At 64.8% G+C, this 46,009-nt stretch carries 41 protein-coding genes and 1 other RNA gene; 22 read left to right on the top strand and 20 right to left on the bottom strand.

Annotated elements, in window-relative coordinates; translation table 11 throughout:
• Positions 1-140 precede the first annotated feature (140 nt).
• A complete protein-coding gene (locus tag DTX69_RS11980) occupies positions 141-1,334 on the bottom strand; it encodes a DUF2336 domain-containing protein (RefSeq protein ID WP_119301760.1) in 1,194 nt (397 codons plus the stop codon).
• Complete coding sequence (locus DTX69_RS11975; protein WP_162917108.1) at positions 1,327-2,700, bottom strand: sensor domain-containing diguanylate cyclase; 1,374 nt, start codon at positions 2,698-2,700, stop codon at positions 1,327-1,329. The genes DTX69_RS11980 and DTX69_RS11975 overlap by 8 nt, the downstream gene beginning before the upstream one ends.
• Positions 2,701-2,805: 105 nt before the next feature.
• Here DTX69_RS11975 and DTX69_RS11970 point away from each other — a divergent pair, with 105 nt between their 5' ends.
• From DTX69_RS11970 to DTX69_RS11925, 10 genes are all read left to right on the top strand, one after another.
• Positions 2,806-3,492 (top strand): pyrimidine 5'-nucleotidase, encoded by a 687-nt coding sequence (locus DTX69_RS11970; RefSeq protein WP_284735716.1) that lies wholly within the window; start codon positions 2,806-2,808, stop codon positions 3,490-3,492.
• Positions 3,489-4,346: a 2,3,4,5-tetrahydropyridine-2,6-dicarboxylate N-succinyltransferase gene (gene dapD / locus DTX69_RS11965; RefSeq protein WP_119301758.1), complete on the top strand. Its 858-nt coding sequence runs from the start codon at positions 3,489-3,491 to the stop codon at positions 4,344-4,346. Before DTX69_RS11970 ends, dapD begins: the two co-directional genes overlap by 4 nt.
• A gap of 153 nt (positions 4,347-4,499) precedes the next feature.
• Complete coding sequence (gene dapE, locus DTX69_RS11960) at positions 4,500-5,663, top strand: succinyl-diaminopimelate desuccinylase (RefSeq protein WP_119301757.1); 1,164 nt, start codon at positions 4,500-4,502, stop codon at positions 5,661-5,663.
• Positions 5,647-6,219, top strand: coding sequence for a hypothetical protein (locus tag DTX69_RS11955; RefSeq protein ID WP_119301756.1), 573 nt, complete (start codon positions 5,647-5,649; stop codon positions 6,217-6,219). Before dapE ends, DTX69_RS11955 begins: the two co-directional genes overlap by 17 nt.
• A 96-nt stretch (positions 6,220-6,315) precedes the next feature.
• Positions 6,316-7,323 carry a LacI family DNA-binding transcriptional regulator gene (locus tag DTX69_RS11950; protein ID WP_119301755.1) on the top strand — a complete coding sequence of 336 codons (1,008 nt, stop codon included), beginning with the start codon at positions 6,316-6,318 and terminating at the stop codon, positions 7,321-7,323.
• A 65-nt stretch (positions 7,324-7,388) separates the two neighbouring features.
• Positions 7,389-8,678, top strand: coding sequence for an ABC transporter substrate-binding protein (locus DTX69_RS11945; protein WP_284735715.1), 1,290 nt, complete (start codon positions 7,389-7,391; stop codon positions 8,676-8,678).
• A gap of 145 nt (positions 8,679-8,823) precedes the next feature.
• Positions 8,824-9,678: a carbohydrate ABC transporter permease gene (locus DTX69_RS11940; RefSeq protein ID WP_119301753.1), complete on the top strand. Its 855-nt coding sequence runs from the start codon at positions 8,824-8,826 to the stop codon at positions 9,676-9,678.
• Positions 9,675-10,481 carry a carbohydrate ABC transporter permease gene (locus DTX69_RS11935; RefSeq protein ID WP_119301752.1) on the top strand — a complete coding sequence of 269 codons (807 nt, stop codon included), beginning with the start codon at positions 9,675-9,677 and terminating at the stop codon, positions 10,479-10,481. The genes DTX69_RS11940 and DTX69_RS11935 overlap by 4 nt, the downstream gene beginning before the upstream one ends.
• A gap of 7 nt (positions 10,482-10,488) precedes the next feature.
• Positions 10,489-11,541 (top strand): ABC transporter ATP-binding protein, encoded by a 1,053-nt coding sequence (locus tag DTX69_RS11930; RefSeq protein WP_119301751.1) that lies wholly within the window; start codon positions 10,489-10,491, stop codon positions 11,539-11,541.
• Entirely contained in the window at positions 11,538-12,800 is a 1,263-nt protein-coding gene (locus DTX69_RS11925; protein ID WP_119301750.1) for an MGH1-like glycoside hydrolase domain-containing protein, read from the top strand. The genes DTX69_RS11930 and DTX69_RS11925 overlap by 4 nt, the downstream gene beginning before the upstream one ends.
• Here the strand turns inward: DTX69_RS11925 and truA are convergent.
• From truA to def, 3 genes are read right to left on the bottom strand one after another with little or no spacing between them, the layout of a single operon-like run.
• A complete protein-coding gene (truA, locus tag DTX69_RS11920) occupies positions 12,797-13,537 on the bottom strand; it encodes a tRNA pseudouridine(38-40) synthase TruA (RefSeq protein ID WP_119301749.1) in 741 nt (246 codons plus the stop codon). The genes DTX69_RS11925 and truA overlap by 4 nt on opposite strands.
• Positions 13,534-14,457 carry a methionyl-tRNA formyltransferase gene (gene fmt, locus DTX69_RS11915; RefSeq protein WP_119301748.1) on the bottom strand — a complete coding sequence of 308 codons (924 nt, stop codon included), beginning with the start codon at positions 14,455-14,457 and terminating at the stop codon, positions 13,534-13,536. The genes truA and fmt overlap by 4 nt, the downstream gene beginning before the upstream one ends.
• Before the next feature lie 10 nt (positions 14,458-14,467).
• On the bottom strand, positions 14,468-14,992 hold the full coding sequence (def, locus tag DTX69_RS11910; RefSeq protein WP_119301747.1) for a peptide deformylase: 525 nt from the start codon (positions 14,990-14,992) through the stop codon (positions 14,468-14,470).
• Between the two features lie 92 nt (positions 14,993-15,084).
• On the opposite strand from def, the gene DTX69_RS11905 reads away from it, so the two are divergent.
• The 3 genes from DTX69_RS11905 (at position 15,085) to DTX69_RS11895 (ending at position 17,744) form a co-directional block, all read left to right on the top strand.
• Entirely contained in the window at positions 15,085-16,185 is a 1,101-nt protein-coding gene (locus DTX69_RS11905) for a DNA recombination protein RmuC (protein ID WP_119301746.1), read from the top strand.
• A gap of 81 nt (positions 16,186-16,266) precedes the next feature.
• On the top strand, positions 16,267-17,268 hold the full coding sequence (locus DTX69_RS11900; protein WP_284735713.1) for an SPFH domain-containing protein: 1,002 nt from the start codon (positions 16,267-16,269) through the stop codon (positions 17,266-17,268).
• A gap of 17 nt (positions 17,269-17,285) precedes the next feature.
• Positions 17,286-17,744 carry an NfeD family protein gene (locus DTX69_RS11895; protein WP_119301745.1) on the top strand — a complete coding sequence of 153 codons (459 nt, stop codon included), beginning with the start codon at positions 17,286-17,288 and terminating at the stop codon, positions 17,742-17,744.
• Here DTX69_RS11895 and DTX69_RS11890 read toward each other — a convergent pair.
• The 4 genes from DTX69_RS11890 to DTX69_RS11875 all read right to left on the bottom strand — a co-directional run bounded on the left by DTX69_RS11890 (position 17,741) and on the right by DTX69_RS11875 (position 23,853).
• Positions 17,741-18,679, bottom strand: a complete 939-nt coding sequence (locus tag DTX69_RS11890; RefSeq protein ID WP_119301744.1) for a dimethyl sulfoxide reductase anchor subunit family protein — start codon at positions 18,677-18,679, stop codon at positions 17,741-17,743. The two genes, DTX69_RS11895 and DTX69_RS11890, sit on opposite strands and share 4 nt — an antisense overlap.
• 156 nt (positions 18,680-18,835) lie before the next feature.
• The gene (locus DTX69_RS11885) at positions 18,836-19,588 is read right to left on the bottom strand and encodes a 4Fe-4S dicluster domain-containing protein (RefSeq protein ID WP_119301743.1); all 753 of its coding nucleotides are present in this window, start codon (positions 19,586-19,588) and stop codon (positions 18,836-18,838) included.
• Complete coding sequence (locus tag DTX69_RS11880; protein ID WP_119301742.1) at positions 19,585-22,494, bottom strand: molybdopterin oxidoreductase family protein; 2,910 nt, start codon at positions 22,492-22,494, stop codon at positions 19,585-19,587. Before DTX69_RS11880 ends, DTX69_RS11885 begins: the two co-directional genes overlap by 4 nt.
• A 48-nt stretch (positions 22,495-22,542) precedes the next feature.
• Positions 22,543-23,853 (bottom strand): aminotransferase class III-fold pyridoxal phosphate-dependent enzyme, encoded by a 1,311-nt coding sequence (locus DTX69_RS11875; protein WP_119301741.1) that lies wholly within the window; start codon positions 23,851-23,853, stop codon positions 22,543-22,545.
• A gap of 274 nt (positions 23,854-24,127) precedes the next feature.
• On the opposite strand from DTX69_RS11875, the gene DTX69_RS11870 reads away from it, so the two are divergent.
• Genes DTX69_RS11870 through DTX69_RS11860 form a run of 3 tightly spaced genes read left to right on the top strand, consistent with a single transcriptional unit; the run spans position 24,128 to position 28,374 of the window.
• On the top strand, positions 24,128-25,156 hold the full coding sequence (locus tag DTX69_RS11870) for an LpxL/LpxP family acyltransferase (protein WP_162917107.1): 1,029 nt from the start codon (positions 24,128-24,130) through the stop codon (positions 25,154-25,156).
• A 9-nt stretch (positions 25,157-25,165) separates the two neighbouring features.
• The gene (locus tag DTX69_RS11865) at positions 25,166-26,764 is read left to right on the top strand and encodes a glycosyltransferase family A protein (RefSeq protein ID WP_119301739.1); all 1,599 of its coding nucleotides are present in this window, start codon (positions 25,166-25,168) and stop codon (positions 26,762-26,764) included.
• The gene (locus DTX69_RS11860; RefSeq protein WP_162917106.1) at positions 26,761-28,374 is read left to right on the top strand and encodes a glycosyltransferase family 2 protein; all 1,614 of its coding nucleotides are present in this window, start codon (positions 26,761-26,763) and stop codon (positions 28,372-28,374) included. Before DTX69_RS11865 ends, DTX69_RS11860 begins: the two co-directional genes overlap by 4 nt.
• 27 nt (positions 28,375-28,401) lie before the next feature.
• Here the strand turns inward: DTX69_RS11860 and DTX69_RS11855 are convergent, their stop codons facing one another.
• The 4 genes from DTX69_RS11855 to DTX69_RS11840 form a co-directional block, all read right to left on the bottom strand.
• A complete protein-coding gene (locus tag DTX69_RS11855; protein WP_119301737.1) occupies positions 28,402-29,301 on the bottom strand; it encodes an ABC transporter permease in 900 nt (299 codons plus the stop codon).
• Positions 29,298-30,302, bottom strand: a complete 1,005-nt coding sequence (locus DTX69_RS11850) for an ABC transporter permease (RefSeq protein ID WP_284735712.1) — start codon at positions 30,300-30,302, stop codon at positions 29,298-29,300. The genes DTX69_RS11855 and DTX69_RS11850 overlap by 4 nt, the downstream gene beginning before the upstream one ends.
• Positions 30,295-31,380: an ABC transporter ATP-binding protein gene (locus DTX69_RS11845; protein WP_119301736.1), complete on the bottom strand. Its 1,086-nt coding sequence runs from the start codon at positions 31,378-31,380 to the stop codon at positions 30,295-30,297. Before DTX69_RS11845 ends, DTX69_RS11850 begins: the two co-directional genes overlap by 8 nt.
• Before the next feature lie 141 nt (positions 31,381-31,521).
• Entirely contained in the window at positions 31,522-32,697 is a 1,176-nt protein-coding gene (locus tag DTX69_RS11840) for an extracellular solute-binding protein (protein ID WP_119301735.1), read from the bottom strand.
• A gap of 277 nt (positions 32,698-32,974) precedes the next feature.
• Between DTX69_RS11840 and pdxR the strand changes: the two genes are divergently transcribed.
• The 5 genes from pdxR to DTX69_RS11815 all read left to right on the top strand — a co-directional run bounded on the left by pdxR (position 32,975) and on the right by DTX69_RS11815 (position 38,520).
• Complete coding sequence (gene pdxR / locus DTX69_RS11835) at positions 32,975-34,483, top strand: MocR-like pyridoxine biosynthesis transcription factor PdxR (protein WP_284735711.1); 1,509 nt, start codon at positions 32,975-32,977, stop codon at positions 34,481-34,483.
• A gap of 103 nt (positions 34,484-34,586) precedes the next feature.
• Positions 34,587-36,305, top strand: coding sequence for a sulfoacetaldehyde acetyltransferase (xsc, locus tag DTX69_RS11830; RefSeq protein WP_119301733.1), 1,719 nt, complete (start codon positions 34,587-34,589; stop codon positions 36,303-36,305).
• Between the two features lie 75 nt (positions 36,306-36,380).
• Entirely contained in the window at positions 36,381-36,593 is a 213-nt protein-coding gene (locus DTX69_RS11825) for a hypothetical protein (protein ID WP_119301732.1), read from the top strand.
• Positions 36,590-37,765: an acetate/propionate family kinase gene (locus tag DTX69_RS11820; protein WP_119301731.1), complete on the top strand. Its 1,176-nt coding sequence runs from the start codon at positions 36,590-36,592 to the stop codon at positions 37,763-37,765. Before DTX69_RS11825 ends, DTX69_RS11820 begins: the two co-directional genes overlap by 4 nt.
• Positions 37,762-38,520 (top strand): sulfite exporter TauE/SafE family protein, encoded by a 759-nt coding sequence (locus DTX69_RS11815; RefSeq protein WP_119301730.1) that lies wholly within the window; start codon positions 37,762-37,764, stop codon positions 38,518-38,520. The genes DTX69_RS11820 and DTX69_RS11815 overlap by 4 nt, the downstream gene beginning before the upstream one ends.
• Here DTX69_RS11815 and DTX69_RS11810 read toward each other — a convergent pair.
• The 7 genes from DTX69_RS11810 to DTX69_RS11780 all read right to left on the bottom strand — a co-directional run bounded on the left by DTX69_RS11810 (position 38,503) and on the right by DTX69_RS11780 (position 44,901).
• Complete coding sequence (locus DTX69_RS11810; protein ID WP_119301729.1) at positions 38,503-39,282, bottom strand: sulfite exporter TauE/SafE family protein; 780 nt, start codon at positions 39,280-39,282, stop codon at positions 38,503-38,505. The two genes, DTX69_RS11815 and DTX69_RS11810, sit on opposite strands and share 18 nt — an antisense overlap.
• A 268-nt stretch (positions 39,283-39,550) precedes the next feature.
• Complete coding sequence (locus tag DTX69_RS11805; protein WP_119301728.1) at positions 39,551-40,984, bottom strand: DUF4139 domain-containing protein; 1,434 nt, start codon at positions 40,982-40,984, stop codon at positions 39,551-39,553.
• Between the two features lie 243 nt (positions 40,985-41,227).
• Positions 41,228-41,821, bottom strand: coding sequence for a recombination mediator RecR (gene recR / locus DTX69_RS11800; protein WP_119301727.1), 594 nt, complete (start codon positions 41,819-41,821; stop codon positions 41,228-41,230).
• Positions 41,822-41,837: 16 nt separating this feature from the next.
• Positions 41,838-42,161, bottom strand: a complete 324-nt coding sequence (locus DTX69_RS11795) for a YbaB/EbfC family nucleoid-associated protein (RefSeq protein ID WP_119301726.1) — start codon at positions 42,159-42,161, stop codon at positions 41,838-41,840.
• Entirely contained in the window at positions 42,158-43,972 is a 1,815-nt protein-coding gene (locus DTX69_RS11790) for a DNA polymerase III subunit gamma/tau (protein ID WP_119301725.1), read from the bottom strand. Before DTX69_RS11790 ends, DTX69_RS11795 begins: the two co-directional genes overlap by 4 nt.
• A 55-nt stretch (positions 43,973-44,027) precedes the next feature.
• Positions 44,028-44,126, bottom strand: an RNA gene (gene ffs / locus DTX69_RS11785) — signal recognition particle sRNA small type.
• A 67-nt stretch (positions 44,127-44,193) separates the two neighbouring features.
• Complete coding sequence (locus tag DTX69_RS11780) at positions 44,194-44,901, bottom strand: DUF6134 family protein (protein ID WP_119301724.1); 708 nt, start codon at positions 44,899-44,901, stop codon at positions 44,194-44,196.
• 44 nt (positions 44,902-44,945) lie between these two features.
• Between DTX69_RS11780 and nudC the strand changes: the two genes are divergently transcribed.
• Positions 44,946-45,863, top strand: coding sequence for an NAD(+) diphosphatase (gene nudC / locus DTX69_RS11775; protein ID WP_119301723.1), 918 nt, complete (start codon positions 44,946-44,948; stop codon positions 45,861-45,863).
• Positions 45,864-46,009: the final 146 nt, after the last annotated feature.

Genomic DNA, 46,009 nt, shown 5'->3' with positions numbered 1-46,009 from the left:
ATCCAGTGAATAGGGTCGTGACATCGATGCTGGCCTCCACCCCAGTCAGCATCTTGAATCACAAATCACCCCAGCTGGGAATCCCCACCAGATTCACACTTCGGGAAACGTGCTCTAGTGCGTTCTTGCTTCGACGCGGATCACGCAGTCCCGAACAGCCCCAGCTGCCATTCCATTTCCGCCGGGGTGAGCGGGTAGTCGCTGCCGCCGCGTGGGTTCAAGGCGGCGGTCGGCGGGATGTGGGCGATGCGCAGTTGCAGCTGCAGTGCTTGGCGCATGGAGAGCTTTGCCCGCCAGGCGAGCGCGGTGACGGCCTTGGCACTTTTCGAGGCGAGAATGGCGGAGACCACGCCGGCCGGCAGCTTGGCGTCACGCGCCAGGGCGGCGGCGACAGCGTCGCGCTTGCCGGCGCCGATGGCGGCAGCGATTGCGTCTTCGCCGACCGGCGGCGCCTCGGCCGCCGCGCCTTCGGCTTCCAGCCGGCGTTGCACGGCTTTCGCCACATCCTTGGCAGTGGCGGCGTCAAGGTCGGGCCGCCGCTGCAGCGCTTCCAGCAGGCTGCGGCTGACGAAGGCTGCCAGGCGCTTGATCGCCTTCATCGGCAAGGTCGGGCGCTCGACCAGCGGCTCGTGCCAGGTCGGGATCCGCCCGGCCTGATCAAGGATCAGATCCAGCGTATCCTCTCGGATCTGCGCGCTCTTGTTCTGCAGCAACCGGCGCACGGTGTTGGATTCGGCGGGATCGGACAGCGCCGCGCTGACCACGCCGCCGCTCAGCTTCTCACTCACTTGCCGGCGCTTGGCGATGGCGGTGAGCGCGCCGCGGATCGGGCCGGCGGCGATGATTTCCAGCAGGTCCTCGTCGGTCAGCAGCGGCGAGTGCTCGAGAATCGGGCCGGCGACCTGGATCTCGATGTCGCGCGCCAGCTTCTGGATCACGGCGACCGGCGCATCCACCGAATCCTGCAGCGCCTCCGCCACGATCTGGCGCACCCTCACCGCCTGGTCGCGCGCCAGCGTCTCCAATACCTTGCTGCTCAGCGCACGGATCTTCGCGCGCTCTTCGTTGGCAATGTCCGGCACCAGCGCACTGATCTTGGCCGCCAGCCGCTCGCGCACAGAATCATCCTCGTCGCGCGTCAGGATGAGGTCGGCCTGGCGCGGAGTCGCCTTGTTGGCCGCAACGGCGCAGCGCACGCCGGCATCCGCATCATCGGCAAGATAGAACAGGATCTCCGGCTTGGCATCCGGCTGCTCAGCGACCGTGCGGCGGACCTTGGCGTCCGGATCGGTTGAGAGAAGCTTGGCCTGCTCGTAGTCCACGTCGTTACTCATCCAGCAGGGCGACGCCGCCTTTGACGCCGTGCTTCACCTGATACATCGCGCGATCGGCGAGTGCGATCAGATCACCATCGCTCATCGGTTGACCCGGCCGCAGCAGAGCAATGCCGACCGAAAACCCGATCTTCTTCTCCGACTCCGGCGCAAAGCGCTGGAGCGCGGCCGCCGCCGTCACCAGCTCCTGCCCGCGGCGCAGCGCCTCGGCGCCGTCGACACCGTCCATCCAGGCGCCGAGTTCGTCGCCGCCCAGCCGCGCCACCAGGTCGCTGGCGCGGAACAAACGGCGCAGCAATTCAGCCGCGGCGCGCAGGGCCGCGTCACCCTGGGCATGGCCGTGCCGGTCGTTGATCTGCTTGAAATTGTCGAGGTCGACATAAATGAGCGCGCCACCGCTGCCGGTAGCGCATGCGGCCGCCACCGCGTCCTTGAGCCGCGCCTCGAAGCCGCGGCGGTTCAGCAATCCGGTCAAGGCGTCGGTCTGGCTGAGACGCGAGAGGGCCGCCTGCTCGTCCGCCTGGACGATCGCGACCGCGAGTTGGTCCGTCAGCTCGCGCAGCAGGAACAAATCGTCTTCCGGCCAGTCGGGCTGATCCTCCGGCCGCCACAGCACCAGGACACCGGCCACGCGCCCGCCGAGCTCGCCCGGCAGCGCGAGCACGCGCCGGCCTGCCACCACGGAGCGATGCGGTTGCCTGTTCTCGATCGCCTGGCGCGCCAACTGCGACGCGGCAACAGGCGTGCCGAAGTGCGCGACCACCTCGCTAGGTTCGCCGTTGAGAACGGTGCACAGCGTGGCACCGGCCGCGCCGGTTGCCTGGACTGCGGTCGCCACGCCCATCTCCATCGCGGCCTTGGAGTCGGCGGCTTGGCGCAGCGCGCGAAACAGCTGGATCAGCGAGCGTTCGCGGTGCCGCGCGGCCGCCAGGGCCGCGTCGCGGTCCTGCTCTGCCGTCACATCGCGGCAGGCACCGCGCACACACTGAAATTCGCCGTGCTGATCGAAGATTGCACGCGCCTTCAGATGGAGGCAGCGCGGCATGCCGGCCTTGGTGCTGGCCCAGACCAGCAGCCCCTCCGGCGGCGAATCGGCCTGGAAATGCCGGCCATCCTCTGGCGAGAGCACCAGGTCCGCAGGATCGCTGCCCAGCAGGTCCAGGGTTTCGTGGCCCAGCGCACCGCCGGCCGTCACGAAGCTGAACAGGCCATTGGAATCGGTTTCCCAGGCGAAGTCGCACGAGAGCTCCAGCAGCTCCTTCATGCGCTGGCGGGATTCGATGAGGGCGGCCCGCAAGGTAACGTCCATATCCCCGCCGGCGGCATCGGCCGGATTGGTCGGAGGGCTGGAGAGGGAACGGGCCATGCCCGCACCCTGAAACCTCGGCCTTAATACGCGGTTAAGCGTCGCTCCAACTCTTGCGCTCGGGGTATGGCATCCGTAACGTGCCGGCCGACCTGCCCAGAGCTGATGACTATTGTCCTGATGCGACCTGCCGACGCCCAATGCTGGATTTTCGACCTGGATAACACGCTCTATCCGGCGTCGTGCCGCCTGTTCGACCAGGTGGAGCGGCGGATGGGGGAGTATGTCCAGCAGCTGCTCAACCTGGAGCCGGACGCGGCGCGTACCCTGCAGAAGCAGTATTTCCGCGATCACCAGACCACGCTCAATGGCCTTATGATCCATCACGGGATCAACCCGGCGGACTTCCTGGAATTCGTGCACCAGATCGATGTGTCCGGAGTCTTGGCAGATGAGCGGCTGGGTCAAGCGCTTGAGCGCTTGCCGGGGCGCAAGCTGATCTACACCAACGGCTCGGTGCGCCATGCGGAGAATGTGATGGCCCGCCTCGGCGTTACGCGGCATTTCGAGGGCATCTTCGACATCGCCGAAGCTGCCTTTGTGCCTAAGCCCGACATCATGGCCTATCGCGCGCTGGTCGCACGACACGGCTTCGATCCCAACAAGGCGATCATGCTGGACGACATGCCGCGCAACCTGGCGCCGGCGGCGGAGCTCGGCATGACGACGGTCTGGGTGAAGACCGATGTCAGCTGGGCACAGCCGGCGGAGCAGACCCATTATATTCATCACATCGCCGAAAACCTGGCGGATTGGCTTCACGCAGTGACGAAGGACGGATCCAAGGCATGAGTACGAAGGACCTGCAGCCCATCATCGACGCGGCCTGGGAGCGGCGCGCGGAAATCAACCCTGGGACCAAAGGCGATGTGCTGGATGCCGTGCATGCCGCCCTCGACGGCCTCGATCGCGGCGCGCTGCGCGTCGCGGAGAAGCGCGACGGGAAGTGGGAAACCAATCAGTGGCTGAAGAAGGCCGTGCTGCTGTCCTTCCGCCTGATGGATTCCGAGCTCATCCCTGGCGGCGGCAATTATCCGCATTTCGGCCAGGCCGCCTGGTACGACAAGGTGCCGTCCAAGTTCGCCGGCTGGGATGCGGAGACGTTCCGCGCCGCCGGCTTCCGCGCCGTGCCCAATTGCGTCGTGCGGCGCAGCGCCTATGTGGCGCCCAGCGTGGTCCTGATGCCGAGCTTCGTGAATGTCGGCGCCTATGTCGACAGCGGCACCATGGTGGACACCTGGGTCACCATCGGCTCCTGCGCGCAGATCGGCAAGAACTGCCACATCTCCGGCGGCGTCGGCATCGGCGGCGTACTGGAGCCGATCCAGGCCGGGCCGGTGATCATCGAGGACAATTGTTTCATCGGCGCGCGCTCCGAAGTGGTCGAAGGCGTGGTGGTGGGCGAAGGCTCGGTGATCTCCATGGGTGTCTTCATCGGCGCCTCTACCAAGATCGTCGACCGCGCCACCGGCGAAGTGCATTACGGCAAGGTGCCGCCCTACTCCGTCGTCGTCTCCGGTGCGCTGCCGGGCAAGCCATTCCCCAATAATGAGATGGGCCCGAGCCTCTATTGCGCCGTGATCGTGAAGCGCGTCGATGAAAAGACCCGCGCGAAGACGTCGATCAACGAGCTGCTGCGGGATTAGAGCGACGTCATCCATGATTTTCGCTTCCCCTCTCACCCCAACCCCTCTCCCTCGAGGGGAGAGGGGCTATTCGCACGAACCCAGCAGCAGCGTCCCCCCTCCCCTTGCTGGAGAGGGACAGGGTGAGGGGCCGGCGAGGCGGAGCCGAGCCACATGACAATCGACCCCATCGCCCTCGCCCAGGCGTTGATCCGCTGTCCGAGCGTGACGCCGGCAGACGAAGGCGCGCTGGATACGCTCGCGCGGGCGCTCGAGCCTGTGGGCTTCAGCTGCCGGCGCATGCCGTTCGAAGCGCCGGGCACGGCACGGGTCGACAATCTCTACGCCAAGATCACGGGCAAGCGGCCGGGCAGGCATTTCAGCTTCGCCGGCCATTCCGATGTCGTGCCGGTCGGCAAGCGCGCGAGTTGGAGCGTCGATCCATTTGCCGCGAAGATCATCGACGGCAGGCTCTATGGCCGAGGCGCGGCTGACATGAAGGGTGCCGTTGCGGCGTTTGCCGCCGCCGCGGCTCGCTTTGTTGCGAGGACCGGCGGCGATTTTGCCGGTGCGATCTCGCTCCTCATCACCGGTGACGAAGAAGGCCCATCCGTCAACGGCACCAAGCCGATGTTGAGAACGCTGGCGGCGGAGGGCGAAAAAATCGATGCCTGCCTGGTCGGCGAGCCGACCAATCCCAGACGGTTGGGCGAGATGGCGAAGATCGGCCGGCGTGGCAGCTGGACCGGGCATCTCACCGTCAAAGGCGTGCAGGGCCACATCGCCTATCCGCACCTCGCCGACAATCCGACTCATCGCCTGGCGCGCATGGTCGTGGCGCTGACGGAGGCGCCGCTCGATCCCGGCACCGCGCATTTCGAACCGAGCACGCTTCAGGTCTCCACCATCGATGTGGGCAATCCCTCTACCAATGTCATTCCCGCCGAGGCGCGCGCCAGCTTCAACAGCCGGTTCAATGACGGCTTCACGCCGGAGAGCCTGGAGACGGAAGTGCGGCGTCGGCTCGAGACCGTCGGCGGCGAGTATGAGCTACGCACCGAGTGCTCCGGCGTGTCGTTCGTGACCCCGCCGGGGCCGCTCAGCGATCTGGTTACCGATGCGGTCAAAGCGGTGACGGGTCTGAACCCGGAATTGTCGACCACCGGCGGCACCTCCGATGCGCGCTTCATCAAGGATTACTGTCCGGTGATCGAGTTCGGCCTCGCGGGCGCCACCATGCACAAGGTGGACGAGAACGTTACAATCGCGGATATTCTCCAGCTATCCGATATCTACGAGCACATTCTCCATTCCTATTTTGATGCCAAGCTGGATTGAGTTCCGTCTCGCGACCGTCGGCCTGCTGCGGCTGGCGCGGTTCGATGCTGACTTCCAGCGATTCTTCGATCGGTCGCCAAGCGGGGCACTGCGCTCTTTCGGGCTGGCGGTGCCGGTCCTGCCTTATTCGATTCTGGTGATCGCGCAGTCCGGACTGCTCGAGCGCGTGGCCGACGTGACGTACTTCACCATGACGATGTCGATCGGCTACGTCGTCCTGTGGTTGCTGCCGCCGGCAATCCTGACCTGGGTTGCACCACTGATCGGCCGCCAATCCGAAGTGCCGGGCTGCATCGCACTGTACAACTGGTTGACTTTGCTCACGGTCGCCACCCGTTTGCCGCTGGTCGCGGTGGAAATGGCAGGTGCGCCAGCGGATATCATGGCCGTGCCGAACAATATCCTGCTGATCGTCTGGCTGGTGTGGGAGGCCTTCCTCCTCACGCACACCCTGCGGATCGCGCTGTGGCAGGCGGCCCTGGCGACGATTGCCGATTACTTGCTCATGCGGCATCTGGTGATGCCGATCTTCCTGATCGTAGGCGGCGTCAGCTAACGGCCGGCTGCCCCTTCCATTCACAACGGCTCGATACCGCCTTGACAGCGGTGGCCATGGTCGGTTTACTATCCAAAACGTTTTGGATTGAGAAAAATGGGCTCGATCCGAACCCTGGCCAGCTCGCTCGGCCTATCCATCACCACCGTTTCCCGCGCGCTCGACGGCTATCCCGACGTTGCGCCGGAGACGCGCGAGCGCGTGCGCAAGGCAGCCGCCGAGTTGGGCTACCGGCCCAACGCCACGGCGCGGCGCCTGCGCAAGGGAACGGGCGAAACCGTCGCCTTCGTCATGCCGACCGAGCCGGGGCGGTTCTATGAGCCGGTCTTCGCAGAACAGCTCGCCGCCATCGGCGAGCATCTGTCCGCACATCATCACGATCTGGTTCTGTTGGCGGCGCGGCCCGGGCCCGACGAAGCGGCGCTGTATCGCCGCCTGGTCGAGGGCCGCCGCGCCGATGCCTTCATCGTCGTGCGCACGCGCAAGGACGATGAGCGCGTGCATTATCTGCAGCAGAAGGGTGTGCCTTTCATCTGCCATGGCCGGACCGACAGCGTCGAGCCCTACGCCTATATCGACGGCGACGGCGAAGCAGGTTTCCGCGCGTTGACCACGCGGTTGATCGCGCGCGGTCACCGCCGCATCGCCTTGCTGTGCGCGCCGTTGAGCTTGATGTTCGCGTCGCGCCGCGCGGCCGGTTGGCGCAGTGCGATGAGCGACGCCGGGCTTCCAGCCGACCTGATCGCGGAAGGGCCGCATACCGAAGAAGGCGGCCATGCGCTGGCGACTCGGTTCCTTGCGATGCCGGAGCGCCCGACAGCGATGATCTGCACCACGGACCGCATGGCAGTGGGCGCGATGCGCGCGATCGAGAGCGCGGGGCTGAAGGTCGGAAGCGACACCGCCGTCACTGGCCACGACAACATACCGGCCTCGCTCTTCACCGATCCGCCTTTGACCACCATGGAGCTACCGATGCGCGAGGTCGGCAAACGATTGGCCGAGATGGTGCTGGCGCGGCTGGGCGGCGCCGATATCCGCGATCTGCAGGAGGTTCGGCCCCTGGTTCAGCATCCGCGCGCCTCCTCCGGGGAGGGAGCCTGACGCACATGTGACAAGCGGCCGCCAGAGCCGCCATTCCGAAACCCAAGAAGACGGGAGGAAAGATCATGAGACAATCCATGAAGGCAGCGGCATCAGCAATTCTGCTGTCCGGCAGCCTGGCCGCTGCAAACCCAGCGACTGCGCAGGAGGAAATCGACTTCCTCTCCACCCAATTGCGCCCGATCGAAGAGGCACAGAAGGTCCGCGACGTCATCCTCGAGGACTTCGACGGCTCGGTGAATTATCTGGTGGAAGAGCCGCCGCAATTCGACGTGCGCATGCGCGCGGAAGGCCAGGCTGGCAAACGCACCATCGACCTGGTCGGCGCGTTGCATGGCGAGCTACAGCCGCTCGCCACGACCGACCTCGACACCATCGACGACGTGGCGGCGAAGCTGACCGACCGCGGGATTCCACCCGGCTTGATGGAATTGGGGAAGTTCGGCACCGGCAAGCAGGTCTATGTGCCGTGGATGCAGGCAACCTACATCATGGTCGCCCGCAAGGATGCGCTTGATTATCTGCCGCAGGGTGCGGACATCAACAAGCTGACCTACGAGCAGCTGGAAGCCTGGGCGAAGGCGATCACCGACGACACCGGCGAGCGTGTGCTTGGCTTCCCGGCGGGACCCAAGGGGCTAATGCACCGCTTCTTCCAGGGCTATCTCTATCCCTCCTATACCGGCGGTGTGGTCACACCCTTCAAATCGCCGGAAGCGGAGGCGATGTGGACCGCCTTCAAGAGCCTCTGGCAGTACGTCAACCCCAACTCCGCCAGCTATGACTTCATGCAGGATCCACTGCTGGCGGAGGAGGTATGGATCGCGTTCGATCACGTGGCGCGCGTGAAGGAGGCGCTGGTCGAAGCGCCGGACGATTTCGTCACCTTTCCGGCACCAGCCGGCCCAAAGGGGCGCGGCTACATGCCGGTGATCGCTGGCCTTGCGATTCCCAAAGACGCGCCGGATCGGGCTGGGGCGGCGGCGCTGATCGAATATCTGACCAGGCCGGAGACCCAGATCACGACCGCGCAGGAAGTCGGTTTCTTTCCCGTGGTGAAGGCGGAACTGCCCGCCGACCTGGAACCCGGCATCAAGCTGATCGCCGATGCCGTTGCCAAGACCCAGGGTGCTGATGATGCGCTGGCGGCTCTGCTGCCCGTCGGCCTCGCGGACAAGGGCGGCGAGTTCAACAAGATCTATCTCGATACCTTCCAGCGCATCGTCCTGCGCGACGAAGCGCCGCGCACGGTGCTGGATGACGAAGCCAAGGCCCTGTCGGCCATCATGGAGGCCACCAACGCGCCCTGCTGGCAGCCCGACAAGCCAAGCCAAGGCGCCTGTCCGGTGAAGTAAGCGTGCAGATTCTGCCACTGTCCCCTCCCCCGATACGGGGGAGGGTTAGGGAGGGGGAAGCCGCGCCTCCGCCGGAACGAGTCATCGCTCGCTTCCCCCACCCCAGCCCTCCCCCAGTTTGGGGGAGAGGGAAAGCAACTGTGTCATGACTCGCGCCCGCACCTCCCTGCTGCCGTATCTGCTGCTGGCGCCGTCGCTGCTGTTTCTGGCGGCGCTGTTCCTGGTGCCGTTGCTGCAAACCATCGGACTTTCGTTGACGGAGAATGGTGAACTGTCACCGGCGAATTATCAGCGCATGGTAGGCGACCTCAATTTCGTGCCGTCTCTGCGCAATACGTTCGTCCTGGTCCTGGTGGTCGTGCCGGCGCAAGTGGTGTTCGCGCTTGCCATGGCGACCATGCTGCAGAAGCTGCGCCTGGGGCGCGACATCGTGTTGTGGATCTGGACCATTCCGCTCGGCGTGTCCGATCTGGCGGCGGGGTTGGTGTGGCTCGCGATCCTGCAGGATCGCGGCTATCTCAATTCCGCGCTGATGGCGCTCGGTGTCATCGATGGCCCGACGCCATGGCTGACCTATGAAACGCCGGTTGCTCTGTTCTTCAGCGTGGTCGCAGCCGAAGTATGGCGCGCAACTGCCATCGTCCTGGTGATCCTGGTCGCCGGCCTGCAGCTCATTCCCAGGGAATATGCCGAGGCGGCGGAAGTGTTCGGGGCCAGGCCCTGGACCATCTTCCGGCGCATCACGCTGCCATTGCTGCGGCCGAGCCTGCAGACCGCGCTGATCCTCCGGACCGTGCTCGCCTTCGAAGTCTTCGCCGTGGTGTATGCGATCGGCGGGCGGAACTTCCCGGTCCTGGTGGGCGAGGCCTTCGTGTGGCAGACCGACAACCAGAACACCGGCGTCGCGGCTGCGTATGCAATGCTAGTGGTCGTCATCTCCTTGGCGTCGACCGTGTTCTATCTGCGCGCCCTACGCACGCCGCCGGAGCAGCAGCCATGAATGCGCTCCGCCGCATCGTCTACGCAACCGGCATCATTGCGATCTGCGCCTGGGTGCTCGTGCCGATCTATTTCATCGCGCTCGGTGCGTTCGGCGGACGCGGCGGCGTGTTCGCCTGGCCCAAGACGGGCCTGCCGGACAGAGTGTTGCTCGGCGCCATGCAGCGCTTCCTGGAGATCGAGGGCGTTTGGGAAGCAGCACTCAACAGCGTGATCGCGGCCGGGCTCTGCATGCTGCTGTCAATCGCGCTCGGCGCGCCGGCCGGCTACGCGTTGGCGCGCTTCAGATTCCGCGGCGCCAATCTCTACCGATTGCTGATCCTGATGACGCGCGCCTTTCCGCTCGCGATCCTGGCGCTGCCGCTCACGGTCTCCTTCATCCGCATCGGGCTCTATGACACGCCCTATGGCGTCGCGCTCATCCACACCGCGCTCGCTCTACCCTTTGCCGCGCTCATCACCTCCAGCCTGTTCGTCGGCATCCCGCGCGAGCTGGAGGAAGCGGCCTGGATCTTCGGCTGCACGCGCTGGCAGGCGTTCCTCAAGGTCGTGCTGCCGCTCGCTCTGCCAGGCATCGCGGCGACGGCGATCTTCGCCTTCGTCATTTCGTGGAACGAGGTGTTTGCCGCATCGATCCTGACTGTCCGCGAGCGGACGTTGACCGCCTATCTCTTGAAGATCCTGTCTGAGTCGCCCCTGCACTATCGCTTCGCGGGCGGCCTGCTTCTGATCGTTCCCTCCGTCGTCTTCATCTTCGCGGTGAGAAAGTACCTCTTCGCGATGTGGGGCATTGCAAACCGCTGAGGCGCCCATGGCTGATATCCAGATCGAACGCGTGCGCAAGGATTTCGGGGCGGTGCGGGCCCTGGACGAGATCACGCTTCACGTGGCCGACGGCGAGTTCGTCGCACTGCTCGGCCCATCCGGCTGCGGCAAGACCACCTTGCTGCGCATCGTTGCAGGGCTCGAGACGCGGACCGCGGGGCGCATCGTGATCGGTGGGCGCGATCTCAGCGATGTGCCGACGCGCAATCGCGGCCTCGCCATGGTGTTCCAGAATTACGCCGTCTTTCCGCACATGACCGTCTACGAGAACATCGCCTTCGGCCTGCGCATGCAGGGCGCGGACACCACGCGCGTGCAAGCGCAGGTGAAGCGTGCGGCCGAGTTGCTGCATATCGAGATGCTGCTCGATCGTTATCCGGCTAAGCTTTCCGGTGGCCAGCGCCAGCGCGTCGCCGTGGCGCGCGCCTTGGCGGTCGAGCCGCCGGTGCTGCTGATGGATGAGCCGCTCTCCAATCTGGATGCGCTGCTGCGTCTCGAAATGCGCGCCGACCTCAAAGCGATCCTGCAGGAGGCCGGAACCACCACCATCTATGTGACGCACGATCAGACCGAGGCGATGGGCCTGGCCGACCGCATCGCCGTCATGCATGGCGGGCGGATCGTGCAGTTCGACACGCCGATGGCGGTCTACGGCCGGCCGCAATCGACCTTTGTCGGCGGCTTCGTTGGCAGCCCGCCGATGAACTTCATCAAGGTGGACGTGACCGGCGGCCAGGCCAAGCTCGGCGCGCTGTCCCTGCCGGCGCCTGTTGCGTCGGGGAGCGTGCTGGCCGGCATTCGCGCCGAGGATTTCGCGCTGGTGGAACGCGATAAGGGCCTGCCGTTTAACGTGCTGGTGGTCGAGCCATTGGGATCGCACGCGCTGATGACCGGTCGCGTCGCGGACCAAATCATCCGCGTGGTCGCGCCGCCGGACACCGCGCATGCGGCCGGCACGGAGATCGGCCTTGCGCCGGTTCAGCAGCGCATCGTGTGGATGGATGCCGGCAGCGGCACAGCCTTGGGAAGGAGCGCATGACAGTCACGATTACCGCTGCCCGCGATGTCCTGAAAGCCAACGACCGTGGCGGCTACACCGTCCCGACGAGCCGGCTCTATCCGTTCCAGTGGAATTGGGATTCGGCGTTCGTTGCGCTGGGTTGGGCGACCTTCGACGAAGGGCGTGCGTGGCGCGAACTGGAGCGGCTGATCGAGGGGCAGTGGGAGGACGGCATGCTGCCGCACATCATCTTCCATGCGCCGAGCGACGATTACTTCCCCGGGCCGGACGTGTGGGGCACACACCATCATCCGGCGACGTCGGGCATCACCCAGCCTCCCGTGCTCGCGACCTCCATCCGGCTGCTGCTGGAGAATGCGAAGGACACGGCAGAGGCGGAAGCGCACGCCGCGGCGCTCTATCCGCGTGCCCTGGCGCTGCATCGCTGGTGGACGGAGGCGCGCGACCGGCAGCACAGCGGCCTGGTCGCCATCCTGCATCCGTGGGAATCCGGCATGGACAACAGCCCGGCCTGGGACGCTGCGATGGTGCGTGTGCCGGCGACGCCGACGACGCCGATCCGGCGCCGCGACATCAGCCATGTGCAGGCCGACATGCGGCCGAGCCAGGCGGATTACGAGCGCTACATCACGCTCGTCGATCTGTATCGCAGCCTCGCCTGGGCGCCGGACCGGATGTGGGACGCGACGCCGTTCAAGGTCGCCGACCTGGCCATCAACGCAATCCTGCATCGTGCAGAGACCGACCTGATGGCCTTGGCCAACCGCTTCGGCACACCGGCGGATCACAGCGCGATCGCGCTGCGCCTCGAAAGCCAACGCACGGCAATCGCGCGGCTGTGGAGCGAAGAAGCCAACCTCTACCAATCACTCGATCTCATCACCGGCGAGCGGATCCCGGTGTCGACCAGCGGGGGCTTGCTGCCCTTGTTCGCACGCATCCCGACCGACGACCAGGCGGCCCGCATGGCTGCCGAGATTGAACGCTGGGGAGGAAAGGTACGCTATCTCGTACCCAGCCTGTCGCCGTTCGACCCGCGCTTCGAGCCGAAGCGCTATTGGCGCGGTCCCGTGTGGGCCATCGTCAACCGCATGATCAACGAGGGGCTGAGCGCCTATGATCATGGTGCGCTGGCGGCGCGCATCCGCGAGGATACGCAGACTCTAATGCGCCAGAGCGGCTTTGCAGAATACTACGATCCGACTACCGGCGAAGGCCTCGGTGGCGGCAGCTTCTCCTGGACCGCCGCGATGGCGCTGAGCTGGGCAGTACCCTAATCGTATCGCACGCCGGTGAGATAGAGACCGTGCGGCGGGGCGGTCGGGCCGCCCTTGGTGCGGTCGCGCGCTTCGAGGGCGCGGCGCACATCCTCCATGCTCCACTTGCCTTCGCCGACAAGGCGCAGCGTGCCGACCATGTTGCGCACCTGGTGGTGCAGAAATGAGCGCGCCTCGGCGATGATGTCGATCTCTTCGCCGGCGCGCGAGACGGAGAGGCGCGATAGCGTCTTCACCGGCGATTGCGCCTGGCACAGGCTGGCCCGGAAGGTGGAGAAATCGTGCTTTCCCACCAGCACCTGCGCCGCCTCGTGCATCGCCGTCGCGTCCAGCGGCGCATTGACCAGCCAGGCGCGCCCTTCCTCCAGCGCCAGCGGCGGGCGGCGGTTGATGATGCGATAGAGATAGGCGCGTCCTGTTGCGCTGAAGCGCGCGTGGAAGTCCGGCGGCGCGATCTCCGACGTGATGATGGCGACCGGCCATGGCTTGAGATGGAAGTTGAGAGCCGCCTGGATCTTGTCGGCCGTGAATTCCTTCTCGATATCGACATGGGCCACCTGCCCGGTCGCGTGAACGCCGGCATCGGTGCGGCCAGCCGCGTGCGCGGTCGCCGTCTCGCCGCAGGTCTTGAACACCGCTTCTTCCAGCGCCTGCTGCACCGACATGCCATTGTCCTGGCGCTGCCAGCCGACGAAGGCGCCGCCGTCATATTCCAGCGTGAACTTGAAGCGCGTCACGAGAGCGCCGTGCCTTTCGGGACCGCAAAGCCGCGCAGCATCTCGTCCGTGCTCATGGCGCGCTTGCCGGCACGTTTCACCAGCGTCGGCCGCAGCGCGCTCTCGCCGCAGGCGATGGTAAGACGATCGTCGAGCGTTGTGCCAGGCGTGCCGGATTGGCTAGGCACGATCTCGGCAGCGAGGATCGTCAGCCGCTCGCCCTGGATCTGGATGTAGGCGCCCGGCGTCGGCGACAGGCCGCGGATGTGTCGGTCGAGCTCCGCCGCGCTGCGGCGCCAGTCGATGCGGCATTCTTCCTTGGTGATCTTCGCAGCGTAGGTCACGCCCTCCGCCGGCTGCGGCACGGGCTTGAGCCCACCCGGCAGCTGGTCCAGCGCGGTGCAGATCAAGCGCGCGCCGATCTCCGCCAATGCATCATGCAGCGCGCCGGCATTCATGTCCTGGCCGATGGGCATGGACCCTTTCAGGAGCGTCGGGCCGGTATCCAGCCGCTCTTCCATGTGCATGATGGTGACGCCGGTCTCCTTGTCGCCCGCCATGATCGCGCGCTGGATCGGCGCGGCGCCGCGCCAGCGCGGCAGCAGCGAGGCGTGGATGTTGAGGCAGCCATAGCGGGGCGCATCGAGCACCCCCTTGGGCAGGATCAGACCATAGGCTGCGACTACCGCCACATCGGCGTTCAGCGCCTGGAAAGTCGCGATCTCGTCGGCGTTCCGGAGCGATACCGGCGTGCGCACGGCGATGCCCTGCTCCTCCGCCAACAGATGCACCGGCGATTTCTGGGTATCCATGCCGCGCCCCTTGGGCCGCGGCGGCTGGCTATAGACGGCGATCACGTCATGGCCGGCATCCACCAGCGCCTTGAGCGCCAAGGCCGCGAAGGCCGGCGTTCCCATGAAGACGATGCGGAGCGCCGCCATCCGCCCGGGCTCACATGGCGGCTTCGGCTGCGGCCTTTTTCGCCTTCAGCAGCTTGCGCAGGATGATGTTGCGCTTGAGTGCGGTCAGATGGTCGATGAACAGGATGCCATCGAGATGGTCGATCTCGTGCTGCAGGCAGGTGGCGAGCATCCCTTCCGCCGCGATCTCCCGCTGCTTATTGTCCTGGTCGAGATACTTGATGCGGCAAGCGGCAGGACGCACCACGTCGGCATAATGCTCCGGCACGCTGAGGCACCCCTCGTTGTAGGTCGCGTCGTCGTCCGACACCCAGACGATCTCCGGATTGGCGATGCGCAGCGGCTGCGGCTCCTCGCCCTCGCGCGCGATGTCGAGCACGATGACCCGCTTCAAGACGCCCACCTGCGGCGCGGCGAGGCCGATGCCGGGCGCCTGATACATCGTCTCCAGCATATCGTCCATCAGCTTGCGCACGCTTGCGTCCACCTCCTTGACGGGGGCGGAGATCTTTTTGAGCTGCGGATCCGGCGCGGTCAGAATAGGCAAGAGAGCCATGGTTTCTCCTTCGGCGCTTTACCTAGGGTTTCGGCGCTGTATCGTCAAGCGAGGGCGGTCTTCGCCGCCTCCCGAGTCGAGGGTAGAAAGCCATGGAAGTTCAAGATATTGCCGTCTGGGTGGCGATTGCCTTGGCGGGCCTCGCGCTCGCCTTCCTGGCATTCGGCAGACGCGGGACTGGCGCGGAGGCGGGACGGCTGACGGGCCGGCTGGACCAGCTCGCCGCACAGCAGGCGGCCGCGCAGAACGCCTTGTCCGAGCGGCTGCAGGCGCAGGAGCGCGCCTTGGCCGCCAAGCTGGACGAGCGGCTGAACAGCCTGCAGGACCGGGTCGGACAGACGCTGCAATCCAACGCCGAGCAGGCGGGCCAGACCCTGACGGAACTGCGCGAACGGCTGGCGGTAATCGATGCCGCGCAGAAGAACATCGCCGAATTGTCGAGCCAGGTGGTCGACCTGCAGAACGTGCTGTCCAACAAGCAGGCGCGCGGCGCCTTTGGCGAGGTGCAGCTCCAGGACATCGTGCAATCCTCGTTGCCGGCCCAGACCTACGTATTCCAGGCACAGCTGGGCACCAAGCGGGTCGACTGCCTGCTGACCCTGCCCAACCCACCGGGCGCCATCTGCATCGATGCAAAGTTCCCGCTGGAGGCCTATCGCGCGCTGCGCGAGGCCAAGGACGAGATCGCGATGGCCCAGGCGCGGCGCGACTTCACCAGCGCGATCCGGCTGCACATCAGGGCGATCGCGGAGAAATACATCGTGCCGGGGGAGACTGCGGATTCTGCCCTGATGTTCCTGCCGTCCGAAGCGGTCTACGCGGAACTCCACGCCAGCTTCCCCAACCTGGTCGATGAAGCGGGCAAGGCGCGGGTGTGGATCGTCTCGCCCACAACTCTCATGGCGACGCTTACCACCATCCGCGCCGTGCTCAAGGACGTGCGCATGCGCGAGCAGGCGCATCTCATCCAAAAAAAGGTCGGCGAGCTGGCGCTCGACGTGAACCGTTTGGGCGATCGCGTCGACAAACTGCAGAGGCACTTCAACCAGGTGGTCGATGATGTGCGTCAGGTTGCCATCTCGAGCGACAAGATCGCCCAGAAGACGGCAGCCATCAAGGATGTGGAGGTTGGTCCAACCGACGGAAATATCACGCAAATTCCCGAACAGCCGGCACTCGCGCGCTTGAATTAACCAAGCCGCAACACATAGTGCCGATTGTTCGGACGTATCGTTCTGCTTACGGCCTAGCTAGGCCTGCTTGGGGAGGGTCTCTTGGAAGCGGTCGTGTCGCCTTTCACCATCTTCGTCATTGCCGTTGTGGCACTCATGATCCTGGTCGTGGTCATGTCGGTGAAGTCTGTGCCGCAGGGCCATGAATGGACCGTCGAGCGGTTCGGGCGCTACACCGGCTCGCTCAGGCCGGGCCTTGGCTTCATCGTGCCCTTCATCGACCGCATCGGCGCCAAGATCAACATGATGGAATCGGTGCTGGACGTGCCGACCCAGGAAGTCATCACCAAGGACAACGCCATGGTCTCGGTCGATGGCGTGGTGTTCTACCAGGTGCTGGAGGCGGCCAAGGCGGCATACGAGGTGAACAATCTCGAGAACGCAGTCCTCAACCTCACCATGACCAACATCCGAACCGTGATGGGTTCGATGGACCTCGACGAGCTGCTCTCCCAACGTGACAAGATCAACGCGCAATTGCTGCACGTGGTGGACGATGCCACCCAGCCCTGGGGCATCAAGGTGACCCGCATCGAGATCAAGGACATCGCCCCACCACGCGACCTCGTCGATTCCATGGCGCGCCAGATGAAGGCCGAGCGCGAAAAGCGCGCGCAGATCCTGGAAGCCGAAGGCTCACGCGCCGCGGCGATCCTGCGCGCCGAGGGTGAGAAACAATCAGCTATCCTGGAAGCCGAGGGCGAGCGCGAGGCGGCCTTCCGCCAGGCCGAGGCGCGCGAGCGTCTGGCGGAAGCGGAAGCCAAGGCCACGCAGATGGTGTCGGACGCCATCGCCAAGGGCAGCGTGCAGGCGGTCAACTACTTCCTCGGCGTCAAGTATGTCGAAGCGCTGCAGATGGTCGCGACCGCACCGAACCAGAAGCTCATCATGATGCCGCTCGACGCCGCCAACGTCATCGGCGCCCTGGGCGGCATTGCCGAACTGGCGAGGGATGCAATGCAGACCCGCACGGCTGGCCGCGGCAATGGCGGAACGCCTCCCGCGGGTGGCGGCAGCGGGCCATGGCAACAGCCGCGCACGTGAGGTGAGCGGAGGAAGCGATGGACATCTTGACCTGGCTCGACGGAACGCAGTTCTGGCATTGGTGGATCCTGGCAGCAATCTTCGCCGGCATCGAAATCCTGGCGCCAGGCGTGTTCTTCATCTGGCTCGCCGCAGCGGCGGCACTGACCGGCTTCAGCGCGCTGTTCATTCCCGGCATGGGCTGGGAGATCGAGGCGTTGATCTTCGCCATGCTCGCGGTCGCGAGCGTCGTGTTCTGGCGCAGCTACGTCAAGAGGAACGGGAACAAGGACGATCCCGCTTCCACGCTGAACCGCCGCGGCGAGCAGCTGATCGGCCGGATCGCGGTCCTGAGCGAGCCGATCCAGAACGGCCGCGGCAAGGCGCGCTTCGATGACACCGTCTGGCGCGTGCAAGGCGCAGACCTGCCAGCCGGCACGCAGATCAAGGTGACGGGCGTTGATGGCGCGATCCTGAAGGTGGAAGCCGCGCGCTAAGCGCGCTCTGCGCCGTAATACAGAGTCACCGTGTGCTTAGCTTCGGCGAAGAAAAGCCAGCGTTCGGTGATGGTGCCGATTGCGTTCAGGACGACCGCGACGGCCAGCAGCACGAGATCGACCAGGTGCGTCGTCAGCAGCGCGGCCAGCACGGCGGCGAGCGGCAATAGGAAGCCGCTGAACAACGCAATGCGGCGCAGCTTCTGCGCATGCTTGCGCGCAATGCGGAAGCCCATTTCCTTGAGCAGGTAGTTTTCTTCGGTGTGCGGCGCGGTCAGCATGCGCACTTTGCCGAACGAGCCGAGGCCGGTGGCGCTTTCCGCGGTCGCGGCGCGGGCGCCCGAATCAAGAAAATGCCAGTAGAACAGCTTGATCGCGGCCGACGCGACCAGGCCGACGGCAGCGAAGTCGTAGGCCGGCTTGTGCGGCACCGGCATCAACTCCGCCCACAGGGTGAACCAGAGCGCGCCGCTGGCGAGGCCCATCGCGAGATAGCCCGGCAGCGTCCATAGATTGTTCCAGGCGCGGATCGGCTTCAGGCTGGCATAGATCATCGCGGTCGCGCAGATGGTCGCGATCGCGCTGACGCTCAAGAGCGCACCCGCCCAGCGCCAGATGTCTTCGAAGACGAGCCAACCGATCGCATAGATGCCTGCCGGCAAGAAGGTAAAGACCGACAACACACCTTCGCGTGACAGCCATGACGAGCGCCATTGCGAAAAGGCGCGCCACGCGCGCTCCGGATGACCGAGATGCAGGGTCGACGAGAGAAGGCCGAACGTCACCATGCCGAGCGCCCAGATGAAGGCCACCCATCCGGAGAGCGGATCCGGTGAGAGCACCCCACCCGCGCCGAATAGCCCCAACAATGCCAGCATCGCATAGCCCCCGCCGGACGCGCTGGTGAACAGAATGACGGAGAGCGCGGGGTGCATTAGGTTCTTCCCCCTCCCACAAGCTGGGGGAGGGTCGGGGTGGGGGAAGCGAGCGAAGATTGCCTCACACCGAAGTGCGGCTTCCCCCTCCCTAACCCTCCCACAGCTTGTGGGAGGGGATTCCAACGCGTGGTGTCCGCGACTGTCATTGATTGATCACCGCGACAGCGCGCGATCCAACCAGCGCAGCAGCCTGCTGCCGGTGCCCTCTTCGCGCGGGTCTTTGAGCGGCGCAGCGGGTGCGCCGGTGCAGCCGGCTTGCGCGCGATTGGTACGCAGCGGGAGGTATTTGTTGACGGGCTTGTAGCCGAGCTCGGGCATCAGGTCATAGCCGGCGCGCTGCGCCACCAACTGCGAGACCTCGGACTTGGGATCGCCGAGATCGCCGAAATGGCGTGCGCCGACCGGGCAGGTAGCGACGCAGGCGGGCACGCGGTCGATCTCTTCCAGCTTGTCGTTGTAGATGCGGTCGATGCACAGCGTGCATTTCTTCATCACGCCGACATCCTCGTCGAACTCGCGCGCGCCGTACGGGCAGGCCCAGGAGCAGAGCTTGCAACCGATGCAGAGGTCTTCGTCCACCAGCACGATGCCGTCCTCGCCACGCTTGTAGGAAGCGCCGGTCGGGCAGACCGTCACGCAGGCCGGCTGCTCGCAATGCAGGCACGATTTCGGGAAATGCACGGTGCGGCCGTTCACCCCCTCGCCGGCCTCGAAGCTATGGATGCGGTTGAACCACACGCCCGACGGCGAATCGCCCCAAGCCTCGTAGTCGGTCAGCGGCGCCATGTGGCCGCCGGTGTTCCATTCCTTGCAATTCACTGCGCAAGCGTGGCAGCCGACGCAAATGTCGAGGTCGATGACGAGCCCGAGCTTGCGGTCGGACGGATAGGCCGGCAGCGACGTCATGCGCGTTCTCTTCGCGCGCGGAACTCCGCGCCATAGGCGAGGTCGTCGCCCGTTTTTGGAAGCGATGAATTGAGCGGATCGAAGCTCGGCGCGGTCTCGCCGTATTCATCGGCCGCGCACTTCTTCAGGCGCACCTTGAGATCGTACCACGCCGCCTGCCCCGTAACCGGATCGATGTTGGCATAGCGATGGCCGTCCGGCTGCGGCGGCAGCAGCTCCGAGATCACGTGATTGAGCAGGAAGCCTTTCGCCGATTCCGGCGCGCTGCCTGACAAGTTCCACGCGCCCGCGCGCTTGCCGATGGCGTTCCAGGTCCAGACCGTGTCCTGGTTCACGCCTTCCATCAGTTTGATCTCAGCCTTCACGCGCCCATGTGGGCTTTCGATCCACACCCAGTCGCCATCGACGAGGCCGAGGCGCTCACCTAGCTTGCGCGCGATAAACAACGGATTGCGCGCCTGGATCTGCCGGAGCCAGGCATTCTGCGAGCCCCAGGAGTGATACATGTGCATCGGGCGCTGGGTGATCGCGTGTAGCAGGTAACCCTCGCTGTCCGCAGCCGCGCCGAACGGCGGATACCAGCTCGGCAGCGGATCGAATCCTTCCATCACGCGCGCGCGCAGATGATCCGGCGGCTGGCGCGTGCCGTGGCCTTCGGCGGCGAGCTGGAACCTGCGGAGCGGCTCCGAATAGAGCTGGAGCACGATCTGCTGTGGCTTGTCGAGAAAGCCGCGCGGAATCGCCCAGTCGAAAAAGTCGCGATTAGCGAAGCGGTAGAAGCGCGCCTTCTCCGGGATCTCGCCCCGCCAGAAGCAGCCGTTCTCGATGTAGCGCTCGAGCTGGCGCCGGTTCGGCTCGCCCATGCCCTGCTTGTCTTCCTCGTGGCCGCGCCAGCCGGCCAGCATGCCGATGCCGGGCCGCCGTTCGTGCCACACCAGATAGTCCTTGAGCCCGCCGGGATAGAGCGCCTTGCCGTGGCCATCGATCATGCCCGGCAGCTTCAGTCTTGCGCCGAGCTCCAGCAGCACGTCCTGGAACGGACGTACGTCGCGATCGGGCTGGAGGACGGGGCGGCGGATGGCGTCCGCCGCGCCATCGGGATCGCTGATCGGCCGATCGAGCAGCGAGATACAGTCCCAGCGTTCCAGATAGGTCGTGTCGGGAAACACGAGATCGGCGTAGGCCACCATCTCCGAGAAGAACGCGTCGGCATAGATGATGTGCGGGATCTTGTATTGGCCGGCCTCGTCCTTGTCGGTCATCATGCGCATGGCGTCCGGCGCGTTCATTGCCGAGTTCCACGCCATGTTCGCCATGTAGAAGAAGAGCGTGTCGATCGGATAGGGATCGCCGGCCCAGGCGTTGTGGATCACCATGTGCATCAGGCCATGGACGGCGAGCGGAGCCTCCCACGAGAACGCCTTGTCGATGCGATGCGGCGTGCCGTCGATGTCGAGCAGCAGATCCTCTGGCGCCTGCGGGAAGCCGAGCGGCAACCCATGCAGCGCGTGCATCGGACCGATCTGCGCGGCCGGCTTGGCGGGCGGCGGTGCCGCCTTCGGGAAGGGCGGCTTGTAACGGAAGCCCCCGGGGCAGTCGATCGAGCCAAGCAGCATCTGCAGCAGATGGATGGCGCGGCAGGTCTGGAAGCCGTTGGAATGCGCGCTAACCCCGCGCATCGCGTGCATGGAAACCGGGCGGCCGATGATCTTGTCGTGATAGCGGCCGGCCCAGTCGGTCCAGCCGATGGGGATCTCGATCGCCTGGTCGAACGCCGCCTCTGCAAGCTCCGCCGCGATACGCTTGATGGTCGCGGCCGGCACGCCGCATTGCTCCGCGGCTCTTTCCGGTGCATAGGACTCATCAAGATAGCGCGTTGCCATCAGCTCGAACGCCGGCCGCGCCTTGCGGCCATCGGATAGCATCGCCTCGCCAATCAAACGCGGCGCAACGTCCGCCTCCAGCGCATCTCGAAGGGCTCCGCTTTGATCGATGCAAAGCGGATGGCCGGCGCTATCGCGCGCGAACAATCCGTGCCCCGCCGTGCCCGGCGCCTCCACCACGAGCCAGGGCGCATTGGTATAGCGCACCAGGAAATCGAGATCGATGCGGTCAGCCTTCAGCAGTTCATGAATGATCGCCAGCACGAACAGCCCGTCGGTGCCGGGCGTGATGCCGATCCATTCGTCGGCGATCGCCGAATAACCGGTGCGCACCGGATTGATCGAAACGAATTTCGCGCGGTTCTCGGGCGGGCGATTCTTGAGCTGACCCAATCCGATCTTGATCGGGTTGCTGCCGTGATCCTCCGCCACGCCGAACATCAGGAAATAGCGCGTGCGCTCCCAGTCCGGCTCGCCGAACTCCCAGAACGAGCCGCCGATAGTGTAGAGCCCGGCCGCCGCCATGTTGACCGAGCAGAAGCCGCCGTGGGCCGCATAGTTGGGCGTGCCGAACTGAGCAGCCCACCAGCCGGTCAGTGCCTGGCTCTGATCGCGGCCGGTGAAGAAAGCGAGCTTCTTGGGATCGGTCGCGCGGATCCTGCCCAGCCATTCGGTCGCGATCCTCAGCGCCTCGTCCCATTCGATTTCCTGGAACTCGGCCTTGCCGCGCTCGCCCACGCGCTTCAACGGCTTGCGCAGCCGCGCCGGCGAGTATTGCGTCATGATGCCGGCGGAGCCCTTGGCGCACAGCACGCCCTTGTTCACCGGGTGGTCGCGGTTGCCTTCGATATAGCGGATGCGTCCGTCCTGCAGGTGCACCTTGATGCCGCAACGGCAGGCGCACATGTAACACGTCGTGGTCGCGACCTGGTCATGCACCAGCGGCGAGTAGTCGATCGCCTGCTCACCAGCGCGCTGCTTCGGCGGCGATTGCGGCTCCGCGATATAGCGGCGGTCTGACATGCCCGGGCCGCAGCCCCCTCCCAGAAACCGGCGGTTCGTTTTCGCCGGTCAGTATTCGGAAAACACCTCGCGGAAGATAGTGCAGATTTCGTCAATATCGCGCTTCTCAGCGACCAAAGCAGGCGCGCAGATGCCGGAATCGCCGGTGAACTTGATGTGCAGGCCGCGCTTGAACAGCCGCTTGGTGGCGTCATAGCCGCGCAAGCCTAGCCGTTCCGCCGGTGCCAGATCGATACCCGCCAGCATGCCGAAGCCGCGGATGTCTGTGACCGCCTTGATTCCCTTGAGATCGAACATGCGGTCGAGGAAGTAAACCGACACCTCCGCGGCCCGCTCGAACAAACCTTCGCGCTCGAAGATATCGAGCGCAGCGATGCCCGCCGCGCAAGCGGCCGGATGGGCGGAGTAGGTATAGCCGTGGAAGAATTCCACAGCGCCATCGAGCGCCGCGCTCGTCACGGTGTGATAAACCTTTTCGCTGACCGCCACCGCGCCCATTGGCAGCGCACCGTTGGTCAGCGCCTTCGCCATGGTAATCATGTCCGGCTGCACGCCGAACGACTGCGCCGCGAACGCCTTGCCGGTGCGCCCGAAGCCGCAGATCACCTCGTCGAACACCAGCAGGATGCCGTGCTTGTCGCAGATCTGGCGCAGGCGCTCGAGATAGCCTTTGGGCGGCACCAGCACGCCGGTCGAGCCGGCGATCGGCTCGACGAAGCAGACGGCGATCGATTTCGACCCGAACAAGTCGACGAAGCGCTGCAGATCATCCGCCAACTCCGCGCCTTTGTCGGGCTGGCCGCGTACAAACCGGTTCTCCGGCATCCAGGTATGGCGCATGTGGGCGACGCCCGGCATCACCGCGCCGAAGGCCTCGCGGTTGCGCACCATGCCGCTCAAGGAAACGCCACCGATATTGACACCGTGATAGGCGCGCTCGCGGCTCACGAAGCGCGTGCGTTGCCCCTCGCCTTTGGCGGTGTGATAGGCCATGGCGATCTTGAGCGCGGTGTCGACCGACTCAGACCCTGAATTGCAGAAGAACACGTAGTCGAGGTCGCCGGGGGTGATCTTCGCCACCTTGCGCGCCAGCTCGAAGGAAGCCGGGTGCCCCAACTGGAAATGCGGTGTGTAGTCGATCTCCTTCATCGCCGCGTGCACCGCCTCGGTGATCTCGGTCCGGCCATGGCCGGCCGCGCAGCAGAACAGACCTGAGGAGGCGTCGATCAGCTTGTCGCCATGGTGATTCCAGTAATGCATGCCCTTGGCCTTGACCATCAGGCGCGGGTCGGCCTTGAAGTCGCGGTTGGAGGTGAATGGCATCCAATGGTTTTCGAGGGTGTTCGCGGTGTATTGCATGGCTCCTGGTCCATCGAGGCCGAGCGATGGCGCCATGCTAGGGGCCGGCGGGACGCGGGACAGGGCCAGTCCAGCCAAATCGAGCACGCCAACCGGGACAGCTGGTGCGGCGTCAGTGCAGGAAGGCCGCCCCAGGGCCTAGGCACTCTCCGTAGGCCTCTGCTAAAACCGCTTCGATTATGGCCATATGTGAATGTTTGCGGCGCTCTGGTCTGGGGAATAGCGTGATCCGATGGGAGGTGGGGAGCAGAAGCGACAGGGGGCTTCGCCGAAGGTGGGCGACGCGTCGGCCGGCACGATCGTGCATCGGCCGCGCGACCTGACTGAGAAACGTCTTTGGCATAGGTCCGACCTTGCCATCGCCGGGTCGCTGGTAGCGCTCTTGCCACCCTCCTGGCTGCTGCCCGAGCGGTCGTGGCGGCGACTGTGCCGCGCAGTAGCGCGTGCTCCAGGGCTGGTCGACCGCAAGACGCTCGGTCTGACGATCGCTGGAATCGTCAGAGGTCTTCAACTCGATCACCGGCGCGCCAGTACCATCGCACTGGATCTGCAAGCGGCGGTCTATGAGCTGCGCATGCAGAACCTGCGTGGCTGGCGACCCGGAGGCTGGCGCCCCGAGGTCGCACTCAAAGGGGAAGAGCACATCGTCCGCGCACTGGAACGCGGCAATGGTGTCATTCTGTGGGTGGCGCATTTCGCCTTCAACGGCGGCATCACAAAGGTCGCCCTCCACAAACGGGGCTATCGCGTCTCCCATCTCAGCCGTCCGGAGCATGGGTTCTCTAAGACCCGGTTCGGGATTGAATGGCTCAATCCGGTGCGCTGCATCCCGGAGGACCGCTACCTGGCGCAGCGCATCGTTTATGACCGGCGCGCGCCCTCCACCGCGATGCGGCGCATGACGCGTGCGCTCGCGAGCGGCAACATCGTGTCGATCACAGCCGGCGCTTGGGAAGGCAGCGGCCTGGTCGAAGGGCCGTTTCTCGGTGGAACCCTGGCGCTTGCAACCGGCGCCCCGAGATTGGCGGCGTTGACTGGCGCGGCGCTGCTGCCGGTATTCTCGATCCGCGACCGGGGAGGCCGTTTTGTCGCACTGGTCGAACCGCCGATCTCCGCATCGCCGGATATGGTAAGTTCTGAATACTGCACTGCCGCGACGGCCGAGTATCTGAGCCGACACGAGCCATGGGTACGGCAATTTCCCGAGCAGTGGCGGGGGTGGAAGGAATTGCGGTTTGCGGCAGCTGCCACGTCTGCGATCGCAGATCGCACGCGTACGATTGGCGCAGCAGTCGGACCTTAGGGGGAGACGGTGCAACATCCCCAGCAGGCGGCGCCCACAGGTCCATGGCCGAACCTGCCTGACCTCCTCCTCGCGGAAGGGTCGGTAAATGATGAAAGCTGGCGCGACGCGCTCGCCGTGCTGCGCATGATCGTCGATGAAATCCCGGGCCCTAGTGCTCCGGATCGCCTGTTTGGCCGTCCGTGCCCGGTACCGGCCGCACGGTGGCATCTCCAGCAGTTGGAAGGCCTCCATCGGGAGACCGGCGCCCCGCCGCTGTCGCCCGCGGAGCAAGCCCGACTCATCTATCACCGCCGCATGCTGGCCTACCTAGTCGCGCCGCAGGAGAATCGGAACCGCCCACTCGTTACCATCCTGATCCCGACGTACAACCGCGCGACTCTGCTGCCGGACGCCGTCCGGAGCTGCCTGGAGCAGAGTTGGCGGCCGATCGAAATTCTGGTGATCGATGACGGGTCGGAGCAGGATGTAGCCGCGGCACTGCAGACGTTTGGCGATGCCGTCCGGCTTCACCGGAAGCCGCATGGCGGCGTGGCCAGTGCGCGCAACCTTGGCATCCGCCTCGCGCGGGGCGAATTCGTCCACTTTCTCGATTCCGATGACCTGCTGCTGCCCCACGCGATTGAACGGAATGTGGGAGCATTCGCCGCCATACCGGATGCGACGCTCTGCTTCGGCATGGCGCTCGAGCGCAATCTCCCAGGCGTGGCCGTGCCGAAAATTCGTGTGCCCAACGGTACCGACCACTGCGCCACCTCCGATTTCCTGGCGGCCGCGATCAGCCGCTGCCCGTTCTTCACGCCGACCGTGATGATGCCGCGCTGGGCGATGCTCGCCGCCCACCCCTTCGAGGAGGACCTGCCCCGCGGGGAGGACACGCGCTATTGGTTTCGGCTGGGCCTTGCGGGCGTCAAGGCGATCGGTCATGCGGAGCCGCTCATCATCCGCCGCGTGGTTCCCGACGGCCTGAGCGTGACGCCCAATGTGGGCGAATCGGCGCTCGTGCTCCGCGTGAGGAATCTACGCGACCTGATCCTGTCGCCCGCGGTGTGGCCCCACGCCGGATCCGTTCTCCTGCAGGTGATGCGAAAGATGGAGGATGCCGACAACGTTTCACCACAGCCCCTCCGCGACATCCTGGCGCGCGAACGGCTGGTCTCGACCTTGGCGGACTTGGGCGACGGCCGTGCACGGGACGGGCTATCACCCGTACCCCTGCTGGCCGATCTGAGAAACCGGCTCGAGGTGGCGCACGGGGTCGTGCCGAGCGAACGCGTGCTCTCGATCTTGCACGAAGTGCGCGAGGTCATGTCAGCTGCTCTCAAATCCGCCGCGCCATTGACGAGCCGCGATGTCGCATATTGGGCGGACGGCAGCACCCGAGCGCGTCGGAACACCTCTATTGGGAACTTGTTTCGCGTGCTGGCCAAGCTGTCGGCGCGTGACCCCGATTTGCCGAAGCGGATCGATCCCGTGCTCCGCCGCTGCTGCCCGAGCCCGGCCGCGCAAACAGTGAAACGCTATCGCAAGCTGCGACGCAGGCTTCGGTCCGGCGCGCTTGCGGCGCGGCTCACATGGCGCTCCGCCTATTGGATACGACGGCAATGAACGGCTGCGATCCATCCGTCGAGAACCAGTCGAATCCTGCGTGCTCGCAGCAGGTCGAGCTGCAATACCTGGCTGACATCATCATGTCCGAGGGCGCCGCGCGCAACGCGCCGAGCGATCCCGTGCGGGCGCAACTGTCGGCTTGCATGGCTGCCTGGCGTCCAGCGCTGGAGAGGCCGCTGGATCTGGCCGGGCGGGACTGCGCCCTGCCTGCGCCTCAATGGCACTGGCAAAGGCTGCTTGAGCATGTTGGCAATGGAGAAAAACGAGAGTCTGACCTGGATCGCGCGCGGCGGCTGTACCATGCGCGGTGGCTCGCTCATCTTCTGGCGCCTGAACGGGCCGAGTATCAGCCGCGGGTCACCATACTCATTCCTGTTTTCAATCGCGCCGCGATGGCGATTGAGGCGGTCGAGAGCTGTCTGGCGCAGGACTGCAAGGCACTGGAAATCCTGGTGGTCGACGATGGCTCGACGGACGACCTTGCCGGTGCGCTGGCGCGCTTTGGAGGTGCAGTCCGTCTTCATCGCCAACCGAACGGCGGCGTCTCGAGCGCGCGCAACGCCGGGATCCGCTTGGCCACGGGAGATTTCATCCATTTTCTCGATTCGGACAATCTGCTGCTGCCCAAGGCAGTCTCGCGCAAGATCGAAGCCTTTGCTCATTTTGCCGATGCGGAGCTTTGCTACAGCTTGGCGGTGATGAAGGGAGCACGCGCGGCTGACTTGCCACCCGTGATACGCCCGGGCAGCGGGCCCGGTTGTCCGACCATAAGCCTGCTGAATTGCGGACACCCGCATCCATTCTACGTATCCTGCGTCATGCTGCCGCGATTCACCCTGCTGTCGGCGGGTGGCTTCGAAGAAGACCTCCAGCGGGGCGAGGATACGCGCCTCTGGAGCAAGCTTGCCTTACGCGAGATCAAGGTGATCGGCCTTGATGCCGAATTGACCGTTCGACGGCTGAGTGAGGCCACCCTGAGCGCCACGCCGATCGAGCCGTCGCTACACTTCGCGATCAGAGCGCGCATGATTGCGGATTTCCTCGGCAGCTCCAGAGCGTGGCGGCGCGCCCGCAAGACGTATCGCGCAACGCTCCCTCTCGTGCTTGGGGACGGCGCTCGCGGGCCGCTCTCGCCCGTACCCGAACGCGACCTGGCCAACCTGCTGGCAGCGATTTCTGCGTTGGGTACCGGGGTTCGGCCCGAGGGTGTGTCACCATTGCCACTATTGGCATACTTGCGTCACGTGACCTCGGGTTCTCTGGTGGCCCGGTCCGCGCGGCACCGCGACGGAACCGACCTGCTCGGGACACTCTATGCGACGATTGACAGGGCGGCGCGTCGGGCGGCACGGCTGACGCCACCGGACCTCGCCTTCTGGGCCGAAGCGGCGACGCTGGACCGCAGCGTGGGTCGATTTCAGTCCTTCATCGACAAGTCCAGGCGCCTGATCGCATCCGATCCGGCTGCGCTGTCGGTGATCGACGAACTGTTGCGCAGTGCCTCCCTTATCCCTGGCAAGCGCGCCTTCCGGACTTATCTGCGCCTGCGGCGATGGAAGGTGCCGCGATGGGTTTCGCTGAAGCTGATTGAGCGTTGGCCAAGCTAGGCTAGGCCACGGGCTCGGGACGTTCCCCTATGCTGAGGACGGCTGGGGCAAAGCAGCGGTCTCGCCTTCGCTACGTTCGGCGACCTTGGCACGCTTCTGCGCCTGTTCGGCCCGCTTCTGCTCCCGGCGCTTGGCGAGTTCGTACAGAATCGCGCCGAACAGCGAGACACCGATGATGATGACAGCCAAAGCGGAGAGCGCCGGCGTCGTTCCCTGCCGCACCTCGCCGGCCAGCACGGTCACCAGCGTCTTGTCCGCCAGGATCGCGAAGGTCGTCGTATTGTAGTTCTCGAACGAGGACAGGAACCCGATGACGATCGCCGAGATGATGGCGGGCTTCAGGAACGGCAGCAGGATGTGCCAGAACACCTGCGGATAGGAGGCGCCGAGATCGAGGGCCGCTTCCTCCTGCGCCCGGTCGAAGCGGGTGAGCCGCGCCATGAAGATCAGCAGGCAATAGGCCGAGATGAAGCTCGATTGGCCGAGGATGGCCAGGATGATGCCTTTGTAGAACACCGCCTTGGTGAAGTCGGTGATGCCGAGCACGTCCTTCCAGAAGATGACGGTCGAGATGCCGATGATGACGCCGGGCGTCAGCAGCGGCGAGATCGTCACCAGATAGAACAGGCCGCGGGCGCGATGATAGATCTGGCTCATGATGATGGAGGCGGCGAGCCCAGCGGGCACCGAGACCGCCACCACGCCAAGACCGATGATGATGGAGTTCCACAGGCCTTCCATCATGGCGCGGTGGTTCCACAGCTTCACGAACCAGTCGAGTGTGAAGGATTCGAATGGATAGGCCTGCGGATAGGTTGGCGTGTTGAAGGCGGTGATGCCCATCACCACCAGTGGCCCGAACAAATAGGCGAAGAACAGGAAGATATAGAAGCCGATCATCCCCTTCATGATCCAGATCGACTTCATTTTATGGTCTCCCCAAGCGACACCTTGAAGAGACGCAGCATCAGCATGACGAGCGCAATGCAGGCGGCCAGCAGGATGAATGCGTAGGCGGAGCCGCGCGCCCAATTGAAGTTCTGGAAGAAGAAATTGTAGATGACCGAGGTGAACCACAGCGTCCGCGGACCGCCGAGGAATTGCGGAGCGGCCAGCGATCCCGCCGAGAGCATGAACACCATGGTGCAGCCGGACGCGATGCCCGGCTTTGCATAGGGAATGACCACATCCTTGTGGATGCGCCACCAGGGCGCGCCGAGATCGCGCGCGGCTTCGATCTGGTTCTTGTCCAGGCTCTCGATCGCATTGTAGAGCGGGAAGACCATGATGAGCAGATACGCATAGGACAGGCCGACATAGAGGCCAACATTGGCCCCCAGGAAATCGATGGGGGCATCGGTGAAGCCGAATCCCATCAGCATCTGGTTGATCAAGCCCTTGGAGGCGAGCAGCAAGCGGAGCGAAAAAGCGCGCAGGATCTCGTTCACCCAATAAGGCACGATCAGCGCCAGCATCAGCAGGCGCACCTTCTGCGCGCCGCCCGATTGGGCCATGTAGAAGGCGAGCGGATAGCAGATCGCGAAATTGAGCGCCGTGACCGCGATCGAAGCGATGATCGAGAAGACGAAGGCGCCGATATGCGTCACGTTGAGACCGCCGCCGACCGGCTGCACGAAGAACGATTGGTATTGCGCCAGCGTCAGAACGTCCTCGGGTCCGCCGCGCTTGGAGGGCGGCAGCTGAGGGTGGAAGCTCTCGACCACCATGTAGAGGTAGGGCAGCACGACCAGGAACAGGGTCCACAAAGCCACCAGCGCGATGAACAGGATGCCGAGCGTCATGCCGTTGCGTTCGAAATAGCCCTTGTGCGTCGGATCATGGGAAAGCTTCGCCTCCCGCCGCGCCATCAGCCAGAAAATGGCGATGACGATGAACGGAACGACGAGGACGATGAGGCGGCTATTCACGGGCCAGCTGCCCTTCCGGCAAGGCGAGACCGAGCGCGGCATCATAGGAGATGGCCGCAACCTGGCCCTGCTCCGGAATGCTGGTCGTACCCTGGCGGCCGACGCTGATGGTGATGTTTTTCTTGCCCACGCCTTCGAGATAGACGTGAGTCATGTTGCCTTCGAACGCGACGCTCTTCACGGCCGACGACAAGGTGGTATCGGTGGCTCCTGCTCCAAGCCGGATCGATTCCGGTCGCACGAACAGGATGGCTTTGTCCCCCGCCCGCAAGCCGCGCGGATTGCGCCCGCGCAAGCGACCGAACTTCGTCTCGATCAAAGCGGAGGAACCATCGGCCTGGGCGACGGTCCCGGCAAAAGGATTGTTCTCGCCCACGAAGGAGGCGACGAAGGCAGTGGCCGGCTCGTCATAGATGGTTTTGCCGTCGGCGACCTGCTGGATGACACCGTCGCTCATGACCGCGATGCGATCCGACATGGTCAGCGCTTCGCCCTGATCATGGGTGATGTAGATGAAGGTGATGCCGACCATCCGCTGGATGATGCGCAGCTCATTGCGCATGTGCTGGCGCAGCTTCAGATCCAGTGCCGATAACGGCTCATCAAGCAACAGCACTTGCGGCTGAACGGCCAGAGCGCGCGCGATCGCCACACGCTGCTTTTGCCCGCCGGAGAGTTCGCTCATCTGCTTGTTGCCCTGGCCCGGCAGGGCAATGAGTTCCAGCAGCTCGTCGGCCTTCTTCGCGCGCATGTCCTTGTCGATGCCACGCACGCGCAGGCCATAGGTGATGTTCTCCGCAACTGTCATCAGCGGGAACAGGGCTAGGTTCTGGAAGATCAGCGCAGTGGGACGCCTGTTGGGGCCGATCCCCGCCATGTCCTTTCCACCGATTCGCACCTTGCCTTCGGAGGGCTCGAGAAAGCCCGACACGGTGCGGAGAATCGTTGTCTTGCCGCAGCCCGACGGACCGAGAAAGGAAAAGAACTCGCCCCCCTTGATGTCCAGGGTTGCACCGCTGACGGCTGTGAAATCCCCGAATCGGACCGTCACATGGTCCAGTTCGACGCCCGCACTCATCTGCCTTGCCCTGTCCCGTTATTCTTGTGGTTCCGGCGAGTTTCCATGCTAGGCCAGACAAGATCAAGCAGGAACCGGTTGGGCCAAAAAGAGTCGGCCCCGGCGAACCGGGGCCGACCACATTCTCTATCCTGCTATTGATTAGGCGGCGACGAACTGATCGACGTACTGGCTGCGGATTTCGGCATACCAGCTCGGCTCTGCCGGCCACGGCCACACGTGGTCCAGCGAATCGCCGGGATAAGCTTCCTGGAAATTCTTCTTGAAGGCTTCCGAGGTGAGCGCATCCGCTCCGGTCACGACCGGATTGTAGTTCGATACATCGGATACTTGGGCCGAGACCTCCGGCGTGTGGAGGTAATTGATGAACTCGTAGACCTGCTCGGTGTTCTTCGCAGACTTCATCAGCGAGATGCCGTCGAGCCAGACGATGGCGCCTTCGACCGGCGCCTGATAGCTCACCGGTTTGCCTTCCTTTTTCAGGGAGAGCGGCGGACCGTCCCAGGTCTGGCCGAGCCATACGTCGTTCTCCATCAGGCCCGACTTGGTATTGTCGGCGGAATCCCAGAACTGCTTGACCCAGGACTTGTGCTCGATCGCAAACTTCAGGATCGGGTCCCACAGCTTCTTGAACGTCTCTGCGTCCTTATAGCCGTCCACCATGCGATTGGACGGCTGCTTGCCGGTATAATCCCACCACAGGCCGATGCCGAGTAGGAAGGAATGGCCGCGGCCCTGCGTATGGCCCTTGACCTCTTCGTCCCACAGCGAACCGAAGCTCAGCTTCGTCAGGTCGCCCTTATAGAGATCTGTCCGGAAGGAGAGCGCTTCCGAGCCCCAGACATGCGGCAAGTGGTAAAGGCCATCGTCCCACGTCCAGAGACTCTTCGAGTTCCCGATCATCGAGGGAATCAGCGCGGACATGTTCTTCAGCTTGTTTGTGTCCCAGGGGGCCAGGACCTGAAGCTCCCTGTACTGTGGCGCACGATTGGCAGTCGGCTGGCAAATGTCGAAGCCTTCACCGCCGGTCGCCTGCAGCTTGTTGATCTGCTCTTCGTTCTGCGAGAACGGCGTCTGGTTGACCTTGATGCCGGTGGCCTTCTCGAAATTCGGGATCACCGGATCAGGAAACTCGTCCGACCACATCAGTAGATTGAGCTCGCCCGAAGACGAGAACGCATCGCGCACATACATCGGTCCGACGGCCGCAAACGCGCCCGCCGCGGCTGCGCTCTTCAGCATCGTGCGGCGGCTGAAGGCTCGTGCGGAAAGCAACAGCTCCCGCGTCCGCTTTTGCTCCTTGGAAAGCTTCGTCATTAGTACCTCCCTCGACGAACTTGGCCCGGCGGCCGCATGGCCGACCGGCGCTTCGGGAGTAGACGCTGAGAAACCCGACTGGCCCAAAGTTCTGGTCCAACCGGATGTGCAACGCTCTGACGCCTGCTCCCCGAACTCCACGCCACGACTGAGCGTAATTGAAGTTGCGCGCGACTGGCAATGTGCTTCACGATTATTTCATGGCAGTGATATAGTCCTGCCATATCGCTCGGCCTGGACTTGGAGCCAGATGCTGGGGCCAGACCGGGAGAATGCTTTGGGCCACCCGTCCCGCACGTTTCTGTTTCATCTCGAGCCCGAAAAAGGCACGACGCTCCAGGCGCAGCTCCGTCGCATGCTCGTCTCCGCCATTCTCGATGGCCAGATTCCACCGGGCGGTGCCTTGCCCTCCTGCCGATCGCTGGCGCAGACGCTGAAGATCGCCCGCAATACCGTCGTGCTGGCCTATCAGGATCTGGTGGAAGAGGGCTTCCTCATCGCGCGCGAGCGCAGCGGCTTTTTCGCCAACCCCGACATCCTGGGCGGTCGCGTCCGGCCCAGCGAGATCGCCGATCAGGCTGCCGAGGCCAAAGCGCCGCTCACGCGCGCGGCGCCGGATTGGCAGGAACGCTTTCGCCTGCACCCCAGCGCGCAAAGGAATATTGTCAAGCCGGCCAATTGGCAGGACTATCCTTATCCCTTCATCTATGGCCAGGTCGACCAGGGCAATTTCCCGCTGGCGGCGTGGCGCGAATGCTCGCGCCAGGCGCTCAGTGTCACCGCCGTGCGCGACTGGTCCAAGGATCGTTTCGCAGAGGATGACCCGCTGCTGATCGAGCAGATTCGCACGCGCCTGCTGCCGCGCCGCGGCGTGCGCGTGGCGCCCGACGAGATCCTGGTGACCGTGGGCGCGCAGAACGCGGTCTATTTGATCGCGAGCCTGCTGTTCGATCGCGACACCACCTTCGGCATTGAGAACCCCGGCTATACCGACGCGCGCAACATCGCGAGCCTGCATGCGGGGCGCGTGGTCGGCATCGGGGTCGACGAACAAGGCATGGTGCTGAGCTCCGAACTCGATTCCTGCGACTACGCCTATGTGACGCCAAGCCACCAGTTCCCCACCACCGTCACCATGTCGCTGGAGCGGCGCCACGCGCTGCTGGAGCGGGCGGCCGCCTCCGACGTGGTGGTGATCGAGGATGATTACGAAAGCGAGCTGGCGCATCAGGGCTCGCCGCAACCGGCGCTGAAATCCCTCGACCGCAATAACCGCGTCATATTCATCTCGTCCTTGTCGAAGACGCTGGCGCCGGGCTTGCGCATGGGATTCATGGTGGGTCCCGCGGAGCTGATCCGCGAGGCGCGCGCCCTGCGCCGACTGATGATCCGTCACCCGGCCGCCAACAACCAGCGCACGGTGGCGATGTTCCTGGCGGACGGGCATCACGATGCGCTGCTGCGGCGCCTGTGCAATGTCTATCGCGAGCGGCTGGCGGCGGCGATCACTGCGCTGGTCAAGCATCTGCCGGAATTCACCGTCAATCTCACTGCCGGCGGAACCGCCTTGTGGATCAGGGGGCCGAAGCAGCTCGACATGAACGCGGTGGAGAAGGAGGCGCTGAAGCGCGGCGTGGTGATCGAGCCTGGCGCAGTGCACTTCATGGCGCAACCAGGACCTGCCAACTACTTCCGCCTGGGCGTCTCCTCCATCCCCACCGAACGCATCGAGCGCGGCATCACGCTGCTCGCCGAAACGGTGCGCGAGCAGCTGAAGCGGGGATAGGGCGCAAGCAACCCCTGGCCCAAGCGGGCGCAAAGTGCTGGACCTATGACTGGGCCAGCCGCGCTCCTATGCTTTCCGCATCCATGGATCAGGAGTGCACAGAATGACCCGCATGACGCCTTCCGAGGCCTTTGTCGAGACACTCGTCGCGCACGGCGTGAAGCACGTTTTCGGCATTGTCGGCTCGGCCTATATGGACGCGCTCGACATCTTCGAGCCGGCCGGCATCCGCTTCATCTCGGTCGCCCATGAGCAGGGCGCGGGACACATGGCGGACGGCTATTCGCGCGTCAGCGGGAAGCAAGGCGTGTGCATCGCGCAGAACGGCCCTGGCATCACCAACTTCGTGACCGCGATCGCGGCGGCCTATTGGGCGCATTCGCCGGTGGTCATGGTGACGCCGGAGACCGGCTCCAACGGCATGGGCCTGGGCGGTTTCCAGGAAACCGACCAGATGCCGATCTTCTCCAAGATCACCAAGTTCCAGGCGCATGTCAGCAACAACAGCCGCATCGCGGAGCTGACCAGCCGCTGCTTCGACTACGCGCTGACCGAGCGCGGGCCGACCCAGCTCAACATCCCGCGCGATCTGTTCTATGGCGAGATCGACGTGACGATCCCGAAGCCGATCAGGATCGAGCGCGGTGCCGGCGGGCCGGAGAGCCTGGACGAGGCGGCGAAGCTGCTGGCGGGCGCAAAGTTCCCGGTTATCATGGCGGGCGGCGGTGTCGTCATGGGCGGCGCGCAGGCGCAAGCCGTCAAGCTGGCCGAATATCTGCAGGCGCCGGTCGTCACCTCCTACCTGCATAACGACGCGTTCCCGAAATCCCATCCGCTGATGTGCGGGCCGCTGGGCTACCAGGGCTCGAAGGCGGCGATGAAGGTCATCGCGCAGGCCGACGTGGTGCTGGCGCTGGGCTCGCGTCTGGGCCCATTCGGCACGCTGCCGCAGCATGGCATCGAGTATTGGCCGAAGAACGCCAAGCTGATCCAGGTCGACATCAATCACCGCGTGCTGGGCCTAGTGAAGCCGATGCATGTCGGCGTGCACGGCGACGCGGGCAAGGCGGCGGCGGAGATCCTGCATCGCCTGCAAACCATGAATGCCAGCATCGCCTGCCACGGCAACAAAGAGGCGCGCCTAACCGAGGTGAGGAACCAGCAGGAAGCGTGGGAGCGCGAGCTCACCGATTGGTCGATGAAGGACGGCGCGCCTATCGTGCCGCGCCGCGCGCTGCGCGAGCTGGAGAAGGCCATGCCGAAGAACGCCATGGTCACCACCGACATCGGCAATATCTGCTCCGTCTCCAACTCCTATCTCAGGTTCGACCAGCCGCAGAGTTTCTTCGCGGCCATGAGCTTCGGCAATTGCGGCTACGCCTTCCCGACCGCGGTCGGCGCCAAGGTCGCGGCGCCCGACCGGCCGGCGATCGCCTATGTCGGCGACGGCGCCTGGGGCATGAGCCTGCAGGAGACGCTGACCTGCGTGCGCGAGAACATCCCGGTCGTGGCCGTCGTGTTCAACAACGGCCAGTGGGGCGCCGAGAAGAAGAACCAAGTAGATTTCTACGCCGATCGCTACGTCGGCACGAACCTCTCGAACCCCAGCTTCGCCGGCATCGCCAAATCCATGGGCGCGGAAGGCATCACGGTCAGCCATCCGGGCGAAGTGGGCGACGCGCTGAAGCAGGCAATCGCCAGCAACAAGCCCACCATTCTGGAGCTGATGGTGACGCAAGAGCTGGGCGACCCCTTCCGCCGCGACGCACTGAAGAAGCCCAAGCGGCTGCTGGACAAGTACAAGGACTACACCGTCGCCTGAGGGCCATGAACGGTGCATGATGGGCGGGCCGGCTCGGGCGACTGAGTCGGCCCTCTCTCTTTCAGGGACCTGAACATGGATCGCGACCTCGCCCAGCGCATCGTAAACGCCATCACTAATCTGAGTCCGCCGTTCAACGCGCTCGATTCGCTGTCACAGCAGATTTCCGACCCCGACGAAGCACGCGCGTTTCGTCTCGCGCTCGGAGAAGTGATGGGCATGACCCTTGCTTTGCTGAGGCCGGTCATCAAGAAGTTTCCCGACCTCGATCCTGACCGAGCAGCATGACGCAGCGCATCCTGGTCCTCAATGCCGGTTCCTCGAGCCTGAAGTTTGCGACCTTCGCGGCTTCGGGCAGCGATGTGCCGTCGCTCGATTTGCGCGGGCAGCTGGCCGGCATCGGCCAAGGCGAGCCGAAGCTCACGGTCACCGACGAGCATGGCAATCGTGCGCGATGGGGCAAGGCGGAGCACATGGCGACCCATGCCGATGCCGTTCGGCTGCTGATCGAGCGCCTGCTAATGCAGGATCGTCCGGAGGAGTGGCTGGGCGCCGGCCATCGCATCGTGCATGGCGGGGCGCGCTTCTCCGAGCCGGTCAAGGTGACACCTGAAACGCTGAAGGAGCTGGTGGCGTTGATTCCGCTCGCACCGCTGCATCAGCCGCACAACGTCGCGCCGATCGAGGCCTTGCAGGCGGCGCTGCCGGAGTTGCCGCAGGTCGCCTGCTTCGACACAGCGTTCCATGCGTGCCAACCGGAGATCGCAATGCGGTTCGCGCTGCCGGAGAAATACTGGCAGGCAGGGCTGCGGCGTTATGGGTTCCACGGCCTTTCCTATGAGGCGATCTTGCAGGCCTTGCCCGCCGCCGCGGGCGGCGTGCCGAAGCGACTCGTCGTCGCGCATCTCGGCAACGGCGCCAGCATGGCCGCGATCAACGAGGGCAAGTGCATCGCGACCACCATGGGCTTTTCCACGCTCGATGGTCTGGTGATGGGGACGCGCGCGGGCTCGATCGATCCCGGTGTGCTGCTGCATTTGCTGCGGGATGGGATGAGCCGCGAAGAGCTTGAAAAACTGCTCTACCATGAGAGCGGGGTGAAGGGCGTCTCGGGCCTGACCGCCGATATGAAGACCTTGTTGGAGAGTTCCGATCCCAAGGCACAGCTGGCGATCGATGTCTATTGCTATCGTATCGGGCGGGAGCTGGGATCGCTGGCCGCCGCGCTCGGCGGGCTTGACGCCCTCGTGTTCACCGGCGGAGTCGGCGAGAACGCCGCACCGATCCGCGCACAGGTGTGCACGGATGCGGCGTGGCTCGGTCTGCACCTAGATAAAGAGGCCAACCGGCGCGGTGATGCCCGCATTTCCGCCGCCGGATCGCGCGTCGCCGCCTGGATCGTAGCGACGGACGAAGAGCTGACCATCGCACGCCACACCCAGCGCCTCCTGCGCAGATGATCGATCTATCGCTGTCGGTCTTGGCGGGCGCCAGCCTCTGCGTGTTCGTCGGCGCAGTCATTCGCGGGTTCACGGGGTTCGGCTTCGGAATCGCCGCGACACCGCTGCTCGTGCTCCTGTTCCCGCCAGCGGAGATCGTGCCGCCGATCCTGATCCTGCAGGTACTCGCCGGTATACAGATCTATCTGCGCACTCGCGGCCACGTCGACTGGAAACTCTTGTGGTCCACCCTGGTGGGCGCGTTGGTGGGGATTCCGCTTGGCTCCCTCGTTCTCGACCTGCTCGACAGCAATACGATGCGGCTCATCATAGGTGTTGCCGTGCTGCTGGCAGCCGCGCTTCTAGCCTCTGGCTTCCGGTTCAAGATGCGGCCGCCACACTGGCTGTCTGGCGGGCTCGGCATTCTGGCGGGCATTGGATCGGGCGCAGCCGGCATTCCGGGTCCGCCGGTCATTGTGCTGTTCCTATCCTCACCCGTTTCCCTCGCGATCGGGCGCGCTTCGCTCTCCGCCTTTTTCCTGTTCGTCGCCACTCTGTCTTCCGCCTCCGCCGCGTGGCGCGGGCTCATGACGCTGGACTCGGTTGTTCTCGGCGCATTGCTGATGGCGCCGCTGCTGATCGGCAATCACTTCGGCGATAAGCTGTTCGCCAGGGTCAACGAAAGGACTTTCCGACGCGTCGCGCTTCTACTGTTGTTCGCGATCGGGGTCTCGACGATCGCGCGCGGCTTCTGGGATTCAGGCGCCGCTCATTAGCATCAGTGCGGCCTTGCCCATTCCGAGCCCAGCCAGCGCAATCAGGATCACCAGCACCCAGCGGCGGAACGTCTCCTGGCTCAGCTTGCGGAAGCCGTGCGCGCCGATCCACACGCCGATCAGCAAGGCCGGAAGCCAGACCAGCGATTGCACGAAGCTCTGGGTCGTGACGATGCCCTGGGTCGCGAAATAGCCGACACCCAAAAGATCGGTGAACAGAAAGAAGAAAATGATCGACGCGCGGCCGATCGCAGCAGCGCCGGGCGTCGAGAAATAGAACAAGACCACCGGCGGCCCGCCGATACCGAACGCGCCGTTCAGCACACCGGAGGCCGTGCCGGTCGCGGTGCTGGCCGCCGTGCCGGGTGTCCGCTCCAGGTGGAAGCCGCGCAGCATCAGGATCGCCGTGCCGATCACGAACAGGCCGAGCACGATCTGCGCCGGCGCTTCCGGCGCGTGGATCAGCGCATAGCCGCCGACCGGCAGGCCGATGACATAGCCGACCATCAGCCACGTGAGCGAGCGCCAATGGATCTCGCGCCAGATGCTTGGGATGAGGTTTATGGAGGCAGCAATCTCCAGCAGGAAGATTGATGGCACGATCTGCGCGACCGGCAGGATCAGCGAGATCGCCGTGATCGAGAGCAGAGAGAATCCGAAGCCAGAGAAGCCGCGCACAATGGCGGCGAGGAAGATCGCCGCGCTCGACAGCGCAAGCACCTCCCAGTCGCTTTGCACAGCGGCCCACAATTCGGCGAGCATGAAAGACCCCGGCGGTGAAACCCGCCGGCACTCTAGGTGGACGCGCGTTCAGCACCAACGCATTTCGGTGGAGCCAGTGTCCACTGCTCTCCACACTCACTCCCCTGTCATCCCAGCCTCCGAACCGGGATCCATTCCGCAGTCGCACGTGCAGCGGAAGAATGGACCCCGGATCACGCCGCGCAGCCTGCCCTTGGGCCGCGCGCAGCGCGGACCCGAGGGCGACTGTCCGAGGTGACATAGGAGCGTTTGTGCGCCGGGCGGACGATCAGAAAATAATCCGCACCTTGTAGGTCAGCTTGGCGCTGCCTTCGGCCGGCACTTGCAGCTGCCATTCGGCGGTGGAGGCATCGACCTTGTTGTGCTTCACCGATTCCTCCAACATCCTCCAGTCGCCGGGCACGAACTCGCGCACGGTGACTGTCACCTGCTCCGGCTTCGCGTTCTTCACCTCGATCTCGTATTCGTTCTCGAACACGTTGTCGGCAATGCGCGCATGGTTGAGCTGCTTGCCGCGGGCGGTCACGTCGAAGGCACGCCCCAGCATCAGGTCGACGTCCTCGTTCTTCGGCGTGTGGTCGATGTGATCGTCGCCGACGAACACGGCGTCGCCGTCGCTGTCCGCCTTGTAGACACGGACTACGCCGGAGGGCAGCGGCAGGCCGAGATGCGAAGCTTCCTTGTTCTCGAGCTTCACGCGGACCTCGGCGTTGACGCGCTGGGTCTCGCCGATCCGGGAGCCATAGGTGCCGCCGAGCTGCGCGACATTCGCCAGCACATACTGCTTGGTCACCGGCACGGACTCTGCCGCCAGCAGGGCTACCTGCTTGGTCTGGTTCTCCTTCAGCGTGGTCGGCCGGTCGAGGCTGTAGAGATGATACTCGAATGCCGCCTCGCTCCTCATCTTCTCGCGCCGCATACCGTCGGCAGCGGCCATCTCCTGCACCATCGGCATGGGCGGCTGCGGCTGATACTGGTTCACCTCGCCCGCTACCAGCTGCAGCTTGGCATCGTTGTAGGCGATGCCGCTCATGTTGGTGAGCGTGACCCAGCCGTTGAGATTAATGGTCTTCTCATCCGGCGCCAGTTCCGCGACATAGTCGGCCGACCAGGAAAGGCCGTGCGTCAGGTACGAGAGATCGACCGGAACCTCGCCCGCCTGCTGACTGGCGAGCTTCACCACCAAGGTCGGGCGGTCGCGCAAATTGGCGGGGACAGCGCTATAGACCAGGCGGCCTGGCGGCGTCACTTCGATGCGGTCGCCGATCCTCAGCACCACCTGCCCTTCCGCCACCGACAGAACGGTCGCGTCCTCTGTCGAGTCGACGCCGGTTTCCGGATTGGTGCGGACCACACGGATGGTCCGCCCCACCGATTTCTCCAACAGCTTGCGCGGCGTCAGCAGGTCGAAATCGAAGTTCTGCTCGACAATGTCGAGCTGCGCGCCGCGGCCGGTCAACAAGGCGGTCTCCGGCCGGATGCCGGCGCTGACTTCGATGAAGGCGATGTCGTTCTCGCCTTGGGTCAGCGTGACATTGCGCGAGTCGCGCACCAGCGCCAGGTCGTTGTTGTAGATGGTAACCGCAATGGCGGTCTGTTTGTCTGCGCCGACCGGAGTCTCGGCCAAGGCGCCCTTCGTGACAAGAGCTGGCGCGGCGAGGAGCGCCGCGGCGGCAGCGCCCAGCATCAGAAACTTACGCATGGAATATCCCTATCGCAGTGGGGGCCGGAAGCGGCCATGACGATAACCGATGATAGATCGCCGGAAAATTGCGGCGAGACCAAGGCGGCAACTATGACGCGGCTCACGCGGAAGCTCAAATCTTGTTGATTGAACCAGTGCCGGCACACCACCGCGCCACAATTCGCCATCGTCGTGCTTGGCACGACCATCCACGAGTTTGCGTGCAACAGCAAGGTCTTGCTAGGTGAGCGCGCGATGCTTTCAGACAGACTGCCTTGCCTGCAGCGCCTGGATCAGAGTCCCGTCGTCCAGATAATCGAGCTCGCCGCCGACTGGGACTCCGTGGGCCAGGCGCGAAACCGCAAGGCCGAAGGGCTGCAGCCGGTCGCTCAGGAAATGCGCGGTGGTCTGGCCGTCGACCGTGGCGCCGAGCGCCAGCACCACTTCCTTCACACCGCCGCCTTCGATGCGGCGGAACAACGATCCGAGATTAAGCTGCTCCGGCCCGATCCCGTCGAGCGCGGAGAGGACGCCGCCCAGCACGTGATAGCGCCCCTTGTAGGCGCCGGTGCGCTCCAGCGCCCACAGATCTGCGACGTCGGCCACCACGCACAAGGTCGCCGCGTCACGCCGTTCGTCAGTGCAGATCCCACAAGGATCGGTGCCATCGAGATTGCCGCATTGCGAGCAGTTACGGACGTGATCGGCTGCTCCCTGCAACGCGTCGATGAGCGGCAGCAGCGCCGATTCCTTGCGCTTGATCAGGGACAAGGCCGCGCGCCGCGCCGAGCGGGGCCCGAACCCCGGCAGGCGCGACAGGACCTGGATCAGGCGATCGATTTCGGGCGCGGCCATGCGCGAAACTTGCGGATCAGAACGGCAGCTTGAAGCCGGGCGGAAGCTGCAAGCCGCCGGTCAGTTTCGCCATCTCTTCCTGCATGCGGGCGTCGGCCTTCGACTTCGCATCCTTGGCGGCTGCGACGATCAGGTCCTCCAGCACCTCGACCTCGGTCGGGTCGACGAGTTTGGGGTCGATCTTCACGCGCTTGAACTCGCCCTTGCCGTTCACCGTGACGGCGACGAAGCCGCCGCCCGATTGGCCGACCACCTCTATGTCGGCGAGAGCGGTCTGCATCTCCGCCATCCTGGACTGCATCTCCTGCGCCTGCTTCAGCATCTGGCTCAGGTTCTTCATGCGATCTCATCCTCTATTGGCTCGTCCACGTTAGGCAAATCGCCTGGCGGAGAGATTGTTGCGTCGGCCGCCGGCTCCGGCGCCAGATTGCGGACTTCGTCAATGGTGGCGCCCGGAAACGCCGCTAATACCGCCTGGACCAACGGATGGCGCGCCGCCTCTTCACGCTGCGCCTGGGCCAGTTCCGCTGCCTGCTCCTTCAGCGTCTTCTCGCCGGTCTGGGCCGATACGCTGACCAGCCAGCGCTTGCCGGTCCATTCGGCGAGGCAGGCCGCGACCCGGTTGGGCAGATTGCTCGGCGCGCGCTCCCCGGGACGGAAATCGATGCGGCCGACCTCGAACTGCACCAGATGCACATCGTTCTGCAGATGCGCCGCCAGGATCGCCTCGCGCCTGGCGTGGAACAGCGCCACTACGTCGCTGAAGCTCTGCGGTTGCGGCAAGGCAGACGCCTGCGGGGCGTTACGCGGCGCGGGCGACGGGGCGATCTGTTGCGTCGCCTGGGGCGCGATCTGCTGCTGGGTCTGCAAGCGCTGCGTCGGTGCCGGCACGGTGCGCGCCGCACCACCGTTGCCCCGCGGCACGGGAGCCGCCGCGGCACCGTTGCCCTCACCTAGGCGCCGCACCAGATCGGCGGGATCGGGCATGTTGGCGGCGTGCATCAGGCGGATCAGCACCATCTCCGCTGCCGCCAGCGGCTGCGGCGCCGCCTGCACTTCGCTCAAGCCCTTCAGCAGCATCTGCCACAAGCGCGCCAGCACGGGGATCGAGAGCTCCGGAGTCACTTTGGCGCCCCACGCGCGCTCGGCTTCCGGTGTGACCGGATCGGACAACGGCTCCGGCGTGATCTTGGCGCGGGTCAGCCAGTGCGTGAGCTCCAGCATGTCCTGCAGCACGACGGCGGCATCGGCGCCGGCCTGATGCATGGCCTGCAGGCGCTTGAGCGCTTCGGCCGCCTTGCCCTTCAGCACGTCGTCATAGAGATCGATAAGCTGCGTGCGGTCGGCGAGGCCCAGCATGTCGCGCACCTGCGCTTCGTCGATTTCGCCATGGGACAAGGCAATCGCCTGGTCGAGCAGCGACAGGCCATCGCGTGCAGAGCCGTCGGCGGCGCGCGCGATCATCGCGGCAGCGCCCTCGGTAATCCTGGCGCCTTCCGCGGCGGCGATCTTCAGGAAATACTGAGTCAACTCCTCGGCACTAATGCGGCGCAGGTCGAAGCGCTGGCAGCGCGACAGCACCGTCACCGGTACCTTGCGGATCTCGGTGGTCGCGAAGATGAACTTCACATGCTCCGGCGGCTCTTCCAGCGTCTTCAGCAGGGCATTGAAGGCCTGCGTCGAGAGCATGTGGACTTCGTCGATGATGTAGACCTTGAAGCGCGCGCTGACGGGCGTGTAGCGGACCGCGTCGATAATCTGGCGCACGTCGCTGACACCGGTGTTGCTGGCGGCGTCCATCTCGATGACGTCGACGTGGCGATCCTCGGCGATGGCGCGGCAATGTTCGCACTGGCCGCAGGGCTCCGCTGTCGGGCCGCCTTGGCCGTCCGGACCGATGCAATTGAAGCAGCGCGCCAGGATGCGGGCGGTCGTCGTCTTACCGACGCCGCGCACGCCCGTCAGCATGAAGCCATGCGCCAGGCGGCCCTGCGCGATCGCGTTGCGCAGAGTGCGCACCAAGGCCTCTTGTCCGATCAGGCCGGAGAAATCGCGCGGGCGGTATTTGCGCGCCAGGACACGATAACCTTCGACCGCCCCCTGCTGCGCGCCGCCAGCCGAGGAAGCGAAAGGCTCTGTTCCGTCTTGCATCTGATCCTGTGCGCCGCGGCGTGGAAACGAGACCCGGTACCCGAGTCCGGATCAAAGGTGGGAGGCTGAACACGACCCGGGCGAAAACTCGTTACGGCTGCTTCCTTCCGGACCTGACCGGGTTGACGAGGCGCCCGTCCGCGCCAACCTCCCGGCGCAGTATATGGGCCAGTCCAGCGATGGATGCAACTGGGGAATCGAGCCGAAAAAAGCCTGCCGAATCAAGGCATCCGCAATAGTTCCTGGCGGATGATGGAGCCGTCCTTGGCCTCCATTTGCGCGGCCACCAGGACACCCGACTCGTCGTACCAGGCCTCGCGCTTGAAGTTGCCGGTGAAGACGAAATGGCGTGCCCGCACGGTGCCGATCGGCAGCTTGACCTGCTCGACCCCTTTCTGCGTGACCGTGAAGGTGCGCTCACGGCCCTTGGTCGTCTCCAGCACCGACGCATGCTCGACCACCGCCGAGTTCCACAAGGTCGAAGGGACGAGGTGGCCCGGCAAGTCGCGCTTCTTGCCATCATAGGTGCCAACCAGCCGGTCACCGTTGCGCGCCAGCTTCACGTTCCGCGTGTTGCCGTCATCGACCGCGACGGATGTCAGGCTCATCAACACGCCGTCTTGCCAGCTTTCTTCGATCCGCTGCGTGAAATCGTAGACGTTCATGCCCAGCAGCGTGATGTTGATGCGTACGTCGGTTATGACGCGCAGCTCGTTGCCACGCCGTTCGAAGTCGGCGCGCTGCTCCCCCACCACTTCGCCGTCGCGCGTTACCTGATAGGCATAGGTGCCAGTCTGCGCGCTCTCCGGCGATAGGGTCGCCGCACCAGCCGTGCTAAGGAGAGAAACAATTAATCCAGTCGCCAAGGCGACACGGCGCATCAGCGCGGAGTTGATGGCGATGTTGACTGGCGACGCTAGGCGTAGCATGACGGGCTCCGTCGTTTGCTTCGTTTCACCACCGATCGGCGGCGATGATTCATTCTTCCATACGCTCTGTCAATTTCTACACCACCGCTGGGTGGGATCGCGCGGTAGAAAGACGCGCCGATACAGCCTGGTTCCATCAATCCTTAAGGAGCCCAAGCACCCTTTTCCACGTAGTGTGGCAGGGGCGCACCTTGGTGCGGCAGGAAGATCACAACACGCTTTTGATGCTCAACCTCACGGCTGCCGCCGACTTGATCGATCTGGCGCGCTCCGTTGTGCTGCTCGGCTGTGATGCGGAAGTCGCGCATATCGCCATCGACTTGTCCTCGCAGCCAGAAGAGTTCATCACGCGTTTCGGTCCCGCCGTTGACCTGCGCACCATCGGTCCCCTGTTGCCGCAACGTGACGCATCGCTGTCTGCATTGGCGCGCGGCATGGCCTATTGGCATGAGCGCCATGCCTTCTGCGGACGATGCGGCGCACCGACCGCGAGCGAGCAAGCAGGGCATCAGCGCCGCTGCAGCAGTCCGGAGTGCGGCTCGATCTTCTTTCCCCGCATCGATCCGGCCGTGATCATGCGCGTGGAATATGGCGACAGGGTTCTGCTGGCGCGCCAAGCGAGTTGGGCGCCGGGCATGCATTCCGTGCTGGCGGGATTCGTCGAGCTCGGCGAGACGCTGGAAGACTCGGTGCGGCGCGAAGTGAAGGAAGAGGTCGGTCTCGAGCTCACCGACGTGCGCTATTTTGCGTCGCAGCCATGGCCCTTCCCCGCTTCGCTGATGGTGGGCTTCGTTGCGACCGCCGCCGACGATCGCATCATGCTCAACACACAGGAGATCGAAGCGGCCCGCTGGTTCACGCGCGACGACTTGCTCAATTCCCCGGAGGACGAAACGCTGCGCCTGTCGCGCAAGGATTCGATCTCGCGCGTACTGATCGAGGATTGGATCAGGCGGGAGTAGGCGCCGCCTCGTATCGCGCCCACCCCCCGCCCGCCATCCCGGACAAGCCGCGCAAGCGGCGCGATCCGGGATCCATGGCTCAGTCGCACGTGCGGCGGCGCAATGGATCCCGGAGGCCGGGATGACGGTTGAGTGTGAGACGGACG

The organism is Dongia deserti (assembly GCF_003574735.1).
Classification (GTDB): domain Bacteria; phylum Pseudomonadota; class Alphaproteobacteria; order Dongiales; family Dongiaceae; genus Dongia_A; species Dongia_A deserti.
The sequence above is the reverse complement of the archived record's forward strand: the minus strand, read 5'-3'. Positions and strand labels throughout refer to the sequence as shown.

Bases quoted from the DNA above. Each gene is read 5' to 3' on its own strand.
- DTX69_RS11980 (WP_119301760.1), bottom strand. From the start codon at position 1,334: ATGAGTAACGACGTGGACTACGAGCAGGCCAAGCTTCTCTCAACCGAT.
- DTX69_RS11975 (WP_162917108.1), bottom strand. From the start codon at position 2,700: ATGGCCCGTTCCCTCTCCAGCCCTCCGACCAATCCGGCCGATGCCGCC.
- DTX69_RS11970 (WP_284735716.1), top strand. From the start codon at position 2,806: ATGACTATTGTCCTGATGCGACCTGCCGACGCCCAATGCTGGATTTTC.
- dapD (WP_119301758.1), top strand. From the start codon at position 3,489: ATGAGTACGAAGGACCTGCAGCCCATCATCGACGCGGCCTGGGAGCGG.
- dapE (WP_119301757.1), top strand. From the start codon at position 4,500: ATGACAATCGACCCCATCGCCCTCGCCCAGGCGTTGATCCGCTGTCCG.
- DTX69_RS11955 (WP_119301756.1), top strand. From the start codon at position 5,647: ATGCCAAGCTGGATTGAGTTCCGTCTCGCGACCGTCGGCCTGCTGCGG.
- DTX69_RS11950 (WP_119301755.1), top strand. From the start codon at position 6,316: ATGGGCTCGATCCGAACCCTGGCCAGCTCGCTCGGCCTATCCATCACC.
- DTX69_RS11945 (WP_284735715.1), top strand. From the start codon at position 7,389: ATGAGACAATCCATGAAGGCAGCGGCATCAGCAATTCTGCTGTCCGGC.
- DTX69_RS11940 (WP_119301753.1), top strand. From the start codon at position 8,824: ATGACTCGCGCCCGCACCTCCCTGCTGCCGTATCTGCTGCTGGCGCCG.
- DTX69_RS11935 (WP_119301752.1), top strand. From the start codon at position 9,675: ATGAATGCGCTCCGCCGCATCGTCTACGCAACCGGCATCATTGCGATC.
- DTX69_RS11930 (WP_119301751.1), top strand. From the start codon at position 10,489: ATGGCTGATATCCAGATCGAACGCGTGCGCAAGGATTTCGGGGCGGTG.
- DTX69_RS11925 (WP_119301750.1), top strand. From the start codon at position 11,538: ATGACAGTCACGATTACCGCTGCCCGCGATGTCCTGAAAGCCAACGAC.
- fmt (WP_119301748.1), bottom strand. From the start codon at position 14,457: ATGGCGGCGCTCCGCATCGTCTTCATGGGAACGCCGGCCTTCGCGGCC.
- def (WP_119301747.1), bottom strand. From the start codon at position 14,992: ATGGCTCTCTTGCCTATTCTGACCGCGCCGGATCCGCAGCTCAAAAAG.
- DTX69_RS11905 (WP_119301746.1), top strand. From the start codon at position 15,085: ATGGAAGTTCAAGATATTGCCGTCTGGGTGGCGATTGCCTTGGCGGGC.
- DTX69_RS11895 (WP_119301745.1), top strand. From the start codon at position 17,286: ATGGACATCTTGACCTGGCTCGACGGAACGCAGTTCTGGCATTGGTGG.
- DTX69_RS11890 (WP_119301744.1), bottom strand. From the start codon at position 18,679: ATGCACCCCGCGCTCTCCGTCATTCTGTTCACCAGCGCGTCCGGCGGG.
- DTX69_RS11885 (WP_119301743.1), bottom strand. From the start codon at position 19,588: ATGACGTCGCTGCCGGCCTATCCGTCCGACCGCAAGCTCGGGCTCGTC.
- DTX69_RS11880 (WP_119301742.1), bottom strand. From the start codon at position 22,494: ATGTCAGACCGCCGCTATATCGCGGAGCCGCAATCGCCGCCGAAGCAG.
- DTX69_RS11875 (WP_119301741.1), bottom strand. From the start codon at position 23,853: ATGCAATACACCGCGAACACCCTCGAAAACCATTGGATGCCATTCACC.
- DTX69_RS11860 (WP_162917106.1), top strand. From the start codon at position 26,761: ATGAACGGCTGCGATCCATCCGTCGAGAACCAGTCGAATCCTGCGTGC.
- DTX69_RS11855 (WP_119301737.1), bottom strand. From the start codon at position 29,301: ATGAAGTCGATCTGGATCATGAAGGGGATGATCGGCTTCTATATCTTC.
- DTX69_RS11845 (WP_119301736.1), bottom strand. From the start codon at position 31,380: ATGAGTGCGGGCGTCGAACTGGACCATGTGACGGTCCGATTCGGGGAT.
- DTX69_RS11840 (WP_119301735.1), bottom strand. From the start codon at position 32,697: ATGACGAAGCTTTCCAAGGAGCAAAAGCGGACGCGGGAGCTGTTGCTT.
- xsc (WP_119301733.1), top strand. From the start codon at position 34,587: ATGACCCGCATGACGCCTTCCGAGGCCTTTGTCGAGACACTCGTCGCG.
- DTX69_RS11825 (WP_119301732.1), top strand. From the start codon at position 36,381: ATGGATCGCGACCTCGCCCAGCGCATCGTAAACGCCATCACTAATCTG.
- DTX69_RS11820 (WP_119301731.1), top strand. From the start codon at position 36,590: ATGACGCAGCGCATCCTGGTCCTCAATGCCGGTTCCTCGAGCCTGAAG.
- DTX69_RS11815 (WP_119301730.1), top strand. From the start codon at position 37,762: ATGATCGATCTATCGCTGTCGGTCTTGGCGGGCGCCAGCCTCTGCGTG.
- DTX69_RS11810 (WP_119301729.1), bottom strand. From the start codon at position 39,282: ATGCTCGCCGAATTGTGGGCCGCTGTGCAAAGCGACTGGGAGGTGCTT.
- DTX69_RS11805 (WP_119301728.1), bottom strand. From the start codon at position 40,984: ATGCGTAAGTTTCTGATGCTGGGCGCTGCCGCCGCGGCGCTCCTCGCC.
- recR (WP_119301727.1), bottom strand. From the start codon at position 41,821: ATGGCCGCGCCCGAAATCGATCGCCTGATCCAGGTCCTGTCGCGCCTG.
- DTX69_RS11795 (WP_119301726.1), bottom strand. From the start codon at position 42,161: ATGAAGAACCTGAGCCAGATGCTGAAGCAGGCGCAGGAGATGCAGTCC.
- DTX69_RS11790 (WP_119301725.1), bottom strand. From the start codon at position 43,972: ATGCAAGACGGAACAGAGCCTTTCGCTTCCTCGGCTGGCGGCGCGCAG.
- DTX69_RS11780 (WP_119301724.1), bottom strand. From the start codon at position 44,901: ATGCTACGCCTAGCGTCGCCAGTCAACATCGCCATCAACTCCGCGCTG.
- nudC (WP_119301723.1), top strand. From the start codon at position 44,946: ATGATTCATTCTTCCATACGCTCTGTCAATTTCTACACCACCGCTGGG.